The following is a 56,553-nucleotide window of genomic DNA, read 5'->3' on the forward strand; positions in this document are numbered from 1 at the left end:
ATAGGTGTTGAACCACAGGAAGCCCAGCCCGGCGCCTGCGATGGCCGCGCAGATGATGATCAGCTCACCCGCGCCCGGCACCCGCGGGATCTGCAGGTACTGGGCGAAGGTGGCGTTGCCGGACGCATAGGCGAACACGCCCAGCGCGCAGGCCACCAGTACCGTGGGCATGATGGCCAGGCCATCGAGGCCGTCGGTCAGGTTGACCGCGTTGGAGAAGCCTACGATCCAGAAGTAGGCGATGCCGACGAAGCCGACGCCGGCCAGCGGCAGCGCGATCGATTTGAAGAACGGCACGTAGAAGGTGGTGGCCGCCGGCACGTCGGCGAAGGCGAACAGGTAGATGCCGGCGGCAAGGCCCAGCACCGACTGCAGCGCGTACTTGGTGCGCGAGCGCATGCCGTTGGGGTCGCGCTTGACGATCTTGATCCAGTCGTCCGCCCAGCCGATGGCGCCGAAGCCGACCATCACCACCAGCACCACCCACACGTACTTGTTGCGCAGGTCGCCCCACAGCAGCACCGAGGCCGCCACCGTCGACAGGATCAGCGCCCCGCCCATGGTGGGCGTGCCGGCCTTGGAGAAATGCGACTGCGGGCCGTCCTTGCGGATCGGCTGGCCGCCCTTGAGCGTGGCCAGGTAGCGGATCATCCGCGGCCCCCACCACAGCGACAGCGCCAGCGCGGTCAGCGCGCCGAGGATGGCGCGGAAGGTCAGGTAGTTGAACAGGTTGAAATGGCCCTGCAGCTGTTCCAGCCAACGGGTGAGTTCAAGCAGCATCGGTGGTCTCCCCGTCGGGTCCGGCATCCCGCTGCAGCAGCGCGGTCACGATCCTGTCCATCGCGCTGCCGCGCGAGCCCTTCACCAGCACGGTGGTTCCGGCACCCAGCTGTTCCCACAGCGCCTCCGCCAGCGCGGCGTGCGAGGCATGCACGCTGCCACCCTCGCCGAACGTCCGCGCGGCGTGCGCGCTCAGCTCGCCCAGCGCGAACAAGCGGGCGATGCCGGCGACTTTGGCGCGGGTTCCGGCCGCGGCATGCAGATCGACTTCCTCGACGCCCAGCTCGCGCATGTCGCCCAGCACCAGCCAGGCCTCGCCGCCACTGTCCGCCAGGGTGTCGATGGCCGCGGCCAGCGAACCCGGATTGGCGTTGTAGCTGTCGTCCACCAGCATCGCGCCGCTACGCAGGCGATGGGTGGCCAGCCGACCGGCCACGCCCTCCACCGCTTCCAGCCCGGCGCGGATCTGGGCCAGGGTTGCGCCCACCGCCAGCGCCATCGCCGCCGCGGCCAGCGCGTTGCGGACGTTGTGGCGGCCGGGCAGCGGCAGTGCAACCTCGGTCTCGCCTTCCGGCGCCACCAGGGTGAAGCGCGAGCCCTGCAGGCTGCCGTGGATGTCGCGCGCGCCGATCTCGGCCTCGGCTTCGATGCCGAAACGGATCACCCGCACGCCACGCAACCGCTCGCTGAAATAGAGTGCGAATGCGTCATCGGCATTCACCACCGCCACGCCGTCCGCCGCCAGCGCCTGATAGATCTCGCCCTTGGTCTGTGCGACGCCGAGCAGGCTGCCCATCCGTTCCAGGTGGGCAGACGCGATGTTGTTGACCAGCGCCACGTCCGGTCGAGCGATGGCGGTCAGGTAGGCGATATCGCCGGGTTTGCCGGCACCCATCTCGTAGACCGCGAAGCGCGCATCGTCCGGCGCGTCCAGCACGGCCAGCGGCAGGCCGATCTCGTTGTTGCGGTTGCCGGGGTTGGCGTAGGCGCTGCCCAGCTGGCGCAGGATCGAATGCAGCAGCGTCTTGACCGTGGTCTTGCCGTTGCTGCCGGTGACCGCCAGCACCTTGGTGGCGCGTTCGCGCTGCACCGCCGCGGCCAGGCTGGCCAGCGCGCGCTCGGTATCGGCCACGACGACCTGCGGCAATGCGGCCTCGACCGGACTCGCCACCAGCGCGGCCACGCAGCCGCCATCGGCGGCGGTCCGGACATGCGCGTGCCCGTCAAAACGCTCGCCCTTCAGCGCGACGAACAGCGCATCGCCGGCGGGCAGCGCGCGGGTATCGGTCGCGACGGCATCGACCGTACGGTCGTCGCCGACCAGCCGGCCACCGGTGGCCTGGGCGATCCACGACAGCAGGCGCGGCGTCATGCGGCACCGCCTTCGCGACGGCGCAGGCAGTCACGCGCCACCGCCGCATCCTCGAACGGATGCTTCACCCCGCCGACGTCCTGGTAAGGCTCGTGACCCTTGCCGGCGATCAGCACCACGTCGTCGGCGCCGGCGCCGGCAATCGCCTGCGCGATGGCGGCGGCGCGGTCGCGCTGCACCGCCACCCGCGCCGGTTCGGCGAAACCGGCCAGGATATCGGCGACGATGGCGTCGCCATTCTCGTTGCGCGGGTTGTCGTCGGTGACGATGACGCGGTCGGCCAGGCGCTCGGCGATGGCGGCCATCTGCGGGCGCTTGCCGGTATCGCGCTCGCCACCGCAGCCGAACACGCAGGTGAGCGTGCCGGCGGTGTGCGCGCGCAGCGAGGCCAGCGCCTGCTCCAGCGCATCGGGGGTGTGGGCGTAGTCCACCACCACCAGCGGCGCGCCGGCTTCGCCACCCAGCCGGTTCATGCGGCCATCGACCGGCAGCAGCTGCGACAGCGTCTCGGCGATCAGCGCCGGCGCCATGCCCATCGCGAACAGGGTGGTCGCAACGCCCAGCAGGTTGTCCACGTTGAAGCGGCCCAGCAGCGGCGAACGCACCGGGTGCGCCTGGCCGCCGGCATGCAGCAGGAAGCGGATGCCGCTGCCGTCCAGCAGCAGCTCTTCCGCGCGCACGCTGGCGCCGGCGACGCCGCGCGAGGAGAAGCCCAGCGCGCGCACCTTGCCGCTGACCGCGGCGAACAGCTCGCGGCCGAACGCATCGTCCAGGTTGACCGCCGCCGCGCGCAGGCCCGGCCAATCGAACAGACGCGCCTTGGCCGCGCCGTAGCGGGCCATGTCGCCGTGATAGTCGAGGTGGTCGCGGGTGAGGTTGGTGAACACCGCCACGTCGAAGTGCACGCCATCCACGCGACCCTGGTCGAGCGCGTGCGAGGACACTTCCATCGCCACCGCCGAGGCGCCCTCATCGCGCAGCTCGGCCAGCAGCGCGTGCATGCGCAGCACCAACGGGGTGGTGAAGCCGGTCGGCACGATCTTCGGATACACGCCGCTGCCCAACGTGCCGACGGTGCCGGCGGTCTGGCCGCGCAGCGTCCACGCCTGCGCCAGCAGCTGCACGGTGGACGTCTTGCCGTTGGTGCCGGTCACGCCCACCGTGGCCATCGCCGCGCTGGGGTGGTCGTGGAAGCTGTCGGCCATCGCGCCCATGCGCGCGCGCAGGCCGACCACGGGGATCGCATCGGCGGGTGCCGGCAGCTCGTCCGGTGCCGGCGGCTCAAACAGCACCGCGGCGGCGCCGGCCTGGCGGGCGACGTCGACGAAGTTCAGTCCGTGCGCGCCGAAACCGGCGATCGCCACGAACGCATCGCCCGGCTTCACCTCGCGACTGTCCTGCACCAGCCCGGTGATGGCGAGGTCGGCGGACAGGCCTTCCAGCTCCGGCAGCAGTTCGCCCAGCAGCATGGCGCGGGTCATTGCAGCGCCCTCGCATTGGCGGCGCCGGATGGCGCAATGGCGGCAGCCGTCGCGGGGAACTCCGGCGGCGTGCGGCCTTCGGCCTTCATGCGCTTGGCCTCGGCCGCGGCCTGCACGGCCAGCCAGGCGTCGAGGTTGTCGGGTGAAACGTCCATCAGGCGCAGCGCGCCCTCCATCGTGTTGCGGAACACCGGCCCGGCGATCACGCCGCCGTAGTAGCCCTTGCGGCTGGGATCCGGATCGTTGACCGCCACCACCATCGCGAAACGCGGGTGCTCCACCGGCACCAGGCCGGCGAAATAGCCGATATAGCGGCGCGAATAGCCGCCGGCGCTGGCCTTGCGCGAAGTGCCGGTCTTGCCGGCCACGTGGTAGCCGAGGATCGCCGCCTGGGTGGCGGTGCCGCCCGGCTCGGTCACGGTCTGCATCATGTGCAGCACCTGGTTGGCGATGCGCGCATCCAGCACGCGCGTGGGCGGGTTGTGCTGGCCCTTGACGAAGCTGGGCTGGTGCAACAGCCCGCCATTGCCCAGCGCGGCGTAGGCGGTGGCGATCTGCAGGGGGGTGGCGCTCAGGCCATAGCCATAGCTCATGGTCTGCTTGCTGGTGCCGCTCCAGCCAGGACTGCCCGGCGACGGGAACAGGCCGGCCGCTTCGCCCGGAAAACCGCTGCCGGTGCGCTGGCCGTAGCCGAAGCGACGCATGAAGGCATAGAACTGCGCATCGCCCAGCCGCTTGGCCACGAGGGAAGCGCCGACGTTGGAACTCTTGCGGATGATGCCTGTGGTATCCAGCACGCCGTAGTTGTGGGTGTCGGTGGTGCGGTAGCGACCGTTGGCGATCCAGCCCGGGTTGGTGTTGAACAGCGTGGCCGGGGTGATCACGCCGGCTTCCAGCCCCGCTGCCACGGTCAGCGGCTTCATCGTCGAGCCCGGTTCCAGCAGGTCGGTGACCGCGCGATTGCGGTGCGCGTCGCGCGGGCTGGTGCCGACGGCGTTGGGGTTGAAGGTGGGCATGTTGGCCATCGCCAACACCTCGCCGGTGGCCACGTCCAGCACCACCGCCGAGCCGCTGCTGGCGCCGGTTTCGGCAATCGCATTGCGCAGCTCGCGGTGGGTCAGGTACTGGATGCGGCGGTCGATGCTCAGCGCCAGGTCGTGGCCGGGCTGCGCGGCGCGCACCAGGTCCACGTTCTCGACGATGCGGCCCTTGTTGTCGCGGATCACGCGCTTGGCGCCGGCAGTACCGCGCAGCCAGTCGTCGAAGGCCAGCTCCAGGCCTTCCTGGCCGCGATCATCGACGTTGGTGAAACCCAGCACGTGCGCCAGTGCCTCGCCCTGCGGGTAGAAGCGGCGGTACTCGCGCTGGCTGGCCACGCCGGGGATGTCCAGCGCGAGGATGCTGGCGGCTTCGTCCGGGTTGATGCGGCGCTTGAGGTAGACGAACTCCTTGTCGGCGCGGGCGCTGAGCCGGCTGGCCAGTTCGTCCTGCGGCATGCCCAGAGCACGCGCCAGCGCCGGCAGGCGCTCGGGCACCTTCAGCAGTTCGCGCGGGTTACCCCAGATCGACTCGACCGGCGAGGAAATCGCCAGCGGCTCGCCGTTGCGGTCGGTGATCATGCCGCGCGAAGTGGCGATCGGGATCTCGCGCAGGAAACGCGCGTCGCCCTGCTGCTGGTAGAAGGCGTGATCGACCACCTGCAGGTCCAGCGCGCGCGCCAGCAGCGCCACCGAGCCCAGCCCGAGGAAGCCGCAGACCAGCGCCAGCCTCCGGCGCAGGTCGAACTGCTGCACCCGCGCACGCGGATGCACGTTGGCAGCGCGCTCGCGGCGCGCTTCGCTTCCGAACCAGCGCAGGCGTTTGCCGAAGTGGGTCATCGCCGCAGCACCACCACGTCTTCGGTGCGCGGGAATTCCATTCCCAGGCGGGTGCGCGCGACCTGGTCGACGCGGTTGCTTTCCGCCCAGGTCGCCTGCTCCAGCTGCAGCCGGCCGAATTCGATGTTGAGCGCGTCGCGCGCCTTTTCCAGCCGGCTAAGCTCGACGAAGGCCTGGCGATGCTCGTGGCGGTCGCGCACGATCAGCAGCGCGGTCGCGATGTTGGCGACCACCAGCACGGCCAGCAGCAGATGCCGGTTCATGCCGCCACCGCCCGGTTCTCGGTTGCCAGCTTCTCGGCCACCCGCAGCACCGCGCTGCGTGCGCGCGGGTTGCCGGCCAGCTCGGCTTCGGAAGCCTTCTGCGCGCCACCCACCAACCGCAGGGTCGGCGTGAAGGACACTTCCACCGGCATGCGCCGGTTGGCCGCCGGCGCCTTGGCGTGTTTCGCCATGAACTGCTTGACGATGCGGTCTTCCAGCGAGTGGAAGCTGATCACCGCCAGCCGCCCCCCCACCTTGAGCTGCGCCAGCGCGGCATCGAGGCCGGCTTCGAGGTCGGCCAATTCGCGATTGATGTGGATGCGGATGGCCTGGAAGCTGCGGGTGGCCGGATGGGTCTTGCTGGCGCCGCGCGGGCAGGCCTGCGCGATCAATTCGGCCAGCTGCGCGGTGCGCAACAGCGGCGCATGCGCGCGCGCGGCCACGATCGTGCGGGCGATGCGCCGGCTCTGGCGTTCTTCGCCATACACCCACAGCACGTCGGCGATGTCCTTTTCCGAAGCGCGGGCCAGCCACTCGGCGGCGCTCTCGCCGGATTCGGGGTCCATGCGCATGTCCAGCGGGCCGTCCTTGCCGAACGAAAAGCCGCGCTCGGCCACGTCCAGCTGCGGCGAGGACACGCCGAGATCGAGCAGCACGCCATCAAGGCCCGCCGCAGTGGCCGGCCAGTCGGCCAGGCAGGCGAAGCTGCCGCGCCGCCAGGACAGGCGCGCATCGGCGTCGGCCATCTGCATGGCCACCGCGATCGCGTCCGGGTCCTTGTCCATCGCCAGCAAACGCCCCTTTCCGCCAAGCCGCTGCAGCACCCCACGGGCATGACCGCCACGCCCGAACGTCCCGTCCAGGTAGGTTCCGTCCTCTTTCACCGCCAGACCGTCCATGACCTCGGCGAACAGCACCGGGAGGTGGGCGGACGCGATGCCCGCGCCACCGCCGCTCACAGCATCAGTTCCTGGAACTCGTCGCCCAGGTCCCCGTCGCCCAGCGGCTGGCGGATCTGCGCCAGGTGGTCCGCCTCGCTCCACAGTTCAAACTTGTCGCCCATCCCCACCAGCACCGCCTTGCGTTCGATGCCGGCGGCATTGCGGTGGCTGGCAGGGATCGAGATGCGCGCGTTGCCGTCGGGCTCGACGAACTCGGCCGCGCCCACCAGCTTCAGCTGCAGGATGCGGCTGGGCTTCTTGACCCGCGGCAGCGCGTTGACCTGGTCGCGCACCTTTTCCCACACGGCGTGCGGATAGATGTACAAACCGGTGGTCTCGAAGGCGTTGTAGGTGATGACCAGGCGGTTGCCGCACGCACGCGCGACGAGTTCCCGGTAGGCGGTAGGAATCGCCAGCCGGCCCTTGTCGTCGATGGTGATGGCGGTCTCGCCCTGGAACATGCTGCCCTTGTCGCCCCCGTCTGTCGCGGAGTTTCAACCAGGAAAACCACGATTTTCCCGGTTTTCCCACGAGTCCCCACATTAGCAGGCAATTGACCTATGTCAACAATCCGACGGCGGAAATTTCCCCCGGCCCGTCAATGACTTGCGGCAAACTTCAACAAGTTGTTCAAGCTTTATCCACAAGCTCATGTTTCGTCTCATTTTTTGAGATTGTGAGACTGCCGGCACGCTTTTTCTGAACAGGCGAATGCTGGAGCGAGGCATGCTGCGTCGCAAAAAATGAATGGCCGTGCGACGGCGCAGAATGGCGTCCATGTGTCTGCTTGCCCTTGCCTGGAATGTGCATCCCCGCTGGCGGCTGGTGGTCGCCGGCAATCGCGACGAACAGCACGCCCGCCCGACCGCGCCGCTGGCCCGCTGGCCGGACATGCCGGTGCTGGCCGGCCGCGACCTGCGTTCCGGCGGCACCTGGATGGGACTGGGGCCGAACGGGCGAATGGCGGTGGTCACCAATGTGCGCAACGGGCTGGCACCGACGTTCACCGGGCCGTCCCGCGGCGCCCTGCCGCTGCGCTTCCTCGCTGGCACCGACCCGGCCCCGGCCTACGCGACCTCGCTGGCCAGCGAGGCGGGGCGCTACGCGCCGTTCAACCTGCTGGTGGCCGATGCGCAGGCCTGTGCCTACGTCGGCCACCACCCGGATGGCGAACGCGGACGCCGGCTGGCGCCAGGCACCTACGGCCTGTCCAACGGCGCCCTTGACGCGCCATGGCCGAAAACCACGCGCCTGCGCAGCGTGCTGGCGCAATGGGCCGATGCCGGCGACGCCGACCCGCAGCCGCTGTGGACGGCGCTGGCGGACGAGCGGATTGCCGATGACGACCTGCTGCCGGATACGGGGGTGGGACTGGCGCTGGAAAGACGACTGTCCGCCGCCTTCATCCGCGAACAGGACTACGGCACCCGCGCCAGCACGCTGGTGCTGGTGGGCCATGACGGCAGCGCGACGATCATCGAACGGCGCTTCGGGCCGGCGGGGGTGTTCGCGGGCGAAACCAAGCTGGACTTGCCGAGGCGGAGATAACGTCAGGCGCCCCACCGGCGCGCAACAATCCGCCTGCAGGAACAGTCCCTCTGGCAAAAGGGGCATGCCGTCACGCGCGGGGATTCGGAAGGCAAAGGCCCGGGGCCAACGTTTGCGCAGCAGATTTCGGGGGCTTCCATTGCGCCAAGCGCAACGGAAGGTGGCGGAGCCGGCCGATAAGCCGGGTTCTGTTCGACGCTTGCGCGCCGCGGCAGTCATTCCTCTAGGCGCATCGTCACCGATACGCTCAAGCAACCTACCCGGAGACTCGGCGGGCCGCCTCATCGTCTCCCTATTTGGTCTTGCTCCCGGTGGGGTTTGCCGTGCCGGTCTGTTGCCAGACTCGCGGTGCGCTCTTACCGCACCATTTCACCCTTGCCTGATCCCGCCACCCCGAAAGGTGCCGAGCCATCGGCGGTATCTTTCTGTTGCACTTTCCGTCGGCTTCCGCCGCCCAGGCGTTACCTGGCACCGTGCCCTGTGGAGCCCGGACTTTCCTCGGCACCCCGAAGGATGACGCGACTGCCTGGCCGACTCCGCCGCGTGCATTTTACGGCTTTCGCCGTCAAATGACCCCAAAGTTTGCAAGAGCACAAACTTTGGGCCCCGCTCCTTTGCTCCGATCCCCTGCCGCTGTCGCGGCGCCCCCTTACCAAGGGGGCTATGGCATGCCGGTGGCTCCGAGGGATCGGAGCTAGTCGGCGCCGTACAGCGCCTTGCGCGGCGCGCCGGACAGGTCGGCAGCCAGCTTGGCGGCGGTCGAGGGCGGCAGGTGATCCTTGAGCTTGGCGTACAGGCGGCGGCCTTCGATGACTTTGGCGTCGGCATCTTCGCCGGCGCCCTGCACCAGCACCACGAATTCGCCCTTGCGCTGGTCGCCATCGGCTTCGACCCGCGCCTGCAGTTGCGCGAGGTTGCCATCCAGTACGGTCTCGAACAGCTTGGTCAGCTCGCGCGCCAGCACCGCGGGACGCTCATCGCCGAACGCCTGCACCATATCGGCCAGGGCTTCGGCGATGCGGTGCGAGGATTCGTAGAAGATCAGCGTGCGGGGTTCCGCGGCCAGCGCCTGCAGGCGTTCACGCCGGGCCGAGGCCTTCGCGGGCAGGAAGCCTTCGAAGGCGAAGCGGTCGCTGGGCAGGCCAGCCACGCTCAGCGCCGCGACCAGCGCGGACGGGCCCGGCAGCGGGCTGACCTTGACCCCGGCCGCGCGCGCGGCGCGCACCAGCCGGAAGCCGGGATCGGACACCAGCGGGGTGCCGGCATCGCTGACCAGGGCCAGCGATTCGCCGGCCTGCAGCCGCGCGACGATCTTCTGCGCGATCGCCTCCTCGTTGTGTTCGTGCAGCGCCAGCAGCGGCGTGGCGATGCCGAAATGCGCCAGCAGCTGGCCGCTGCGGCGGGTGTCCTCGGCGCAGATCGCCACAACCTCGCGCAGGGTTTGCTGCGCCCGCGGCGACAGGTCGCCTAGGTTGCCGATGGGCGTGGCGACGATGAAAAGCGTTCCGGAGTCCTGCATGCCTGTCTTCAGCGTGTGCGCGGGTAGAATCCTAGCCGGTTCCCGAACGAGCGCCCACGCCCGTGGCCCAGATCCGATTTTTCCTCCTCGTCCTGCTGCTGGCGCTGGCCGGCTGCGCGAACGTGACGCCGAAGGCGCCGCCCCCGCCGCCCTACGCCGCCGCCACCATGCAGGCGCAGGCGCTGGCAGCCGGCCACGCCGGGCTGGCCGGACAGGCGCGGCGCGACAATGCCGACGCCATCGAGCGGCTGCTGGCCAGCCTCGACGACGCCACCCTGGCGCGCGACGCCGCGCGCCTGCCGGTGGGCGATCCGCTCTACAACTTCGCCGGCCGCACCCTGCTGCGCCGTGGCCTGCCGCCGCCGCGCGGGTTTGATCGCGGCGACGGCAGCTTCGGCGCGGCCAGCCGCCCGCCCGCCGCGGCCGACGGCTATCGACCGCCGCTGCAGGTCGGCGTGCTGCTGCCGCTGTCCGGCAGCCAGGCCGCCGCCGCCGCGGCGTTGCGCGACGGCTATCTGGCCGGCTATTACGGCGAGTCCCGGCGCCGCCCGCTGCTGCGCTTTTACGACACCGCCGGCGGCGCCAAGGCGGCGCTGGCCCGCGCAGCAGCCGAGGGCAACGACTTCGTGGTCGGCCCGCTGGGGCGCGACGAGGTCGACGCGGTGTTCACCGGCGAGCCGGCGCTGCCGCTGCTGGCGCTCAACCGCGGCGACCGCGCGCCGGCGCCGGGCAGCGCCGCGTTCTCGCTGTCGCCCGAAGACGAAGGCATCAGCCTGGCGCAGTACCTGATCGAAGACCGCGGCAGCAAGCGCGTGCTGCTGGTGGCCGGCAGCGACGACACCCAGCGGCGCACCGCCGATGCCGCACGCAAGCAGCTGGAAAGCCGCGGCGTCAAGATCGTCGCCCGCCTCGGCGTCAGCGAGCAGATGGACGGCGCGCTGCGCCAGCTGGCGCAGGCCGAGGCGCCCGACGCGGTGCTGCTGGTACTGAAGGGGCCGCAGGCGCGCATCGTGGCGCCGCAACTGGCCCTGGCCGGCATGGCCGGGCTGCCTCGGGTGGCTGCTTCGCAGATCGTCTCCGGCACCGGCAAGGCGGCCGAAGATGCGGCGCTGGACGGCATCGTCTTCCCCACCGAGCCGTGGCTGGTGCAGCGCGTGGACGGCCTGCCCTCGCAGGCCAGCGCCGCCGCCCGCGTGGATACCGCCAAAGGCCCGGCGGCGCGGCTGTTCGCGTTCGGTCTGGATGCGTGGCGGCTGACCGGTTATCTGGAACATCTGGCGCTGGCCAACGGCGGCATCGTCGGCGCTACCGGGCGCCTGCGCCTGGACGGTTTCGGCAACGTGCTGCGCCGCCCCGGCTGGACGCGCTTCGTCGGCGGCGAGCCGGTGCCGCTGGCCGATGGCGCGCGCTGAACCCGATCGGCGGGCCCGCGGCGACGCGGTGGAAACCGCGGCGCTGGCGTTCCTTGAAGCAAACGGCCTGCGCCTGCTGGCGCGCAACGCCAGCGCGCGCGGCGGCGAGTTGGATCTGGTGATGGCCGAAGGCGGCAGCGTGGTGTTCGTGGAAGTGCGCTATCGCGGCAGCGCCGCGTTTGGCGGCGGCGCGGCCTCCGTGGATGCCGGCAAGCGTCGCAGGCTGGTGCGAGCGGCGCAGGTCTGGCTGCTGCGGCACCCGCGCCACGCCGATGCGCCCTGCCGCTTCGACGTGATCGCCGCCAGCGGCGATCCGGCAGCGCCGGCATTCGACTGGCTGCGCGACGCCTTCCGCGCCGACGACTGCTGAAACACATGACCCTTCCCGCCGCCCTCGTTGCCGAACTGTCCGCACTGCTGGGCGAGGGCTGGCGCACGGACGAAATCACGCGCGCGGCCAACGGCGGCGACGACTCCCGCCGTCACGCCCTGCCCGATGCGGTGGCGCTGCCGCGCACGCGCGAAGAAGTGCTGGCGCTGGTGCGCGCCTGCCGCGCCCATCGCGTCCCCATCGTCGCCCGCGGCGCCGGCACCGCCACCACCGGCGCAGCGGTACCGACGCAGGGCGGCGTGGTGGTGTCGTTCGCACGCATGGACCGCATCCTCGAGGTCCGCGCCGCCGACCGCTGCGCGGTGGTCGAACCCGGCCTGCGCAATGGCGAGCTGCAGGCCGCCCTGCAGCCGCACGGCCTGTTCTGGCCGCCGGATCCGTCCAGCTTCGAGAGCTGCACCGTCGGCGGCAATCTCGCCACCAATGCCGGCGGCCCGCGCGCGGTGAAGTACGGCGCCACCCGCGACAACGTACTGGGACTGGTGGCCGTCACTGGTGCCGGCGAGCTGATCCGCGTCGGCGGCGCCTACACCAAGTGTTCCTCCGGCTTCGACCTCACCCGGCTGCTGGTGGGCAGCGAGGGCACGCTGGCGCTGATCGTGGAGGCGACCCTGAAGCTCGCACCGCGCCCGCAGGCGCAGGCCGGCCTGCGCGCGTTCTACCGCGACGCCGCCAGCGCGGCAGCCGCGGTATCGCGGCTGATGGCGCAGCCGGTGGTGCCGGCGATGCTGGAGTTCATGGACCGCCGCAGCTTGGACCTGCTGCGCCGCAATGGCAGCGACGTGCCGGACGCCGGTGCGATGCTGCTGGTGGAAGCCGATGGCAGCGTTGATGCCCTGCCCGACCTCCTTGCCGCACTCGGCGCAGCCGCCGACGGCGACGGCCTGATCGACATGGACGTGGCGCAGGACGGCATCGCCCGCGACAAGCTGTGGGCGGCACGGCGCGCGCTGTCACCGGCGCTGCGCACGATTGCCCCGGGCAAGATCAATGAAGACGTGGTGGTGCCGGTCTCACGCATCCCCGAGCTGGTGGCGGGCGTCGAGGCATTGGCCGACGCATGCGCGCTGCCCATCGTCTGCTTCGGCCACGCCGGCAACGGCAACCTGCACGTCAACATCCTCTACCACCCCGACGATGCCGACGAATCCGCACGCGCGCAGGCGGCGCTGCCGCGCGTGTTCGAGCTGGCGCTGGCGCTGGGCGGCGCGCTGTCAGGCGAACACGGCATCGGCCTGTCCAAGCGTGCGTTCATGGCCGATGCCTTCGATGCCGCCACGCTGGCGACGATGCGCGCAGTCAAGCGTGCACTCGACCCGGACGGCATCCTCAATCCGGGCAAGCTGTTGCCGGAGTGACTCAGGCGAAATGCTGGTAGCCGCCGGCACCGGCCGCCACCCCATCGCAGCGCACCGCCGCGCCCGCCATGATGCGGCCGATGCAGGTGAGCGGCAGCGCCAGCGTGACCGACAGCTGTTGCAACGCCTCGCGTTGTGCGGGCGCTGCGGTGAAACACAGCTCGTAATCGTCGCCGCCGGCGGCCTGCAGGTTGCGCCGTGTTTCGACATCGAACGCAGCGCCCAGCGCGGCGCTGGCCGGCAGCGCGTCGATGTCGATCTCCGCGCCGACCCCGCTGGCGCGGCAGATGTGGGCGAGGTCGGCCAGCAGGCCGTCGCTGACGTCGATGCAGCTGCTGGCGACTCCGCGCAGCGCGCGGCCCAGCGCCACCCGCGGGGTGGGACGATTCAGCCGCTCGAAAAGGGGGTCAGAGTGGCTTTTTGTTTGCAAAAAGCCACTCTGACCCCCTTTTCCTTCTTGCCACTGCCGCAGCGCGCCGGCAGCATCGCCCAGCGTGCCGCTGACCCAGACCTCGTCCCCCACCCGGGCGCCGTCACGGCGTAGCGCCTGTCCGGGCTCGACCAGGCCGTGCGCGGTGATCGCGATCGACAGCGGGCCGCGGGTGGTGTCGCCGCCGACCAAGGCGAAGCCGTGCTGCGCGGCCAGCGCGAAGAAGCCGTCGAAGAAGGCGTCGACGAAGCCGGGGTCGCCCTGCGGCAGCGACAGCGACAGCGTGCCCCAGGCCGGCTGCGCGCCCATCGCGGCAAGATCGGAGAGATTCACTGCCAGCGCCTTCCAGCCGATGTCGGCGGGCGCGGTCTCGGGCGGGAAATGCACGCCCACGTTGAGCGCGTCCATGGTCACCGCCAGCTGCATGCCGGGCGGCGGCAGGAGCAGCGCGCAGTCGTCGCCGATGCCCAGCACCACGTCGCCGCGCGCGGCGGCGCGCTGGCGGATGCGGGCGATCAGGTCGAATTCGTGGACCGGTGGCATCGGTACGGCGCTGTCATCCGCGCGGGCGCAGGACGACAGGACGATTACTTCTTCGCTTCCACGCCGCGCAGCACCGCCGCAGCCTTGTCCAGCACGCCGTTGACGTAGGTGTGGCCGTGCTCGGAACCAAAGCGCTTGGTGGAGTCGATGGCCTCGTTGATGACCACGCGGTAGGGCACGTCGGGCCGGTGGGTCAGTTCGTATGCGGCAATCCGCAGCGCGGCGCGCTCGATCTGGTCCACTTCCTCGATGCCACGGTCCAGGTGGCCGGCCAGCGCCGCATCCAATTCGGCGGTATGCCGCAGCACGCCGCGCACCAGGTCCTCGAAGTATTCGAGGTCGGCGATCTCGTGGGCCTGCTCATGGGCGAACTGCGCGATCAGCGCGCGCTCGTCGGCATGGTTGATCTGCCAGGCGTAGATCGCCTGCAGCGCGCGCCGACGCGAGCGCGAACGGGCCACCGGGTCGATGCCGTCGGGCCGACGATGATGCTTGTTCATGCTTGCTCCTGCAGCTTGCGGCGCAGGTCGGCCATCTCGATCGCCACCAGCGCCGCCTCTTCGCCCTTGTTGCCATGGCTGCCGCCGGCACGCGCCAGCGCATCCTCGAATTTTTCCACCGCCAGCACGCCGTTCATCACCGGCACGCCGGTATCCAGCGCCACCCGCATCAGGCCATCGGATGCCCCGTCGGCCACCTGTTCGTAGTGGCGGGTATCGCCGCGCACCACGCAGCCCAGCGCGACGACGGCGGCGTGGCCGCCGGCCTGCGCCAGCTGGCGCGCGATCACCGGCAGCTCCCACGCGCCGGGTACGCGCACCACGTCGATGGCGGCCTCGGCGACGCCGTTGGCGAGGAAGGTCGCGCGCGCCGATTCCACCAGCGCATCGACGATGCGTGGGTTCCAACGGCTGGCAAGGATCGCGAAACGCGCGTCGGGATGGACGCGCAGGTCGCCTTCGAGATGCGGCATGGGCTTGGGCGGATGCGTGGGCTGGGCAGTTTACCGCGCCGGCAGCACCACGTATTCCACTACCTCCAACCCGAACCCGGCCAGCCCGACCTGCCGGCGCGGGGTGCCGAGCACGCGCAGGTGGCGCACACCCAGCGTGGCCAGGATCTGCGAGCCGGCGCCGTTGCGCCGCCACTGCGCCAGCGCGCCGGCCTTGCTGGCGGGCGGCGCGGGCTGTTCACGGATGCGCGCCAGGGTGGCCTCGGCGTCGGGGGCATCGCCCAGCAACACCAGCACGCCGCGGCCGTCGGCGGCGATCATCGCCAGCACGTCGCCCACCAGCGGGCCGAAATCGGCGCGCCGCCAGTGCAGCGCGTCGGCCAGCGGGTTCTGCTGCTGCACCCGCACCAGCACCGGCTCGTCCCCGGCCACCTCGCCACGCACCAGCGCGTAATGCAGGCCACGGGTCAGGCGGTCGCGCCAGGTGTGCAGCAGGAAGCGGCCGTGGTCGGTGTCGATCTCGCGGCTGTCGATGCACTCGACCGTGTGTTCGGTGTCCAGCCGGTAGCGGATCAGGTCCTCGATCGAGCCGATCTTCAGCCCGTGCTCGCGGGCGAACGCCTCCAGCTGCGGGCGGCGCGCCATGCTGCCGTCGGGGTTGAGGATCTCCACCAGCACGCCGGCCGGCTCGAAGCCCGCCAGCAGGGCCAGGTCGGCGGCCGCCTCGGTGTGGCCGGCGCGGTTGAGCACGCCGCCGGGCTGCGCCATCAGCGGGAAGATATGGCCCGGCTGGCTGAGGTCGGACGGCTTGGCATCGGGGCGCACGGCGGTGCGCACGGTATGCGCGCGGTCGTAGGCGCTGATGCCGGTGGTGACGCCTTCGGCGGCCTCGATGCTGACGGTGAAATTGGTGTGGTGCTGCGAGGTGTTGTCGCGCACCATCGGGTTCAGGCCCAGCTGCGCGCAGCGCTCGCGGGTCAGCGACAGGCAGACCAGCCCGCGCGCGTGGGTCACCATGAAATTGATGTCCGACGGCTTGACCAGCTCGGCGGCCATGATCAGGTCGCCTTCGTTCTCGCGGTCCTCGTCGTCGACCACCACCACCATGCGCCCGGCGCGCAGTTCTTCCAGCAGTTCCGGGATGCTTGCAAAGCTCATGTCCAGTCCTTCGTTGCCTGCAGGCGCTCGGCATAGCGCGCCAGCAGGTCCACTTCGATGTTGACCGCGTCGCCGACCTGCAGCGCGCGGAAGGCGGTGTGTTCCACCGTGTGCGGAATCAGTGCGACCTCGAAACCGGTGTCGTCGGCGGCGTTCACGGTCAGGCTGACGCCGTCCACGCAGACCGAGCCCTTGTGGGCGATGTAGCGCAGCAGCGGCCGCGGCGCCGAAAACCGCCAGCGCACCGCACGCGCGTCGTCCCAGCGCCGCTCGGCGCTGGCCAGCCCGTCCACGTGGCCGCTGACCAGATGGCCGCCGAGGCGGTCGGTGGGCAGCATGGCGCGCTCCAGGTTCACCGGCGCGCCGATGGCCAGCCGGCCCAGCGTGGTCAGTGCCAGCGTCTCGTTGGAGGCGTCGACGGCGAAGCTCGTCGCGTCGAATTCGACCACGGTCAGGCAGCAGCCGTTGACCGCGATGCTTTCGCCCAGCTGCACGCCGTCGAACGGCAGGGTGCCGGTGTCGATCACCAGGCGGGCATCGCCGCCGCGGGCTTCGCGCGCCGCCAGCCGGCCGACGCCGGCAATCAGTCCGGTGAACATCAGCTTTCCTCCGGGCGCAGCAGCAGGCGCAGATCCTCGCCCACCACGGTGCTGTCGATGCGCCGCATCTTCAGCCGCTGCGCCATCACGTCGATGTGCAGGCCGTCGAACAGCGGCCGCGCGCGCGGGCCCAGCAGCACCGGCGCCACGTACAGCAGCAGTTCGTCGACGAGACCGGCGTCGAGGAAGGCGCCGGCAAGGGTGGCGCCGGCCTCCAGCTGCACTTCGTTGACGCCACGCGCGGCCAGCAGCCGCAGCACCGCATCGAGATCGAAGCGGGTGCCTTGCGCCGGCACCGCAACGTGGTCGATTTCGATGCCGCGGGGCAGCCGGGCATCCGGCGCGTGGATGTACAGGGTCGGCGCCTCGCCTTCGCGCACGCGGCCGCGCGCCACCGTGGCCAGGCCCGGGTCCAGCACCACCCTCAGCGGCGGCAGGAACTCGCTGCCGTCTTCCAGCCGCACGGTGAGCTGCGGGTCGTCCGCCAGCACGGTGCCGGCGCCGGTCAGCAGCGCGCCGCTGCGCGCGCGCCAGCGCTGCACATCGTGGCGCGAAGCTTCGCCGCTGATCCACTTGGAGTCACCGGAGGCCATCGCGGTGCGACCGTCCAGGCTCATCGCCAGCTTGACCCGCAGCCAGGGCCGGCCGCGCTCGACCCGAGCCAGGAAACCTCGGTTCAGCTCGCGCGCCTGCGCTTCCATCAAACCGTGTTCGACCGCGATCCCGGCGCCCTTCAATAGTTCGAAGCCGGCGCCGTCCACCGACGGGAACGGATCGCGCATGGCCGCGACCACCCGCGCCACCCCGGCCGCCACCAGCGCCTCCGCGCACGGCGGCGTGCTGCCGTGGTGCGCGCAGGGCTCGAGGCTGACGTAGGCGGTCGCGCCGCGCGCGCGGTCGCCGGCGGCCTGCAACGCGAACACCTCCGCGTGCGGCCCGCCCTTGCGCTGGTGCCAGCCCTCGCCCACCACCTCGCCATCGCGGGCGATCACGCAGCCCACCATCGGGTTGGGGCGCGCCGTGTACGCGCCGCGTTCGGCCAGGCGCAACGCGCGCGCCATCAGCGCGTGGTCGGTGGCGGAAAACGAGAAGGGGGTCGGAGTCACTTTTCCTTGTCCTTGCCCGGCTTGGCAGGAGGGCGGGGGGAAAGTGACTCCGACCCCCTCTTCCCTTCCTCCAGCAGCGGCAGCTGGCCCTCGCCGGGAAGATCGCGCTCCAGCCGGTCCAGCTCCTCGCGGAAGTCGGCCACGTCTTCGAAGCTGCGGTAGACCGAGGCGAAGCGCACGTAGCCGACGTGGTCGAGCTTGCGCAGCTCGGCCATCACGAACTCACCGACGCGGCGCGCCGGGATCTCGCGCTCGGCGGCCATCCGCAGCTGGTGCACCACCGCCCGCACCGCGGCCTCGATCTGCTCCTCCGCCACCGGCCGCTTCTGCAGCGCGCGGTCGAAGCCGGTGCGCAACTTGCGCGCATCGAACGCCTCGCGCCGGCCGTCGGACTTGACGATGGCCGGCAGCTTCAGCTCGATGGTCTCGAGGGTGGAAAAGCGCTCGCCGCAGGCCTCGCAGACGCGCCGGCGGCGGATCGTGGCGCCGTCCTCCGACACCCGCGAATCGATCACGCGGGTGTCGCTGTGCTGGCAGAAAGGGCAATGCATAAGTCAGCAACGGGCAGCGTTCGCCCGCGCCCTGCGCTCAGCCATACACCGGGAACTGCTTGCACTGCTTCTCGACGTTGGCGCGCACGCCGGCGATCACGTTGTCGTCGTTGGGGTTGTCCAGCACGTCGCAGATCCACTCGGCCAGCGCCACGCAGTCGGCTTCCTTGTAACCGCGGGTGGTAACCGCCGGGGTGCCGATGCGCAGGCCGGAGGTGACGAAGGGCTTGCGCGGGTCGTTCGGCACCGAATTCTTGTTGACGGTGATGTGCGCCTTGCCCAGTGCCTCTTCCGCCTGCTTGCCGGACACGTCCTTGCCGATCATGTCGACCAGCATCAGGTGGTTCCGGGTGCCGCCGGAGACGATCTTGTAACCGCGGGAAATGATCACCTTCGCCATTGCCTGCGCGTTCTTCACCACCTGCTGCTGGTATTCGGTGAACGCCGGCTCCAGCGCTTCCTTGAACGCCGCCGCCTTGGCGGCGATCACGTGCATCAGCGGGCCGCCCTGGATGCCGGGGAACACGATCGACTGCAGCTTCTTCTCGATCTCCTCGGCCTGCTCGCCCATCGCCGCGCGGCTGGCGATGATGATGCCGCCGCGCGGGCCGCGCAGGGTCTTGTGGGTGGTGGAGGTGACCACGTGCGCGTGCGCCAGCGGGCTCGGGTACACGCCGGCGGCGACCAGGCCGGCCACGTGGGCCATGTCCACGAACAGATAGGCGCCGACCTTGTCGGCGATGGCGCGGAAGCGCGCCCAGTCGACCACCTGCGAATAGGCGGAAAAGCCAGCGACGACCATCTTCGGCTTGTGCTCCAGCGCGAGGCGCTCCACTTCGTCGTAGTCGATCAGGCCTTCGTCGTTGACGCCGTATTGCACCGCGTTGAACAGCTTGCCGGAGGCATTGACCTTGGCGCCGTGGGTCAGGTGGCCGCCGTGCGCCAGCGACATGCCGAGGATGGTGTCGCCCGGCTGCAGCAGCGCGAAGTACACCGCCTGGTTGGCCTGGCTGCCGCTGTGCGGCTGCACGTTGGCGTAGTCGGCGCCGTACAGCTGCTTGAGGCGGTCGATCGCCAGCTGCTCGGCGATATCGACGTATTCGCAGCCGCCGTAATAACGCTTGCCCGGGTAGCCCTCGGCGTACTTGTTGGTCAGCTGGCTGCCCTGCGCTTCCATAACCCTGGGGCTTGCGTAGTTCTCGGAAGCGATCAGCTCGACGTGGTCTTCCTGGCGGCGGTCCTCGGCGGCGATGGCCTTGGCCAGTTCGGGGTCGAAAGCGGCAAGCGTATCGGCGCGGGAGAACATCGGGCGGCTCCGGAAATGGGGGGACGTGGGGAAGCTGAATTCTAGCCCGTTTCGCGCCCGTTCCCGGCCATTTTCCCGCCGCAACTGTCCGTTCCAGCTATAATTTCCGCATCCCGAAATCCCTTCGCGGCCCTGCCCGGTGCAGGCCGCCGCCGTACGCCCGGAGCGCGCATGTCCTCGCAATACATCTACACCATGAACCGCGTGTCCAAGGTGGTTCCGCCGAAGCGGCAGATCATCAAGGACATCTCGCTGAGCTTCTTCCCCGGCGCCAAGATCGGCCTGCTGGGCCTGAACGGCTCCGGCAAGTCCACCGTGCTGCGGATCATGGCCGGCGTGGACAAGGATTTCGAAGGCGAGGCGCGCCCGCAGGCCGGCATCAAGGTCGGCTATCTGGCGCAGGAGCCGGAGCTGAACCCGGAACACACCGTGCGCCAGGCGGTGGAAGAAGGCGTGGGCGAAGTGCTGCAGGCGCAGGCCCGGCTGGACGAGGTCTATGCCGCCTATGCCGAGGAGGGCGCGGATTTCGACGCGCTGGCCAAGGAACAGGAGCGGCTGGAGGCTATCCTCGCCGCCGGCGATGCGCACACCCTTGAAAACCAGCTGGAAGTGGCCGCCGACGCGCTGCGCCTGCCGCCGTGGGACGCCATCGTCGGCAAGCTGTCGGGTGGCGAGAAGCGCCGCGTGGCGCTGTGCCGCCTGCTGCTGCAGAAGCCCGACATGCTGCTGCTTGACGAACCCACCAACCACCTCGATGCCGAGTCGGTGGAATGGCTGGAGCAGTTCCTGGCGCGTTACACCGGCACCGTGGTGGCGGTCACCCATGACCGCTACTTCCTCGACAACGCCGCCGAGTGGATCCTCGAACTCGACCGCGGCCGCGGCATCCCGTGGAAGGGCAACTACACCGACTGGCTGACCCAGAAGGACGAGCGCCTGAAGCAGGAAGAGAACCAGGAGAAATCGCGGCAGAAGGCGATCCAGAAGGAACTGGAATGGGCGCGCAGCAACGCCAAGGGCGGCCGCAGCAAGGGCAAGGCACGTCTGGCGCGGCTGGACGAACTGCAGTCGGTGGACTACCAGCGCCGCAACGAGACCAACGAGATCTTCATTCCGCCGGGCGAACGCCTGGGCAATTCGGTGATCGAATTCAAGAACGTCAGCAAGCGGTTCGGTGACCGCCTCCTGATCGACGACCTGTCGATGATCGTGCCGCCGGGCGCCATCGTCGGCATCATCGGCCCGAACGGCGCCGGCAAGTCGACGCTGTTCAAGATGATCACCGGGCAGGAGAAGCCGGATTCGGGATCGATCAACATCGGCCCGACCGTGAACCTGGCCTACGTCGACCAGAGCCGCGGCGCGCTGGAAGGCAACCACACCGTGTTCCAGGAAGTCTCCGGCGGCCTCGACATCCTCAACATCAACGGCGTGGAGATCCAGTCGCGCGCCTACATCGGCCGCTTCAACTTCAAGGGCCAGGACCAACAGAAGCTGGTGGGTTCGCTGTCCGGCGGTGAACGCGGCCGCCTGCACATGGCCAAGACCCTCCTGCAGGGCGGCAACGTGCTGCTGCTTGACGAACCGTCCAACGACCTCGACATCGAGACCCTGCGTGCGCTGGAAGACGCGCTGCTGGAGTTTCCCGGCAACACCTTCGTCATCTCGCATGACCGCTGGTTCCTGGACCGCATCGCCACCCACATCCTCGCCTTCGAGGGCGACTCGCACGTGGAGTTCTTCCAGGGCAACTACCGCGAGTACGAGGAAGACAAGAAGCGCCGCATGGGCGACGATGCCGGACCGAAGCGGCTGCGGTTCAAGGCGCTGAAGTGACGCTTCTCTCCCTCCCCTTCCTGAAGGGGAGGGCCGGAGTGGGGTTGCGCCACCGCTAACCCCCTCCCAGCCTCCCCCTGCAAGCAGGGGGGAGGAGCCAAACGGGGGATTACCGCATGACCTTCATCGAAAAACTGCGCGCCCGCTGGCGCGAGGCGAACAGCCTGCTCTGCGTCGGCCTCGACCCGGATCCGGCGAAGTTCCCGGATCGCTTCGTCAACGATGTGGATGCGCTGTTCGCGTTCTGCCGCGACATCGCCGATGCCACCGCCGAATACGCCTGCGCCTTCAAGCCGCAGATTGCCTACTTCGCCGCCCACAACGACGGCGAGACGCAGCTGCAGCGGCTGATCGCGCACCTCAACGGCGCGCACCCGGACGTGCCGGTGATCCTGGACGCCAAGCGCGGTGACATCGGCAGCACCGCGCAGCAATACGCCTGCGAGGCGTTCGAGCGCTTCGGCGCCGACGCGGTGACGCTGAACCCCTACATGGGCCGCGATTCGGCCGATCCGTTCCTGCAGTACAACGACCGCGGCTGCGTGTTCCTCTGCCACACCTCCAACCCCGGCGCGCGCGACTTCCAGGAACTGCTGGTGGACGGCGCACCGCTGTACCAGCACGTCGCCCGCACCATTGCCGGCGAGTGGAACGGCGACGGCAACTGCGCGCTGGTGGTCGGCGCCACCTTCCCGGAGGAGTTGAAGGTGATCCGCGGCCTCGTCGGCGACATGCCGCTGCTGATCCCCGGCGTGGGCGCGCAGGGCGGCGACGTCGAGGCGGTGGTGCGCAATGGCCGCTCCGCCGATGGCACCGGCCTGATGATCAATTCCTCGCGCGGGATCCTGTACGCCTCGCGCGGGGAAGGCTATGCGGAAGCGGCGGCCGACGCGGCCAAGTCGCTGCGCGACCAGATCAACCGCTACCGCTGAACGCTGTCGCGCACGGCATCGGAGCGGGCGCGGTCAGCGGCGCAGCGCCGCGCGCAGCGCCGCCAGCGGGAAACGCCCCCAGATCATCGCGAACACCGCGGCGCGGGTGAGGCGCCCGCGCCGCGCCGCCTCGAACTTGCGGAAATACCGCCACAGGCCGCGGTGCTTGTGCCATTCGACGAACAGTGGCCGCGAGCGCGACGACACTCCGCGCACGTGCAGTACCTCGCTGTCGTTGGCGATGGCGACCACGCCGCCGGCCTGGCGCACGCGCCGGCACAGGTCCAGGTCCTCCGCATGCAGGCGGTAGCCTTCGTCGAAGCCGCCGATGCGGGCGAACAGCGCGCGCGGCAGCAGCAGCAGCGCGCCGGACACCGCATCCACCAGCTGCAGCGCCTGCGCCGGATCGCGCGGCAACGACAGTCCGCGCGCGCTTGAGGTGCGCAGCATCGCCGCGAAGTCCGGATCGCGCCGGCGCGCGGCGGCGTCCAACGTGCCGTCCTCGCCGCGCAGCACGCCGCCTACCAGCGCATCGGCCAGCGAAGCGGCGGCATCACGCAGCCGCGCCAACGTGTCCGTTTCGATGAAACAGTCGGGATTGACGAAGGCCAGCCACGGCGCGGCACTGGCCGCCGCGCCTTGGTTGCAGGCCACGGCGAAGCCGGGATTGTCCGGGTTGGCGATGAAGCGCAGGCGCGCATCGGCCAGCGCATGGCGCTGCACGAGGTCGATGCCGGCATCGCGCGAGGCGTTGTCGATCACCCGGATTTCTTCGACGCCGTCCGCCGCGCGCAGCCGCGACAGGCATTCGTCCAGCGTCTCCTCGCTGTTGCAGGAGACCACCACGACGGCGATGCCGGCGTCGCTCACGAGGCGCCCGCGAACAGGTCGGCCTGCGGCGGCAGCCGCGCCAGCTGCGCGAGCTCCTCGCCCAGGCGGGTGCGCAGCGCGCGCTGCGGGTCGTCCATCAGGCAGTGTGCGATCCGCGCGTGCCAGGCCGGCCAGCGCGCACACAGCGCGTCCATGTCGCCCTCGCGCGGCGCGCCTTCGGCGGCGCGCAGGACGAAGGCGGTTTCGCACAGCACGTTGCGTCCGCCCAGCCCGGCCATGCGCAGGCTCAAGTCGATCAGCGCAGCGTACCAGGAGCGATAGCTGGCGGCATCCAGCCCGCCCGCCTGCACGCGGGCACGGCCGCGCAGCAGCACCGCATGGCCCACCGCCGCCGGCAATTCTGGATGCACCGGCGGCAGCAGTGCGCAGGCCTGGGCCAGCAGCGGCGACGGGTATTCGAGCGTGGCGATCTCGCCGATCCGCGGCCACGCCGCAGCCTCGCCGGCATTGCTCCACGGGGTGGCGCTGGCGATTGCCGGATCGCGCGCCAGGCATTCGGCCAGCCGCTCCAGCCAGCCGGGCGCGGGCGCCGCGTCACTGGCCAATACCGCAACGTCGGCGTCGGCGCAGGCGCGCAGCGCCTCGTCCATGTGCGCGGCTTCGCCCAGCGGCGCGGCGCGACGGGTGTGCGCGGCCTGCAGGCGGGTACGTGCCAGCCAGCCTTCGATGAGGGCGACGCCGCGCGGCCCGGCCTGGGCGTTGTCCGCCAGCCACACCCGCGTGCCCGCAGGCGTGCCGGCATCGAGTGCGGCCAGGCAGGCGTCGAGTGCGTCCTCGTCGGTGCCCACCGGCACCAGCACGATCGGCAGGGCGGGATCGCTGCGGATCACTTCTTCGGCTTGTAGATCGGTTCCAGCGCGCGGAAGCGGCTGCCGTATTCGTCGGTCAGCGCGCGCGCCTCCTGCGGGTTGCGCACCACCGTGGGCGTGATCAGCACCACCAGTTCGTCGCGGTTCTTGCTCTTGCCCTGCATGCCGAACAGACCGCCCAGCACCGGGATGCGGCTGAGCCCCGGCACGCCGCTGGAGTTGCTCCCGCTGCCTTCGCTGATCAGGCCGGCCAGCACCACGGTTTCGCCGCTGGTGGCCACCGCGCTGGTGGTGACCTTGCTGGTGTCGATGCGGACGTTGCCGAACCTGTCGGCGATGCCGGTGGGCTTGCTGACTTCCTGCACGATGTCCAGGAACACCATGCCGTCGCGGCTGATGCGCGGGCGCACCTTGAGGATGATGCCGGTGTCGAGGTACTGCACCTGGCTGTAGGTGCCGGTGTCGCCGCCGGTCTGCGGGTTGAAGCTGACCGAGGCCACCGGGATCTTCTGGCCGACGTTGAGCACGGCCTCGCGGTTGTTCTGCGCCATCACCGACGGCGAGGACAGGGTGCGCACGTCGGTGACGTTGTCCAGCGCCTGCACGATGGCTGCGGCGCTGCTGCCGAGGAAGGTCCAATTGAGCAGGTTGCCGGCGCCGTTGGGCAGCGCCGACACGCTGCCCGCATGGGTGCCCCAGCTGTTGCGGCCGGTGGGAAGCGGCAGCCCCTTGTCGGCCACCGCCTGGTCGAAGAACCAGCTCACGCCGTACTGCAGTTCGCCCTTCAGGGCCACGCTCAGCACCTGCGCCTCGATGTGGACCTGCATCGGCATCACGTCGAGGCGCTCGATCACCTGGCGGATCGATTTCCACTGCGCCGGGCTGGCGCGCACCAGCAGCGAGTTGGTGTCCTCCACCGCCGAGACGCCCACTTCGCTGCCGTCGATTTTCAGGGTCACCCGGCCATTGCCGCTGCCGGCCTGCGGCAGGCTGGCGCCTTCGCCGAGGCCACCGGCATCACCGCCGGATCGGCTGCCGGCATCGTCACGGCCACGCAGTTCGCCGGCCTGCAGGCCGGGCATCAGCGACGGCTCGCCGCGACCGCCGGCAGTGGTGCCGCCGAACACCTCGCCCAGCCGGTCGGCCAGGTCGCGCGCCTTGATGTATTTCAGCTCGTAGGCGAACAGCCTGCCGTCACCGCTGCCGCCTTCGATGCGGTCGATCCACTGGCGGATCTCGTCGAGGTGGGCGGGCTGGGCGGTGATCACCATCACCGCGTTGGTGGATTCCAGCGGCATGAAGCGGAACATGCCGGCGACGGGGGTGTTGGCCTGCGCGCCGAACACCCGCTCCAGGTCCTGCACCACGTCGCTGGCGCGGCCGGATTGCAGCGGGAACACGCCCACCGACATGCTGGCCATCCAGTCGACGTCGAACACCTGGATGGTGCGCAGGTAGTTTTCCAGCTCGGCGCGGGTGCCGGCGACCGTGATCAGGTTGCGCGCGCCGTCGATGCTGACGATCGAACCCTGCCGCGCATACGGCTTGAGGATCTTCTCCATCTCCAGCGCGGAGACGTGGCGCAGCGGAACCACCCGCGACTCGAAGCCGCGCGCCAGCGCCGCCGAACCGGTGCGCGGCACCACCCCGCTCTGCAGCGCCTGGTCGGCCGGGACGATGTTGTAGCGGCCGTCGCTGTAGACCATGCGCGCGCCGTTCTGCGCCAGCACCTGGTCCAGCAGGCCCAGCGCGCCGGCCGCGCCGACCGGCTTCTGGGTAGCAACGGTGACGGTGCCCTGCACGCCGGGCGCGATGCTGTAGCTCTGGCCGAGCATGTCGCCGAGGATCGCCTTGACCACCGCGTGCAGCGACTCGCCTTCGAAGTTGAAGCTGGCCTCGCCCCTGCTGGCCAGCGAGGGCGGCGGCGCGCTGGCCACGGCCTGGTTGATCGGCGCGCTGCTGGCACGGCGGATCACCGGCTGTGGCGCCTCGTTCCCGAGTTCCTGCAGCACCTCGCGACGGATGTCGGCGCCGGCGGCGGGATCGGCCTGATGGCCAGCCGCTTGCGTCGCCCGGTGCATCTGCGGCTGCGGCGCACTGGCGCAGGCCGCCAGCATCCCCGCCAGCACGGCGACCAGCACGGGGCGCAGGTGCGCGCGAAGAAACGTTCGGTTCATGGGCTGCTTTGCCTTCGTCATCGGGCCGGTCCTGACAGTGGGCGCAGACGCCCGCCGCCGTCGCCGGCGTCCTGGTTCTGTTGTCGCAACTGCGCACGCCGCGCTTCGATGCGCCGGCGGATGTCGTCGATCCTGCGCGCGTCGTCGGGCGTAGCCTCGCGCGCGGCCTGCACCTGCGGGGCGTCTGGCTGCGGCGGTGGCAGCACCATCGGCCTCGGCGTTCCGGCATCGGCGCGTGGCTCAGCGGAGCCTGCAACGCCGAAGGCGCGCAGCTCCAGCGCCAGCTGCCCGCCGGGGCCCTCGAACAGCGCCCGCCGCGGCTGCACTTCCAGCAACCGCCAGTCGGCCGCACCCTCCGGCGCAGCGCCTTCGCGCACGCGCTGCGAATCGCCGCCGCCGCTGGGCTGCAGGATCGCCAGCCGCACCTGCGGGCTGATCAGCACGCCGGTGAGGACGAAATCCAGCGCCGCGCCGCTGCCCTCGCCTTCGCCCTGGGCGACAGCGAGGAAGGCGCGCGGCCGGCGATCCTGGGTGAACAGTGGGCGCGACGCCGCTTCCGCGTACTGGCCGAGCGGACCGATGCGCTCGCCAACGACCGCGGGCGGCGCCGGCAGCGCGCCCGGCGCCTGCGCCGCCACCGCCGCGATGCGCGTGCCCATGCCCAGCGCCGCCGCCAGCCACAGCAGCAGCGCCCAAGCGCAGGCGGCGGCCAGCAGCCAGGTCGATGCCCTGGCGCGGCCCAACGAATGGGCGAAACCCTGCCCGCCGCTCATGGCTGTGCCCCCGCGGTGGGGCGCAGGTAGCCGTACAGGTTGAAGCCGACATCCAGCCCGCCCTCCTGCGGCTGGGCGGCGCCGGGGACGGCGAAATACCGCTGCGCGGTGATTCCCAGCGCGTCCACGAACAGCCACGGCCGCCCCGACTCCAGCGCATGCAGCACCGCCAGCATTTCGGCATTGCCGCAGCGCAGCCGCACCTGCACGGTGACCCGGCGGTAACGACCGCCGCCGGCGTCGTCACCCAGGGGGGTGCGGTTGACGATGGCGCAGCCGCGACCGCCGGGACTGGCGTCCGCCACCACCCGCTCCAGCCGCTGGATCAGCGCGGCGGCGGCCAGCTCTGCTGTCGCTTCGGCGAGGAAGCCGGACCCGCCGTCCTGCGCTTCCGGGGTCGCCAACGCGCGCTCGATCTGCGGTCGCTGCGCCAGCAGGCCGCGCAGGCGTGCGTCGCGTTCCTGCAGTTCAGCGATGCGGGCATCGGCGGCGCGCATCGGCAGCGTGAACAGCGGATGCACCAGCGCCAGATAGACCAGCCCCAGCACCGCAAGCAGCAGCGCCAGCGCCAACCAGCGGTCGCGGTCGGCGCGGATCACCGCACGCCCCCGGCCGGTGCGTTAGCTGCGGCGGGCGCGGCAGCGGTCGCCAGCTTCGCCACCAGGGTGAAGCGATCCACCCGCAGCCGCGGGTCCTGCTGCAGGGCACCGCTCAGGGCCGGCGCGCTCCACTGCGGCGCGCCCTCCAGTTTCCCGACCAGCGCCGCGGCCTGGTTGGACAGGCCGATCAGGGTCAGCTGGTCGCCTTCCACCGACACTTTCTCCAGCCAGGTGCCCTCGGGCAGCCGCTGCGCCAGTGCGTCCAGCAATTCCACCGACGACGGCCGCGCCGCGCGCTGCGCGCGCAGGTAGGCGGCGCCTTCCATCCCGTCCTGCAGCCGCTGGCGCTGCGCCGACAGCGCGCGCGCGCCGGCTTCACGGCTGGCCATCTCGGCGTGCAGCGCATCCGCGGCGACACGGCGGTTGTCCAGCAGCTGACCCATGCCCAGCGCCAGCGCCAGCAGCGCGGCCAGCGCCAGCAGCCAGTTCCAGCGCCGCCACGGATCGCGCAGCGCATACCGTTGCGCCGGGGGCAACAGGTTGACGCCCAGCGGATGCCCGGCCTCGTCGGCCAGATCCACCCCGGCCAGCCGCTCGCCCTGCCCGCCCAGGCCAGCGGTTGCCACGGCCAGCTGTTGGCGCGGTACCACCACCAATTCGACCTGCAGTTGGCCATCGCCGCGCAGCGCGAGGACGCGGCCATCGAACAGCACGTCGGTAGCGGCAAACGGGGTCTGCCGCTCGATCTCGAACGCCAGCACATCGCGCAGGCGCCCCCGCGCCGCCGCCGGCAGCAGCAGGCCGCGGCGCAGGCCGCAGGCGCCCGGCAGCAGCAGCCAGCGCGGCATGCCGATGGCGCGCTCGCGCAGCAGATCGGCCAGCGGATCCACCGCCGCGGCCAGCGGCAGCGGCAGCGAGGCAAGCCGGCGCAATTCACCCGCCTGCTGCAGTTCCAAACCCAGCTCGCCCGCGTCGGGACACAGCAGCAGGCGGTCGTCGCCCGCAGCCAGCGCCCGGCGCAAGCGCGCCGGCAGCCAGCCCAGCAGACCGGCCCGCCACCACGACAGGAAGCCGCGCAGACCCGAACCGGGCCACGGCCAGCGCAATGCGGCAGTGCTCACTTCACGGTTCCCCCGCGGCCCAATGCAGTGTCGTGTACGTCGAACCCGGCAAACCGCTGCTCCCCATCCGCAAGACCACCGACCATCGCGCACTGCGCCCATCGGCAAGCCGGGCGCGGCTCTCAATACTATACGTGCCGCTGCCCGGCGCCGGGGGCGCTGCCGGATCCACCGGCACGGCCTGCGCGGACAATCCCAGCGCCTTGCGCACCACCGCATCGGCAACCCCGGCATCCGGCAACGCGCGGCCGCCGTACACGGTCAGGTGCGGCGCCGCGGCGGCCTGCAGTGCCGGGCGCATGCCCAGCACCTGCGCCAGCTCGGACACGGTGTCGAAATGCGCGTCCTTGGCGCCGCCGTCCAGACCGGCCGCCGCGTAATCGGCATCTTCGGCACTGCCGGCAGGCTGGCCAAGGCTGTCGGCATCGCGCCAGTCGACCACCGCCGCAGCGAGTCTGGTCGCCGCGGCGCGCGGCTCGCCCAGCGCTTCGAAGAAGGCCTGCAGCAGCTCGAACGAAGCTGCGTTGAGGTCGATCTTGCCGGCCTCGTCGCGCACCGCGACATCAATCGCGATGCCGTCCAGCGCGAAGCGGTAGCTGCGCCCATCCGCCACCCAGCGGCGCGCCGGGTCGGGATCGAGCAGCCGCGACGCCGCGTATTCGATCCCGGCGCGCGCGGCCTCGCCCGCGACCGTCGCGCGCGCCACCCCGTTGCCCTGCATTGATTCGACCCGCGCCGACAGTGCATAGCCGGCCACCAGCCCGCTCAGCAGCAGCACCAGCCACAGCACCAGCAGCAGCGCCGCACCGCGCGCCATCCTCATCGCTGTGCCTCCATGCCGGCGCCCGCCAGCGGCAGCGCCACCACCATCTCGGGCCAAGGGCCGCGGGCATCGCGGATGCGTACCCGCACCTGCATCGGCAGCGCCTGCGGCGCGGTCCAGACGCGCTCCCACGGTCCGGGCCGGCCGTCGGCAGCCAGCGCGCGGTAGGCGAATTCGACTTCGGCCAGCTCATCGGCCAGCGGTTCCGGGGGCCGCGAAGCCGGCAGCGCCTCGCCTGCGCGCAGCAGCTGGAAGCCGACCTCCAGCCGCCGCGCCTGGCCGGCACCACCCACCTGCAGCGCATGCAGCTGCGGCCCGCCGCGCCCCAGGTAGGCCGGCAGTTCGGCAACGAAACGCATCGAACGCGCGTCGCCGGCGAAGCGCAGCGACTGGCCGCTGTCCGCATCGAGACCGAAGGCAATGGCCCCGGCGCCGCCGATGCGCTGCCGCAGGAACTGCGACACCGCGCGGATGCGCTCGTTGCGCTCCGCCATTGCTTCGCCGCGCGCCACCGTGGCACCGGCCGCGCGCAGGATGCCGAATCCCAGCGCCAGTGCCGCCGCCAGCAGCGAGGTGGCCAGCAGCACTTCCATCAGGGTGAAGCCCGCCGCTGCCCGCCTCATGGCCGGACGCCGTCCGCCGCTGTTGGCAGTACCAGCCGCAGCGAGTTCACCTGCAGCTGCTGCTGCGGCCCGCCGTCGCCCCAGCGCACGTCCAGCCGCAGGTGCAGCAGGCGCGCGGCGAACGGGTCGGCCGCTGCGGCGCGCGCCTGCGGCTCCTGCCACGGGGTCACCGCCAAGTGCCAGCGATAGCGGCCCTGCTCGAAGCTGCCGTCAAGTTGCCCCGGCTGCAGCAACGCGTCGCTGCGCTCGGCCAGCAGCGACTGCGCATGCAGCGCTGCCTGCCCGGCATCGCCGGCCTGGCGCAGCTGGCGACTGGCGCCGGACAGCGTGCCCAGCAGCAGGGTCAGGCCCAGCGCGAGCAGCGCGAACGCGACCACGATCTCGATCAGGGTGAAACCGCGTTGCCGCCGCATGGTCGGCACGCGCGCACCGCTGCGCCGCCGCGCGCTCATTGGGTGGCTCCGATCCGGCGCAGCCGCACCTCGCCGGTCAGCCAGGCCACGTCGACATCCCAGCCGCCGCCATTGGCCGCCATCCGCACCCGCCCGCCGGTGGCGGCGCCGTCGGGGAAAAAGCGCACCGCGCCTTCAGCTGACGCGGGCCGCAGGTCGCGCGCGCCGGTGAAGACCAGTTCGCCGGTGTCCGGCAGGCGGCCGTGGCGGCCTTTCGGCGCGCGCCAGACGCGGGCGGCCGGGTCGATCACGAACTCCTGCGGCACCCCGCTGGCGATCGCCAGCGCGCGGGTGAAGCGCAGCTGCGCGGCCACCTCTTTCGCCGCCGAATGCAGGCGCGCGCCGCGGAGGCCATCGCCGAACGCGGCCATGGCCAGGAGGCTGGCGGCGGCGATGATCACCAGCACCACCAGCATCTCCAGCAGGGTGAAACCGGCCGACCGACCGCGCACGCGCCCGTCCGCTTATTCGAAGCGCAGGTCGGCGTCCACGCTGTCGCCGCCGGGCTGGCCGTCCGCGCCCAGGCTGACCAGGTCGAACGCCCGCCCTTCGCCCGGCAGCTTGTACTGCACCGGATGCATCCACGGATCCTTCAGGTCGGCCGGCTTGGCGTAGGGGCCCAGCCAGCCGGCGGCCCCGGGCGAGGTGACCAGCGCGTCGAGGGTGGGCGGCAGCGCGCCGGTATCCATCTGGAACTGCTGCACCTTCTCGGCCAGCGTCTGCAGCTGCGCCTGCGCCAGCTTGACCTTGGCGCGGTCGCCGCCGCCCAGGATGCGCGAGGCGGCGAAGGCGACGATGCCGCCGATCAGCACCACCACCACGATGATCTCGATCAGCGAGAAGCCGCCCTGCGCGGCCCTGGGGATCGGACGGAAATTGCGACGTTCACGCATTGCACTGCCCCGGCTTGGGTTGTAGTTCGGATTTCGGATTTCGGATTTCGGATTTCGGATTTCGGATTTCGGATTTCGGATTTCGGATTTCGGATTTCGGATTTCGGAAGGATGGCTGGCGCACTCATCCCACCACGTTGGTCAGGTCGTAGATCGGCGCCAGCACCGACAGGATCACCACGCCCACCACCGCCGCCAGTACCAGCGTCACCACCGGCACCAGCGCCGCCAGCAGCCGGTCCATCGCCGCCTGCGTTTCCTGGTCGAAGGTATCCGCGGTCTTCAGCAGCATGGCATCCAGCGCGCCGGACTCCTCGCCCACCTGGATCATCTGCAGCGCCAGCCGCGGCAGCCGCTTGCCCCTGGCCAGCGCGGCGGACAGGCCGATGCCGTTCTTCACTTCCTCGGCGGCCGCGGCCACGTCGTCGGCCAGCACTCGGTTGTCCAGCACGTTGCGGGCGATGCCCAGCGCCGACAGCAGCGGCACGCCGTTGCGCAGCAGCGTGCCCAGCGTGCGCGCCAGCCGCGCGGTTTCGAGTTTGGCCACCAGCGGCCCGGCCAGCCTGCTCTGCAGCAGCCAGCCGTCGAAGCGGCGCATCACCGCGGGATCGCGGCGCAGGCGCTCCAGCCACAGCACCAGCAGCAGCGGCACCGCCAGGATCGCGATCCACCAGCCGCGGACGAACACGCCCACGCCCAGCACCAGCCGCGAGAACCACGGCAGCTGCGCGTCCAGGCTCTCGTACATGCCGGCGAACTGCGGCACCACGTAGCCCAGCAGGAACAGCAGCGAGAGCCCCACCATGGCCAGCAGGATCACCGGATACACCATCGCGTTGACCACGCGGGTACGCAGCGCACGCGAACGCTCCAGGTAGTCGGCCAGCCGCTGCAGCGTTTCGTGCAGGCTGCCGCCCGCTTCGCCGGCGCGCACCATGTTCACGTACAGCCGGCCGAACGCGCCGTGCTGGCGCTCCAGCGCCGTCGACAGCGAAGCGCCACCGCGCACCGCGTCGCGGATGTCCTCGACGATCCGCCGGGCCGCCTCGTCTTCCGGGAGCTCCAGCAGGATGCCCAGCGCGCGGTCCAGCGGCTGCCCTGCGCCCAGCAGGGTGGCCAGCTGCTGGGTGAACTGCACCAGCCGCGCGCCGGCGAACGGCTTGGGCTTGAGCAACGTCCGCCACGGCACCTCGCCGCCCGCTTCCGACACGGGCCTGGCTTCCACCGGAAGATGGCCCTGCTCCTGCAGCCGCGCTGCCACCTCGGCCTCGCCGGCCGCTACCATCTGCCCATCCAGCAGCTCGCCGCGCGCGTTCAGCGCCTTGTAGCGGTAGAGCGCCATCGGCTCAGGCGTCCTCGGTCACGCGCAGGACTTCCTCGATGGTGGTCTCGCCGCGCAACGCCTTGGCGATGCCGACCTCGTACATCGTCGCCATGCCGGCCTCGCGCGCGAGGCTCTCGATTTCGTCCATGCCGGCGTGGCGCATCACCGCACGGCGCACCGCGTCGTCCATCACCAGCAACTCCATGATGGTGGTGCGACCGAGATAGCCGGTGGCCGACAGCGCCGACGGCACCGCGCGGTACAGGAAGATCTCGCCCTGCGGCTGGAAGCGGCGCAGGCCGAATTTCTCGATTTCCTCCGGCGAGGCCGGGTACTTCTGCGCATGCACCGGCTCCAGCCGGCGCACCAGCCGCTGGGCCACGATGCCGTTGACGGTGGAGGTGAGCAGGTAATCCTCCACCCCCATGTCCAGCAGGCGGGTGATCCCGCCGGCGGCGTTGTTGGTGTGCAGCGTGCTCAGCACCAGGTGGCCGGTGAGCGCGGACTGGATGGCGATGCGCGCGGTTTCCAGGTCGCGCATCTCGCCGATCATGATGATGTCCGGATCCTGGCGCACGATGCTGCGCAGCGCGCTGGCGAAATCCAGCCCGATCGCCGGCTTGGCCTGGATCTGGTTGATGCCCTCGATCTGGTATTCCACCGGGTCTTCGACGGTGATGATCTTGACCTTGGGCGTGTTGAGCCTGCTCAGCGCGGTGTACAGGGTGGTGGTCTTGCCGGAGCCGGTCGGGCCGGTCACCAGCAGGATGCCGTGCGGCTGCTCCAGCACCTTCTGGAAGCGCGGCATGAACGCGCTGCCGAAACCCAGCCGCTCGAAATCCAGCACCACCGTCTCGCGGTCGAGCAGGCGCATCACCACCGATTCGCCGTGCGCGGTGGGCACCGTGCTCACGCGCAGGTCGAGTTCCTTGCCCTGCACGCGCATCACGATGCGGCCGTCCTGCGGCAGGCGCCGCTCGGCGATGTTGAGCTTCGCCATGATCTTGATGCGGCTGATGATCGCGGCGGTCAGGTTGGTCGGCGGGCTTTCGCCCTCCTCCAGCACGCCGTCGATGCGGTAGCGCACTTTCAGCCGGTTCTCGAACGGTTCGACGTGGATGTCGGAGGCGCGCAGTTCGACCGCGCGCTGGATCAGCAGGTTGACCAGCCGGATCACCGGTGCTTCCGAGGCAAGGTCGCGCAGGTGCTCGATATCGTCGGGCCCGGCTTCGCCTTCCGCGCCTTCGACGATGCCTTCCATCGCGCTGCGGCCCTGGCCGTGCCAGCGTTCGATCAGCTCGTCGATCTCGGAGCGCACCGCCACTGCAGGGCGCACCGCACGGCCAGCCGCCAGCCGCACCGCCTCCAGCACATAGCCGTCCTGCGGATCGGCCAGCAGCACGTCGATGCCGTTGGCGTCCGCCGTCACCGGCACCACGTGGAACTGCTGCATGAACTTGACGCCCAGCGCCACCTCTTCGGGCGGCAGTTCCGGCACGTCCCGGGCGCTGCGCAGCGGCAGCTCCAGCGCGGCCGCGCAGGCCTCGGCATGGTCGCGCTCGGACACCAGGCCCAGCCGTGCCAGCAGGTGCAGCAGGCTGCCGCCATCCTCTCCATGCAGCCGCCGCGCGCGCGCCAGGTCCGGTTCTTTCAGTTTGCCGCGCTGGAGCAGCAGGGCGACGATGCGTTCGTCCGCATCCGCCTGCAGCGGCTCAAGCTGAGTTGCAACTGCGTTCACGCACGGCACTCCAACGGTCCGTCGCGGACTTTAGCAGGCCGCGGGCCGGCGCCGAAACGACAGCGCCCGGTGGCTTGCGGACCACCGGGCGCGTGGAATCACGTCGGTCGAACGAAATTGCGCGAAATCAGCCGACCCACACCCGGGCGTTGCGGAACATGCGCTGCCACGGCGAATCCTCCGGCCAGTCGGCAGGCGCCCAGCTGAAGTTGGCGCTGCGCAGGGTGCGCTCGGGGTGTGGCATCAGCAGGGTGGCGCGGCCGTCGCGGCTGGCCACGCCGGCGATGCCGTCGGGCGAGCCGTTGGGGTTGGCCGGGTAGCAGTCGGCGATGCGGCCGCCCTCGACGTAGCGCGCGGCCACGTCCACCGCGCCCTGGTCGATCACGTTGGCGAACACCGCGCGACCCTCGCCGTGCGCCACCGCCACCGGAATGCGCGAGCCGGCCATGCCGCGCAGGAACAGCGACGGCGACTCGCCCACCTCCAGCAGCGCCAGCCGCGCTTCGTACTGCTCGCTGGCATTGCGCTGGAAGGTTGGCCAGTGCTCCGCGCCGGGGATGATGTCGCGCAGCTGCGCCATCATCTGGCAGCCGTTGCAGATGCCCAGCGAGAAGCTGTCTTCACGGGCGAAGAAGCCTGCGAACATCTCGCGCAGCGCGGCGCGCTCGAGGATCGAGGTGGCCCAGCCGCGGCCCGCGCCCAGCACGTCGCCGTAGCTGAAGCCGCCGCAGGCGGCGAGGCCGTGGAAGTCCTTGAGGTCGAAGCGGCCGGCGATCAGGTCGCTCATGTGCACGTCGAAGGTATCGAAGCCTGCACGGTCGAAGCCCCAGGCCATCTCGATCTGGCTGTTGACGCCCTGCTCGCGCAGGATCGCCACCTTCGGCCGCGCGCCGGTCGAAACGAACGGCGCGGCGACATCTTCGGCGGCATCGAAGCCCAGCACCGGCTGCAGGCCCGGCGCGTCGAAGCGGCGCGCGGACTCGCGCTCGCTGTCGGCGCCGTCGGGGTTGTCGCGCAGCTTCTGCATCGCGTGGGTGACCGACCACCAGGCGTCGAACAGCTCGTCCCAGCGCCACTTCGCCAGCTCGTCGTCGCCGTCGGCGATGCGCACCACCGGCGCGGTGGTGGGCACCGCGATGCGCTGCGCGCACTCGATCAGGCCGTGGCGGGCCACCAGGTCGGCGAACGCTGCGCGCTCCTCCACCGGCACCTGCACCACCGCGCCCAGTTCCTCGTTGAACAGCACCCGCAGCGGGTCGCCGGTGCGGCCGTCGCCCCAGCCGTCAAGGCGGATGTCGAGGCCCAGGTGCGAGGTGAACGCCATCTCGCACAGCGCGGCGAACACGCCGCCATCGGAACGGTCGTGGTAGGCCAGCAGCAGGCCGTCTTCGCGCGCATCGCGGATCAACTCGAACAGAGCGCGCAAGCGCTGCGGATCATCGAGATCGGGCGCTTCGCCGCCGAACGCCGGCAGCGCGGCGCCGCCGTTGGCTTCCGGGTGGCACTGCGCCAGCACCGAACCGCCCATGCGCTGGCGCCCGCCGCCAAGGCCGATCAGCCACAGCTCGGAGTCGACGTCGCGGCGCAGCAGCGGGGTCAGCTGGGCGCGCACGTCCAGCACCGGGGCGAACGCGGACACCACCAGCGACACCGGCGACACCGACTTGTGCGCCTGGCCGTCGGCCTGGTACTGCGCCTGCATCGACAGCGAATCCTTGCCGACCGGGATGCCGAGCTCCAGCTCCGGGCACAGCTCCATGCCCACGGCTTTCACCGCATCGAACAGGCGCGCGTCCTCGCCGGCATGGCCGGCCGCGGCCATCCAGTTGGCGGACAGCTTGATCCGGTTGAGCGATTCCAGCGGCGCCGCCATCAGGTTGGTGACCGCCTCGCCCACCGCCATCCGCGCCGAGGCGGCGGCGTCCAGCAGCGCCAGCGGGGTGCGTTCGCCCACGCTCATCGCTTCGCCGGTGAAACCGTCGAAGCCGGAGAACGTGATCGCGCAGTCGGCCACCGGCATCTGCCACGGGCCCACCATCTGGTCGCGCGCGGTCAGGCCACCGACCGTGCGATCGCCAATGGTGATGAGGAAGGATTTCGCCGCCACCGCCGGGTGCGCCAACACGCGCAGGCCGGCGTCGTGCAGGTCCAGCGCATCGGTGTCCGCCTGCGGCCAGCGCGGCGGCGCCGGGTGCGCGGTGTCGCGGTGCATCTTCGGCGCCTTGCCGAACAGCACGTCCATCGGCAGATCGATGGCAGGCGGCTGGCCTTCATAGCCCACCCGCAGGTGTTCCTCGGCGGTGGCGATGCCGACCACCGCGAACGGGCAGCGCTCGCGCGCGCACAACGCGGCGAACTCGGCCACCCGCGACTGCGCCACGCCCAGCACGTAGCGTTCCTGCGATTCGTTGCACCACAGCTGCATCGGCGACAGCGAGGGGTCGTCCTTCGGCACCTTGCCGAGGTCGATCACGCCGCCCACGCCGAAGTCGTGCAGGATCTCCGGGATCGCGTTGGACAGGCCGCCCGCGCCGACATCGTGGATGCACAGGATCGGGTTGTCGGCACCGCGCGCCACGCAGCGGTCGATGACCTCTTGCGCGCGCCGCTCCATCTCCGGGTTGTCGCGCTGCACCGAGGCGAAATCCAGGTCTTCGGCGGATTCACCGGAGGCCACCGAGCTGGCGGCGCCGCCGCCAAGCCCGATCAGCATCGCCGGGCCACCGAGCACGATCACCGCATCGCCGGGCGACAGCGGCAGCTTGTCGACCTGGCCGCGATCGATGGCGCCCAGGCCGCCGGCCAGCATGATCGGCTTGTCGTAGGCGCGGGTGAGGCCCTCGCCCTCCGGCAGCTCGAAGCTGCGGAAATAGCCGGTCAGGTTGGGCCGGCCGAATTCGTTGTTGAACGCCGCCGCGCCCAGCGGGCCGTCGAGCATGATCTCGAAGGCCGAGGCCATGCGCGGGTTTAGCGCGCGCTGGCCTTCCCACGGCTGCGGCAGCGTGGGGATGCGCAGGTGCGAGACCGAGAAACCGCACAGGCCGGCCTTCGGGCGACCACCGCGGCCGGTGGCACCCTCGTCGCGGATTTCGCCGCCGGCGCCGGTGGAGGCGCCGGGGAAGGGCGCGATCGCGGTCGGGTGGTTGTGGGTTTCCACCTTGATGCAGAACGCCGAGTTGGTGACCGGCTCGCTGCGGTAACGCTGGGTGTCCGGATCCGGCCGCCAGCGCGACGCGGCATAGCCTTCCACCACCGCGGCGTTGTCGCTGTAGGCCGACAGCACGTGCTCCGGCGTGCGCGCCTGGGTGTTCTTGATCATCTTGAACAGCGAGACCGGCTGTGGCTGCCCGTCGATGGTCCAGCTGGCGTTGAAGATCTTGTGCCGGCAGTGCTCGGAGTTCGCCTGCGCGAACATCATCAGCTCGATGTCGTGCGGGTCTCGGCCCAGCTCGGCGTAGCGGCCACGCAGGTAGTCGATCTCGTCGTCGGCCAGCGCCAGCCCGAGGCGCGCATTCGCCGCCTCCAGCTGCGCCAGCGGGATCACTTCGACATCGCCCGCGGGCTGCGCGGCGAACAGCGCCGCGCCGGCGTCGCGCGCGGCCAGCAGCGACTGGGTCATCGGGTCGTGCAGCAACTTGGCCAGCGCCGCCTGGGTGGCGGCATCGTCCGGCCAGCCGGTCAGGTCGAGGCGCAGGCCGCGCTCGACGCGCCGCACCGGCAGGCCGGCGCCGCGCAGCAGCTCGGTGGCCTTGCTGGCCCATGGCGACAGCGTGCCCAGCCGTGGCACCACGAAGCGGCTGACCGCGTCGGCGGCGGCGGCGGCGGCGAAGCCATCCTCCGCCTGCAGGATGCGGCGCAGCGCGGCGGCATCCGGCGTGGCGCCGGGTTCCGGGTCGATCCAGTAACCGTGCCAGGCCCCGGCGATGCGCAGGCCGGGGACTAGGCTTTGAAGACGGGCTTGCAGGCGGTCGCGGCGGAATGGCGACAGGGCGGGCGCGCCCTCGAGGACGATCATGTCCGGCAGCTGTTGGGGACGGCCCGACATTGTAGCCGAGCCGAACAGGCCCGGCCCGCGGCGGGGCTCAGCCGGCCTTGTTGTCCTTGGCCATCGCGTCCAGCCGCTCCAGCAGCGCATCCGGCGGCAGATAGCCGCCGAGCTGGTGGCCAGCGGCATCGAGGATCATCGGCGTGCCCTCCAGTCCCATCCGCAGGCCGGCGTTGTACTGCATGTCCACCGGCGAGCGGGTGCACGGTTTTTCCGGCACGGCGCGGTCGTTCTTGGCGTCGGTCAGCGCCTTGCGCCGATCCGGCGCGCACCACACCGCCACCATCTTGCGGTAGTCGGGGCTGCCGATCCCGGCGCGCGGGAACGCCAGGTATTCCACCCGGATGCCACGCTTGGTGTACTCGGCGATGTCGGTGTGGAACTTGCGGCAGTAGCCGCATTCCACGTCGGTCAGCACCACCACGGTGTGCTTGGTGGCGCCGGCCGGGGCATACACGATGCGGTCGGCCTCGGGCAGGGTGGCCAGCACCTGCCGGCGCACCTTGGCCATCGCCTCGTCGCCCAGGTCCTTGCGGGCGGCGATGTCCAGCAGGTCGCCCTGGAACAGGTACTTGCCGTCGTCGCTGACCCAGATCACCTGGCCACCGGCGATGACTTCGCGGAAGCCCGGAATCGCCGCCTTGCCGATGGATTCGACCTGGATGCGCGGGTTCAGCACGCGCAGCGCATCGCGCACGCGTGCTTCCGGGGTACCGGCGACGAAGCTGGGTTCCTTCACCGTCGCTACCGGCTTGGCGGCGGCAGGCGCGGCGGGAGCGGTGGACTGCGCGCAGGCAGACAGGCTGAGGCAGAACAGGGCGGCAAAGACGAGGCGCTTCATCGGAACTCCGGATAGGGGCGCTGCATCCGACCGGACCGGGCGCCTTTGGTTCCGCATTCTCGCATGCCGTCCCGGCCGCGACCGGCCGCCCTCACGCCATCAAGCGCGCGGGTGGTGCTGCGCGTGCAGGTTGCGCAGGCGGTCGCGGGCCACCAGGGTGTAGATCTGGGTGGTGGTCAGGGAACTGTGGCCCAGCAACATCTGCAGCGCGCGCAGGTCGGCGCCGTGGTTGAGCAGGTGGGTGGCGAAGCTGTGGCGCAGACCGTGCGGGCTGATCTTCGCGGGGTCGATGCCGGCCGCCACCGCGCAGCGCTTCACCAGCGCCCAGAACGCCTGCCGGCTGGGCGCGTCGCCGTCTGCCTCGACGAACAGCGCCTGCACCGTCGACGACTGGCGAACGCGCGCCAGCAGCGGCGAGCGCGCCTCGCGCAGATAGCGCTCCAGCCAGTGCCGCGATTCCTCCCCCAGCGGCACCAGCCGCTCGCGGCCGCCCTTGCCGGTCACCCGCAGCACGCCCTGGCGCAGGTTGAGCGCGGTGGCCGGCAGCCCGACCAGCTCGCTTACCCGCAGCCCGGCGGCGTACATCAGCTCCAGCATCGCGCGGTCGCGCAGACCCGTCGGCGATGTCACGTCTGGGGCGTCCAGCAGTGCCACCACCTGCATTTCCGACAGGGCCTTGGGCAGCAGGCGCGGCAGCGTCGGCGGCTGCAGCAGGGCGCAAGGATCGTCCTTGCGCGCGCCGCTGCGCAGCGCATGGGCGAAATAGGCGCGCAGGCTGGACAGCAGCCGCGCGGTGCTGCGCGGCGAGTAGCCGGCCTCGGCGCGCATCGCCAGGCAGGCGAACAGGTCTTCGCGCCGCGCCTGCTCCAGCGGCGGCCGGGCCATCGCGCGCAGCCAGCGCGCCAGCCCCCGCAGGTCGGCGCGATACGCCGACAGGGTCGCGCGCGACAGCCCGTGCTCGGCCCAAGCCGCATCAAGGAATCGCTCGATGCCGGCCGCGTCCTCCTCCGCCAGCGGCGGCAGGCTGCGGGACAACTGGCGGCGGTCGGCGGCGCTGGGCATATGCGCAAGGGTAGAGCCCCGGCGCGTTTCCGGCACCTTGCCAGCGCGCAGGCGCGCGCCGCCCCGCCTGTATCCTGTGCCGATGCCCGGACAAGCCCCGCCCGCCCGACGTTTCCCCGCCCTCATCGGCTGGCGCCTGCTTGCGCTGCTGTACGACCTTTTCCCGATGCTGGCGCTGTGGATGCTGCTGTCCACCGCCTTCACCCTCGGCTACACCTATCTCGGCGACCACCCGGCGCAGCAAAACATCGCGCCCTTCAGCACGCTGCAGTGGCTGCTGTGGCTGTGCTGCTGGCTGGCCACCGGCGTGTACGCAACAAACAGCTGGCGGCGCGGCGGGCAGACGCTGGGGATGCGGCCCTGGCGACTGGAAGTGGTCGCCGCCAACGGCGGCGAACCGACAACGCGCGTGCTGTGGCAGCGCTACGCGATGGCCACGCTGTCCCTGCTGGCGGCGGGCCTGGGCTTCTGGTGGGCCTGGGTCGACCGCGAAGGGCTGACCTGGCACGACCACGCCAGCGGGACGCGCCTGCAGCGGCTTCCGAAACCGGCTGCCTGACGGCGGAGCAGGACTCGCCGGCGGGCTAGCTGCTGCGCCGGCGGAACAGCAGCCAGGACACCGTCAGCATCACCACCGGCGGCAGCGCGTAGGCGATGCGGTAGTCGAAGCGGAAGATGCCGGCCAGCTCACCGAAAATCCGCTGCAGCACCCAGAAGCCGAGCGCGAACACGATGCCGATGAACACCCGCTTGCCGTAGCCGCCACTGCGCAGCGAGCCGAACGCGAACGGGATCGCCGCCAGGCACAGCGCCAGCACGTTGATGGGATAGAACCAGCGGCCCCAGTAGATGTCCTCGAGCTCGCCGGCTTCCAGCCCGTTGCGACGGCGATAGTCGATGCTCTGCGCCAGCTCGCGGCTGCCCATGTTGCGCGGCTTGGTCACGCTGGAGGCCAGCGCGGTCTCGTCCAGCTGCGATTTCCAGTGCTCCTGCGCGCTGCGGCTGCGGCTGACCGACTTGGCGTGGAAGGTGGTGCGTTCGACACCGCGCAGCTGCCAGCCGCCGGGGCGATGCTCGGCCACATCGACGTTGGCGATCGACTGCAGGCGGCCGTCGCCATCGAACTGGAACAGGCGCACGCCGCGCAGCTCCAGCCAGCTGTCGCCGCCGCGCTGCTTCTGCTCGCCGCTGCGCGCATTGAGGAACATGTCGCCTTCGCGCGCCCACAGACCGCTGTACTTGGACACCACCAGATCGGTGTTGCGCACCGATTTCAGCGCCTGCGCGCGCTCCTCGCCCCACGGCGCCAGGGTCTCGCCGTTCACCACCATCAGCAGGGTCAGCAGCGCCAGCGAGGCCGCCACCGACACGCTCAGGCGCCGCCGCGACAGGCCCAGCGCGCGCAGCGCCGTCAACTCGGACGAGGCCGCCAGCTGGCCCAGGCCGAGCAGCGCACCGATCACCGCCGCGGTCGGGAACAGATTGTAGGCGCGCCACGGGATGCTCAGCCCGGTGACCGCGATCGCGTGGTTGGCGGTGAAGGCGCCCTTGCCGATGTCGCCGACGCCGTCGGCGAACGCCAGCACCACGTCCAGCCCGAGCAGTACGCCCCAGGCCAGCAAGACGCTGCCGATCACCGCCCGCGCGATATAGCTGTCGTGCAGCCGCGGCCAGTGTTTCATCGCCGCCTCCAGGGCCGCGCCACGCGGCCGTCGCGCGCATACAGCCACGCGCCCAGCGCCAGCATCGGCAGCAGCAGCCACCACAGCCCGGCGGCCACCGGCAGCCGGCCCGTGGCCAGCCATTCGGTGCCCAGGATCATCAGGAACACCCCCACCAGATAGGCCAGGAAGGCCAGCAGCAGCGCACCGTGGCGCGACTGCCGCGGCGAGCTGCGCGCCAGCGGCAGCGCCATCAGCGCGAACGCCAGCGCCAGCAGCGTCGGCGCGATCCGCCAGTGCAACTCCGCCCGCGCCGGTGCGGCGGGATCCGCCAGCAGTTCACCGATGGTCTTGAAGGCGGGATCGTCCATCTGCCGCTGGTCGTCCGGCGCCGGCAACTGCATCTCGTTGCGGGCGTAGTGCATCAGCCGGTAGTCGAGCTCGCCGCCTGCCTGCGGCCCTTCCACCCGGAAACCGTCCAGCAGCGCCAGCACCCGCGCGCCCTGGTCGCGATACAGCTCGCCGCTGCGGGCGGTGGCCACGTCCATGCGGTCGCCGCGCTCGCGGAAGATGAACACCCGCGCCAGCTTGGTGCCATCGCTGGACATCTCGCCGGCATAGGCCACGCCGCCGTTGGCCATCGGGGTGAAGCGGCCTGGCTCCAGCCCGGCCACCAGCAGGTTCTTGTTGGCTTCGATCACCATCCCGCGCGCCAGCCGGTTCGCCCACGGCCCCAGCCACAGCGAACAGGCGGCAATCGCGATCAGCACTGGCGCCACCACCAGCAGCAGCGGCCGCAGCATCCGCAGCGGACCCACGCCGGCGGCGCTCAGCACGTGCATTTCCGAATCGCGATAGAGCCGGCCCACCGCCAGCAGCAGCCCCAGCAGCAGCGCCAGCGGCAGGATGAGCGGCAGGTAGCCAAGCAGGCGCAGGCCCAGCTGCGACAGCAGCAGCGCCGGCGGCACCTTGCCGGCGGCCATCTCGCCGATCAGGTCGGCGAACACGCCGCCCAGGCTGACCATGCCCAGCACCACCAGCGCGGCAAGCACGGCACGGGCGAACTCGGCGCTGAGGTAGCGGTCCAGCTTCGGCATCAGGCCGGCGTGCTCCAGAACATGCTTTAGAATCGGGGTTCGCCACGCGGCGCTGAGCGCCCGGCGCGGCCGCGCATTGTAAGCGACCCAGCCCGCCTGCCCGCCGGTCGCAACCGGCAGGCCGCCTTCTTTTTCGTCATCCAGCCCGGATACCTTGTTCGATGAGCCTCGAATTCAGCCTGAACCAAACCACCCCCGCCTCTGCCACCGTCGACTGCATCGTGGTTGGCGCCTTCGCCGACGGCAGCCTGACGCCCGCCGCGCAGGCGCTGGACGCCGCCAGCAGCGGCCGCATCCGCGCCCTGCTGGAGCGCGGCGACGTGTCCGGCAAGACCGGCAAGACCGCCCTGTTGCATGACCTGGCCGGAATCGCCGCGCCGCGCGTGCTGGTGGTCGGGCTGGGCGATGCCGGCAAGTTCGGCGTGCCGCAGTACCTCAAGGCCGTGGGCGATGCCGCCCGCGCGCTGAAGACCGGCGCGGTGGCCAGCGCGCTGTTCACCCTGGCCGAAGTGGCGGTCAAGGACCGCGACGCGGCCTGGAACATCCGCCAGGCGGTGATTGCCAGCGACCACGCCTGCTATCGCTACCTCGCCACCCTGGGCGAGAAGAACAAGAAGCGCGAGGACAAGGGCCTGCAGCACCTGCACGTGGCCGGCAGCGACGCCGCCGCGCTGGCGCAGGGCGTGGCGATCGCCGCCGGCGTGCGCTTCAGCCGCGAGCTGGGCAACCTGCCGCCGAACATCTGCAACCCGGCCTACATCGCGCAGCAGGCGCAGGAGTTGGCGGCGCGCAGCGAAGGCGTCGAGTGCGAGGTGCTGGACGAGGCAGCGATGGAAGCGCTGGGCATGGGCTCGCTGCTGGCGGTGGCGCGCGGCAGCGCGCAGCGCCCGCGGCTGGTGGTGCTGAAGTATTCCAACGGCGGCGACGCCAAGCCCTTCGTGCTGGTCGGCAAGGGCATCACCTTCGACACCGGCGGCGTCAACCTGAAGACGCAGGGCGGCATCGAGGAAATGAAGTACGACATGTGCGGCGCCGCCACCGTGCTGGGCACGTTCGTGGCCGCGGTGGGCATGCGCCTGCCGGTCAACCTGGTGTGCATCGCGGCGGCGGTGGAAAACGCCATCGACGGCAACAGTTACCGCCCGTCCGACGTCATCACCAGCATGAGCGGCAAGACCATCGAGGTCGGCAACACCGATGCCGAAGGTCGCCTGATCCTGTGCGATGCGCTGACCTATGCGCAGCGTTTCCAGCCGGCCGCGCTGGTCAACGTCGCCACCCTCACCGGCGCCTGCATGGTTGCGCTGGGCAAGTACGCCACCGGCGTGATGACCAAGAGCAGCCACGACCTCGCGCGCGAACTGCTGGATGCCGGCGAAACCGTGTTCGACCGCGGCTGGCAGCTGCCGCTGTGGGACGAATACCAGCCGATGCTGGATTCGGCCTTCGCCGACATCTACAACATCGGCGGCCGCTGGGCCGGCGCGATTGCCGCCGGCTGCTTCCTGTCGCGCTTCACCGACGGCCAGCGCTGGGTGCACCTGGACATCGCCGGCTCCGCCTCCGACGACGGCAAGATGGGCATGGCCACCGGCCGCCCGGTCGGCATGCTCAGCCAGTGGCTGCTGGATCGCGCCGGGTAAGCCATGCCCCGCGCCGACTTCTACCTGATCGACAAGCCGCGCTTCCGCGAACAGCCGCTGCTGCTGGTCTGCGAGCTGGCCAAGCGTGCATTCGCCGCCGACCTGCCAACGCTGGTGCTGGCCCGCGACATGGCGCAGGCGGAAGCGCTGGACGACCTGCTGTGGTCATTCGATCCCGACGAGTACCTGCCGCACCAGATCGCAGGCCAGGACGAGGACGAGGATGAGGCGCCGGTGCTGATTGCGGCGCCGGAGGCTGACCCCACACCGCGCCCGCTGCTGATCAACCTGCGCGACGACGCGCCGGCCGGTGGCTTCGAGCGCGTGCTGGAAGTGGTGCCGGCCGACCCGGCCGCGCGCGGCCCGCTGCGCGAGCGCTGGAAGCATTACCAGTCGCTGGGCTTCGATCTCAAGAAATACGACATGTAACGGCCTGCAGGCGGGGCAACAGCTCCGATCCAAACGCCACGGGTACGGTTCCGGCCGCGCCTGCATGAAGCACACCAACCGCTTTCGATGACCACCCACCGATGACCACCCTCGCCTCCGGCTTCGACCCGCAATCCTTCGAAACCCGCCTGTACCAGCAGTGGGAAGGCAGCGGCGCGTTCGCGCCAGCCGGCAACGGCCCGGCCTACACCATCCTGCTGCCGCCGCCGAACGTCACCGGCACCCTGCACATGGGCCATGCGTTCCAGCACACGCTGATGGACGCGCTGGTGCGCTACCACCGCATGCGCGGCTTCCGCACCCTGTGGCAGATGGGCACCGACCACGCCGGCATCGCCACCGAGATGGTGGTCAGCCGCAACCTGGCCATCGAAGGCAAGGGCGAGACCCGCGATTCATTGGGCCGCGAGAAGTTCATCGAAAAAGTGTGGGAGTGGAAGCAGCACTCCGGCGACACCATCGAGCGGCAGATGCGCCGGCTGGGCGCCAGCGGGGACTGGTCGCGCAGCGTGTTCACCATGGACCCCATGCCGTCGCAGGCGGTCACCGAAGCCTTCGTGCGCCTGCACGAGCAGGGCCTGATCTACCGCGGCCAGCGGCTGGTCAACTGGGACCCGGTGCTGAAAACCGCGATCTCCGACCTGGAGGTGGTGAGCGAGGAGGAGAACGGCCACCTGTGGTCGATCCGCTACCCGCTGGCCGATGGCGCGAGCTATGAACACGTGGAGGTCGATGCCGACGGCGTCGAGTTCCTGCGCGAGACCCGCGACTACGTGGTGGTGGCCACCACCCGCCCGGAAACCATGCTCGGCGACACCGCGGCGATGGTGCACCCGGAAGACCCGCGCTACCTCGCGCTGCACGGCAAGTTCGTGGCGCTGCCGCTGACCGGCCGCCGCATCCCGGTCATCACCGACGACTACGTCGACCGCGCGTTCGGCACCGGCGTGGTCAAGGTGACGCCGGCGCACGACTTCAACGACTACGCGGTGGGCCAGCGGCATTCGCTGCCGCTAATCAACATCTTCACGCCCGAAGCCAAGGTGCTCTCGGATCGCGACGACATCGCCGACAAGTACCGCGGGCTGGACCGCTTCGAGGCGCGCAAGCTGATCGTCGCCGACCTCGACGCCGCCGGCCTGCTGGTCGAGGTCAAGCCGCACAAGCTGCAGGTGCCGCGCGGCGACCGCAGCGGCCAGGTGATCGAGCCCTACCTGACCGACCAGTGGTTCGTGCAGATGGACACGCTGGGCAATCGCGGCCTGGAGCTCGCCGAGTCGGGCGCGGTGAAGTTCGTGCCGCCGAACTGGATCAACACCTACCGCCACTGGATGGAGAACCTGCAGGACTGGTGCATCAGCCGCCAGCTGTGGTGGGGCCACCGCATCCCGGCATGGTTCGACGATGCCGGCAAGGTGTACGTGGGCCGCAGCGAAGCCGAGGTGCGCGCGGCACACGGGCTGGGCGATGCGCCGCTGCGGCAGGACCCGGACGTGCTGGAGACCTGGTTCTCCTCGGCGATGTTCCCGTTCAGCACGCAGGGCTGGCCTGACGCGGCGGCGATGGCGGAACGCGGCTTCGCGCAACACGTGCCTTCGAACGTGCTGGTCACCGGCTTCGACATCATCTTTTTCTGGGTCGCCAGGATGGTGATGATGACCGACCACTTCACCGGCCAGGTGCCGTTCCACGACGTCTACATCACCGGCCTGGTGCGCGACAAGAACGGCCAGAAGATGTCGAAGTCGAAGGGCAACGTGCTGGACCCGATCGACATCATCGACGGCATCAGCGCCGACGACCTGGTCGCCAAGCGCACCTTCGGGCTGATGCAGCCGAAGATGGCCGAGAAGATCGAGAAGGACACCCGCAAGGAGTTCCCGAACGGCATCAACCCGCACGGCGCCGACGCGCTGCGCTTCACCATGGCCGCGCTGGCCGGCCCCGGCCGCGACATCAAGTTCGACCTCGCCCGCGCCGAGGGCTACAGGAACTTCTGCAACAAGCTGTGGAACGCAACGCGCTTCGCGCTGATGAACGTCGGCGACGCGACCTTCAACGGCAAGCCGCAGCCGCAGACCGATGCCGAACGCTGGATCCTGTCGCAGCTCGACCGGGTCAGCGCGGAAGCCGCGGAACACTTCGCCAGCTACCGCTTCGACCTGCTGGCGCAGTGCCTGTACGAATTCGCCTGGAACCAGTTCTGCGACTGGTTCGTGGAGCTGGCCAAGCCGGCACTGAACGGCGCTGCACAGGGAAGTGCGAGTGTCGCTGAAGGCAGGATGCCGGAAGCGGCCGATGACGCCGCCACCGCGGCCAGCACCCGCCACACCCTGCTGTATGTGCTGGACGCACTGCTGCGCATGCTGCACCCGCTGATCCCGTTCGTCACCGAGGAACTGTGGCAGGCCGTTGCGCCGAAGCTCGGCAAGTCCGGCAGCCTCATGCTGCAGGCGTATCCGCAGCCCGGCGATGTCGACGCCACCGCATTCGCGCAGGCCGACGCCGACATCGAATGGCTGAAGGGGATGGCCAGCGCGGTGCGCCGCATCCGCAGCGAACTGGGCGTGTCGCCGGCCAAGCAGCTCACCCTGCTGGCGCGCGGCGGCACCACCGAGGATGCGTCCCGCCTGCAGCGCTTCGACGCCTCGCTGCGCTTCCTGTGCAGGCTGGAACGGATCGAGACGATCGCCGGCGAGCCGCCGGCTGCCGCGCCGGCCGTGGTTGGCGAGCTGCAGCTGTTCGTGCCGCTGGAGGGGCTGGTGGACCTCGACGCCGAGCGCGCACGGCTGGACAAGGAAATCGCCAAGATCGCCGCGGAAAAGGACAAGAGCGAAGCCAAGCTGGCCAAGTTCGGCGCCGGCGTGCCGGCCGCGGTGGTGGAGCAGGAGCAGGCGCGCCTGGCCGACTGGGCCGGCAAGCTTGACGCGCTCTCCGCGCAACGGAGTAGGCTGGGCTAGCATCAGCGCCCCGGGGCCACCGCGCCGGGGCGACGCACACGCCAGCGAGGGCATCCACAGATGGCCAGCCAGACCCCGGGCAGCGGCGCGCCCATCACCACCGATCCCTACCGCCAGCTGCTGGACGAAGTAGGCGCCTTCGTCTACACCACCGATCTGGAAGGCCGCTACACCTACGCCAACCAGCTGGTGCTGGACCTGCTGGGCGGTCACCCGCTTGATGCCGTCCTGGGCAAGTCGTTCACCGATTTCGTCGACATCGGCGAAGCCGGCGACACCTTGCGCAAGACCGACCGGCGCGTGCTGGAGCTGGGCGAAACCATCGCCCGCGAGGAAACCAACCACATCCACGCCACCGGCGAATCGCGCAGCTACTGGTCGATCAAGAAGCCGCTGCGAGATGCCAGCGGCGCCATCGTCGGGCTGCTCGGGATTTCCCACGACATCACCGAGAAGAAGCGGCTGGAGGACCGGGTGCGCCAGCAGAAGGAACTGCTGGATACGGTGCTCGACAACATCGACGGCCTGGTCTACGTCAAAGGGGCCGATCGCCGCTTCCGCTATGCCAACCGGCACCTGGCTGATGTGTTCGGGCGGCCGGTGGACCAGATCGTCGGCAGGCTGGACAGCGAGCTGATGCCGCGCGAGGCCGCCGATGCGTTCTGGGAAAAGGATCTCCGCATGCTGGCCACCGGCGAACGCTACGCCGGAGAGGAATCCCTGGTCGATTCCGAAGGCCGCCTGCGCCACTACTGGAGCGTGGTGGTGCCGTGGCCGGACTTCAACGGCAGCCCGGCCCTGATCGGCCTGGTCACCGACATCACCGAGCTGCACGAGCTGAAGGAGGAACTGCAGCGCCAGGTCCGCACCGACAGCCTGACCGGCCTGGCCAACCGCCGCAGTTTCCAGGAGCGTGCGGAGACGGAGTTCGCCCGCAGCCACCGCCACGGCATGCCGTTGAGCCTGGTCGCCATCGACATCGACCACTTCAAGCGGGTCAACGATGACTTCGGCCACGCCGTCGGCGACCAGGTGCTGCAGGATTTCGCCCACTGCTGCCAGCACGTCCTGCGCGAAGAGGACCTGTGCGCGCGCACCGGCGGCGAGGAGTTCTGCATCCTGCTCCCGGACACCGACGCGGCTGCCGCCCGCGTGATTGCCGAACGCATCCGGCTGATGACCGCCAGCTGCCGTCCCTGCCCCGAGCATCCCGCGCTCACGATCACCGCCAGCTTCGGCGTTGCCTGCGTCGAACCGTCGGATCCCAGCTTCGACACCCTGTTCTCGCGCGCGGATCGGGCGCTGTACACCGCCAAGCAGCAGGGTCGGGACCGCACCTGCGTGCTACGTGCCGATCCGGCGATGCCGTCCACGCCGCACATCGCTCCACCGCGCCACGCCACCCAGGACTGAGCGGCACGTGCGGCTGCAGCCGGGTGCCGACGGCAAGCCGGCAAGACCAGCCTGCTTCCGGGCAAAAGCGTGCGCCGCTGTTCACCCCCGCCGATCCCCGGGTGCTACAGTCCCCGCATGCTGCGCAGGCTGTCCCGCTGGCTGTTGATCGTCTCGCTGATGCTGAACGGCATCGGCAGCGCCGCCGCCGGGGTTTCGATGCACCTGGACGCGCTCCAGAGCGTGCATCACGCAGCGCCCACCCGGATGGTCGCGGACCATCACGGGAAGCGCGACGGCCAGCCGGGCTTGGCGAGCGCTTCCGCGCCCGCGGATCACCACGACGATTGCGGCGATGACTGCTGCGGCGGTGCCGACAGCTGCCAGTGCCTGTGCCTGCATCACGCCCAGGCCCTGGACCCACCGCTGCCCCACCTGCCGTCGCTTGCCGGAACGGGCCTGGTCGCCTCGCTGGCGACGCTGGGCATCCCCGCGCCGCCATTGGGCGAGGACATCCGGCCTCCCATCCGCTGACGGGGAGCCCGGCGCCGACGGTGCCGGTTGTCGTGCCCACGCCGCAAGGGTGGGCGTCAGTGCCGGTCCATCGGCCATTCGACCCTGGAGCGTTCCATGTCCCTGTTTCCTTCCGGCAGCGGAGGCGGCCTGCCCTCGCCATCGCGCCGTCGTTTCATCCAAGGCCTCGCTGCGGCGGGCGCCGTCTCCACCCTCGGGCTCTGGCCCAAGCCCGGCTGGGCCCTGCGATCCCCCGGGCAGCCGGAGGTGCTGGCCGGCACCGAGTTCGACCTGCGCGTCGGCGAGACGCTGGTCAACTACACCGGCAGGACGCGCCCGGCCGTCACCATCAACGGCAGCCTGCCGGGGCCGATCCTGCGCTGGAAGGAAGGCACGACCGTGGCCCTGCACGTGCGCAACGAGCTGCCGCGCGGCTCGATCCACGGCCCGGACACCTCCGTCCATTGGCACGGCATCCTGCTGCCCGCGAACATGGACGGTGTGCCGGGGATGAGCTTCGACGGCATCCGTCCGGGCGAGAGCTACCTGTACCGCTTCCAGGTCCGGCAGTCCGGCACCTACTGGTACCACAGCCATTCCGGCTTCCAGGAACAGGGCGGCATGTACGGGCCGCTGATCATCGACCCGATCGAGCCGGAGCCGTTCGCGTTCGACCGCGACTACGTGGTGTTCCTGTCCGACTGGACCGACATGGATCCGGCCCGGCTGTTCGCACGGCTGAAGAAGATGTCCAGCCACGACAACTACCACCAGCGGACCGTCGGCGATTTCCTCCGCGACGTCGAGCGCGAGGGCGCACGGGCCACGCTGGCCGACCGTGGCGCCTGGGGCCGGATGCGGATGACGCCGACGGACCTGTCCGACGTGAACGCCCACACCTATACCTACCTGCTCAACGGCACCACCGCGCTGGGCAACTGGACCGGGTTGTTCAAGCCGGGCGAGAAGGTGCGGCTGCGCTTCATCAATGGTTCGGCGATGACCTATTTCGACGTCCGCATCCCCGGCCTGGAGATGACCGTGGTGGCGGTGGACGGCCAATACGTGCATCCGCTCACGGTCGACGAGCTGCGGCTGGCGGCGGCGGAGACGTTCGACGTGATCGTCGAACCGCGCGGCCAGGAGGCCTACACCATCTTCGCCCAGGACAGCGCGCGCACCGGCTGGGTGTCGGCCACCCTCGCCGTGCGCGAGGGCCTGCGCGCACCGGTGCCGGCGCTGGACCCGCGGCCGCTGCTCGGCATGGCGGACATGGGCCATGGCGGGATGGATGGCATGGCACACGCGCATGGCGCACCTGCTGGCGGATCCGGCCATGGCGGCCACGACATGCAAGGGATGGATCACGGCGGCGCGGGCATGCAGGCGCACCCGGCCAGTGAAACCGACAACCCGCTGGTGGACATGCAGACCATGATGCCGGCCCCGAAGTTGTCGGACCCCGGCATCGGCCTGCGCGACAACGGCCGCAGGGTGGCGACCTATGCCGACCTTCGCAGCAGCTTCCCGGACCCGGACGGACGCGAGCCCGGGCGCACCATCGAGCTGCACCTGACCGGCCACATGGAGAAGTTCGCGTGGTCGTTCGACGGACTGAAGTTCGCCCAGGCCGAGCCGCTCAGGCTGGCCTACGGCGAGCGGGTACGGATCGTGCTGGTCAACGACACCATGATGAGCCACCCGATCCACCTGCATGGCTTGTGGAGCGACCTGGAAGACGAGCAAGGCAACTTCCACCTGCGCAAGCACACCATCGACATGCCGCCCGGCACGAAACGCAGCTACCGCGTGCGGGCCGACGCGCTGGGCCGTTGGGCGTACCACTGCCACCTGTTCTTCCACATGGAATCGGGCATGTTCCGCGAAGTGCGGGTGGAGGAAGGCGCATGAACAGGCTCACGCATCTGGTCATCGGCGTGGCCACCGCGCTCGCGGCTATGCCGGTACTGGCCCAGCACGCCGGCCACGACGCGGCGCCGGCCAAGGCACCGGAACCGCAGTCGCCGCCCCCCACGCACGCCGCGCCGACTTCGCACCAACGACAGGGACAGGGCGAAGACCGCTCGACGATGGACCGCTCGACGATGGATCACTCGACGATGGATCACTCGACGATGGATCACTCGACGATGGATCACTCGACGATGGATCACTCGACGATGGATCACTCGAAGATGGACCACTCGAAGATGGACCACTCGAAGATGGAGCACTCGAAGATGGAGCACTCGGCCATGGGGCACGCGGCAGGCGATCTGCCGGTCGCTGCACCACCGCGCGAGCCGATCCCGGTGGTCACCGACGCCGATCGGGCCGCCGCCTTCCCTGCGGTCCATGCACACCACCAGCACGGCACCAGCACCCACGCCTACAGCCTGGTCGACCGCCTCGAAGTCTCCGATGCGGACGACGGCACCGCGCTGGGCTGGGAAGGCAGCGGCTGGATCGGTGGCGACCTCCACAGGTTCTGGTGGCGGACCGAAGGCCATGCGCTGCAGGGCACGGTCGAGCGCGCCAGCGTGGAGGGCCTGTACGGTCGCGGCATCCGCGCCTGGTGGGACGTGGTGGCGGGCGTCCGCCACGACTTCGGCGAAGGCCCCGGCCGCAGCTGGGTCGGCGTCGGCATCCAGGGCCTGGCGCCCTACAAGTTCGAGGTGTCCGCCACCGCCTATGCGGGCCAGCAGGGACGGACGCTGCTGCAGGCGGAAGCCGAGTACGACACCCTGCTGAGCAATCGCTGGATCCTGCAGTGGCGCGCCGAGGTGCGCGCTTACGGCAAGGACGATCCCGCGCTGGTGATCGGTGCCGGGCTGTCCACGCTCGAAGCGGGCATGCGGCTGCGCTACGAGGTGACCCGGCAGTTCGCACCGTACATCGGCATCGAACACGGCCGGGCTTTCGGCAGGACGGCCGACCTTCGGCGCGCGGCAGGTCACCGCGCAAACGACACCACCGTCGTGGCCGGCATCCGGATCTGGTTCTGATGCGCGGCCCGATGATTTCCAGGAGAACCCGGATGGAACGATTCAACACGATGGCGCTCGGCATTGCACTTGTGCTGTTCGGCGCGACGGCCGGATGCAGCGCACCGGACCAGGGCAGCCCCCTCGCCACCACTGCGGCGGCGGCGCCTGCAGCGGCACCAGTGCTGGATGCCGCCCGCGCCGGAGAGGCCGGCGACGCCAACACCGCCACCCCAGCGGCACTGCCGGTCGTGCTGGTGCACAAGACGCCGACCTGCGGCTGTTGCGGCGCGTGGGTGGAACACATGCGCGCGGCCGGTTTCCAGGTGCAGGTCGAGGAACGCGCGGACCTCGAGCCCGTGCGCCAGCGGCTTGGCGTCCCTGACGGCAAGGTGTCCTGCCATACCGCGCAGGTCGGCGGTTATTTCGTGGAAGGCCATGTCCCCGCCGACGACGTCAAGCGCCTGCTGGCCGAACGGCCGCGGGCGCGCGGGCTGGCCGTGCCGGGCATGCCGCTGGGTTCACCCGGCATGGAAACCCCCGACGGCCGCGTCCAGCCCTACACCGTGGAACGCGTCGAACCCGACGGCACCACCACGACCTACGCCCGGCACGGGCAAGGGGCAGCGCCATGACCCACGCCCACCCCCACGCCGACCATCCCGCGCCGGCGGGCACCATCTACACCTGCCCGATGCACCCGCAGATCCGGCAGCCGGGACCGGGCGTTTGCCCGATCTGCGGCATGGCGCTGGAACCGGAGATGCCGAATCTGGAGGACGACGAGAACCCGGAGCTGGCGGATTTCAGTCGGCGCTTCCTTTGGACGCTGCCGTTGACGGTGATCGTGCTGGTGCTGGCGATGTTCGGCCAACACTTCCCCGGCCTGTCCACCTCCGCACGCACCTGGCTGGAGCTGGTGCTGTCCACCCCGGTGGTGCTGTGGGCCGGCTGGCCGTTCTTCCAGCGCTGCGTGCAATCGATCCGCAACCGCAGCCCCAACATGTGGACGCTGATCGGCATAGGCGTGGCCGCGGCCTACGGCTACAGCGTGGTGGCAACGCTGGCGCCGGGGCTGTTTCCCGACAGCTTCCACGAACATGGCCGGGTGGGCGTCTATTTCGAGGCGGCCGCGGTCATCATCTCGCTGACCCTGCTGGGCCAGGTGCTGGAACTGCGGGCCCGCTCGAAGACCTCGGCAGCGATCAAGGCCCTGCTGGGCCTGAGCCCCAAGACCGCCCGCCGGATCGCGCCGGACGGCAGCGAAGCGGACATCCCGCTGGAACACGTCCACGTCGGCGACAGGCTGCGGGTGAGGCCGGGCGAGAAAGTGCCGGTGGACGGCACCGTGCTGGAGGGCCGCTCCAGCGTGGACGAGTCAATGCTCACCGGCGAGCCGATCCCGATCTCCAAGCACGAAGGCGAGCGCCTGATCGGCGCCACAATGAACGGTACCGGCAGCCTGGTCATGCGCGCCGACCAGGTGGGTGCGGACACCACCCTGTCGCGCATCGTGCAGCTGGTGGCGCAGGCGCAGCGGTCGCGGGCGCCCATGCAGCGCATGGCCGACAAGGTGGCCTACTGGTTCGTGCTGGCGGTGGTCTCCGTCGCCATCGCCACGTTCCTGCTCTGGGGCCTGTTCGGCCCCGAGCCGTCGTGGACATGGGCAATCCTCAACGCGGTGTCGGTGCTGATCATCGCCTGCCCCTGCGCGCTGGGACTGGCCACCCCGATGTCGATCATGGTCGCCACCGGTCGCGCGGCGCAGGCGGGCGTGCTGTTCCGCGACGCCGAGGCCATCGAACAGTTCCGCACCCTGGACACGTTGGTGGTCGACAAGACCGGCACGCTGACGGAAGGCCGGCCGGCGTTCAGTACCGTTGTCGGCATCGGCGCGACGCCGGACCAAGAGGTGCTGCGCTTGGCCGCCAGCCTCGACCAGGGCAGCGAGCACCCGCTGGCCGAGGCCATCGTGGCGGAGGCGCGCGCGCGCGGACTGCAGCTATCCGCCGCGCCGGACTTCGACTCCGTCACCGGCATGGGCGTCCGCGGTACGGTTGACGGGCAGCGCCTGCTGCTGGGCAACCACGCGCTGATGGCGGCCAATCAGGTGCCGGTGGAAGCGCTGGCCAGCGAGGCCGAACGCCTGCGCAGCAACGGAGCCAGCGTGATGCTGCTGGCCGCCGACGGCCGCGCGCTCGGCCTGCTGGCGGTCGCCGATCCGATCAAGCCGTCGGCCAGGCCGGCGGTGGAAGCCCTGCAGGCCCGCGGCATGCGGGTGGTCATGGCCACCGGCGACGGCGGAACCACGGCGCGGGCGGTAGCCAGGCAGCTGGGGATCAGCGAGTTCCACGGCGAAGTCAGTCCGGAGGACAAGGCCGTGCTGGTCCAGAAGCTGCGCGGCGAAGGTCACCGCGTCGCCATGGCGGGCGACGGCATCAACGATGCTCCGGCGCTGGCCAACGCCGATGTCGGCATCGCGATGGGCACCGGCACCGACGTGGCGATGTCCAGCGCGCAGGTCACCCTGGTGAAGGGCGATCTGCGCGGCATCCTGCGCGCACGCGCGCTGTCCGAAGCAACGGTCGCTAACATGCGTCAGAACCTGGCTTTCGCCTTCCTGTACAACGCCATCGGCGTGCCGATCGCCGCTGGCGTGCTCTATCCGGTGTTCGGCCTGCTGCTCAGCCCCATGATCGCGGCGTTGGCGATGAGCCTCAGCTCCGCATCCGTGGTGGCGAACGCCCTGCGGCTCTCGCGGACGCGCCTGCCGGATGACGCAGGCACGACCGAGCCGTGAATGCCTGCTGCCGACGGGCGCCGACAGGGCGCGTCCGTTTGCCGTGCAACTCACTTCCCGCGCTTGCCCGCCGGGATCGTCAACAGGATCGAGGCGATCGCCGCCACCACCATCAGCAGGTTGAAGCCCAGCGCGACCATCGCCGCTTCGCGGATGGCCAGGTTGTCGCTGCGCCCCTGGAAAGTGATCACGCCTTCCAGCCACTGCGCGCCACTGCCCGACGGGCCGAGCGCGGTGAAGATCGCGCCCGAGATCGCCACACCCAGCGCCGCGCCCAGCGAGGACGCCATCTTGTAGATGCCCGCGCCGGAGCCGGACTGGGCCATCGGCAGGCTGGACAGCGCCGCGTCGGTGGAGGGCGTGGCATAGAACGCCAGCCCCAGGCCGAACAGGGTGTAGCCGACGATGGCCAGCAGGCGGTAGGTGTCCAGCATCACCTGGGTGGGCATCAGCAGCGCGATGGCCAGCGCGGTGATCATGCGGCCCCACACCATCGGCCGGCGCGGCCCGAAGCGCTGCAGCAGCTT

Annotated in this window: 51 protein-coding genes, 1 other RNA gene and 1 pseudogene (1 of these 53 only partly in view); 16 read left to right on the forward strand and 37 right to left on the reverse strand. The window is 70.5% G+C overall.

The genetic code is table 11. The features are described 5' to 3' along the window. The 8 genes and pseudogenes from mraY to G582_RS17885 form a co-directional block, all read right to left on the reverse strand. On the reverse strand, positions 1–780 hold the 5' portion of the coding sequence (gene mraY, locus G582_RS0107050; protein WP_028839235.1) for a phospho-N-acetylmuramoyl-pentapeptide-transferase. 306 nt of this gene lie to the left of the window's left edge; only the first 780 of its 1,086 coding nucleotides appear in the window; its start codon is at positions 778–780; its stop codon lies off the left edge, out of view. Then, positions 770–2,152, reverse strand: coding sequence for a UDP-N-acetylmuramoyl-tripeptide--D-alanyl-D-alanine ligase (locus G582_RS0107055; RefSeq protein ID WP_028839236.1), 1,383 nt, complete (start codon positions 2,150–2,152; stop codon positions 770–772). The genes mraY and G582_RS0107055 overlap by 11 nt, the downstream gene beginning before the upstream one ends. Next, a complete protein-coding gene (locus G582_RS0107060; RefSeq protein WP_028839237.1) occupies positions 2,149–3,633 on the reverse strand; it encodes a UDP-N-acetylmuramoyl-L-alanyl-D-glutamate--2,6-diaminopimelate ligase in 1,485 nt (494 codons plus the stop codon). The genes G582_RS0107055 and G582_RS0107060 overlap by 4 nt, the downstream gene beginning before the upstream one ends. Next, positions 3,630–5,510 carry a penicillin-binding transpeptidase domain-containing protein gene (locus tag G582_RS0107065; protein WP_051246939.1) on the reverse strand — a complete coding sequence of 627 codons (1,881 nt, stop codon included), beginning with the start codon at positions 5,508–5,510 and terminating at the stop codon, positions 3,630–3,632. Before G582_RS0107065 ends, G582_RS0107060 begins: the two co-directional genes overlap by 4 nt. Beyond that, on the reverse strand, positions 5,507–5,773 hold the full coding sequence (gene ftsL / locus G582_RS0107070; protein WP_028839239.1) for a cell division protein FtsL: 267 nt from the start codon (positions 5,771–5,773) through the stop codon (positions 5,507–5,509). Before ftsL ends, G582_RS0107065 begins: the two co-directional genes overlap by 4 nt. 14 nt (positions 5,774–5,787) lie before the next feature. Continuing rightward, positions 5,788–6,732 (reverse strand): annotated as a pseudogene (gene rsmH, locus G582_RS15850) (16S rRNA (cytosine(1402)-N(4))-methyltransferase RsmH); the annotation flags it as partial. After that, complete coding sequence (gene mraZ, locus G582_RS0107080; RefSeq protein WP_028839240.1) at positions 6,729–7,175, reverse strand: division/cell wall cluster transcriptional repressor MraZ; 447 nt, start codon at positions 7,173–7,175, stop codon at positions 6,729–6,731. The gene mraZ and the pseudogene rsmH, both read right to left, overlap by 4 nt. Before the next feature lie 102 nt (positions 7,176–7,277). Next, on the reverse strand, positions 7,278–7,493 hold the full coding sequence (locus G582_RS17885; RefSeq protein ID WP_156880341.1) for a hypothetical protein: 216 nt from the start codon (positions 7,491–7,493) through the stop codon (positions 7,278–7,280). Here G582_RS17885 and G582_RS0107085 point away from each other — a divergent pair. Then, entirely contained in the window at positions 7,492–8,262 is a 771-nt protein-coding gene (locus G582_RS0107085) for an NRDE family protein (RefSeq protein ID WP_028839241.1), read from the forward strand. The genes G582_RS17885 and G582_RS0107085 overlap by 2 nt on opposite strands. A gap of 161 nt (positions 8,263–8,423) precedes the next feature. Here the strand turns inward: G582_RS0107085 and rnpB are convergent. Then, positions 8,424–8,800, reverse strand: an RNA gene (rnpB, locus tag G582_RS17200) — RNase P RNA component class A. Between the two features lie 156 nt (positions 8,801–8,956). After that, positions 8,957–9,781 (reverse strand): 16S rRNA (cytidine(1402)-2'-O)-methyltransferase, encoded by an 825-nt coding sequence (gene rsmI, locus G582_RS0107090; RefSeq protein ID WP_028839242.1) that lies wholly within the window; start codon positions 9,779–9,781, stop codon positions 8,957–8,959. Positions 9,782–9,843: 62 nt separating this feature from the next. On the opposite strand from rsmI, the gene G582_RS15855 reads away from it, so the two are divergent. The 3 genes from G582_RS15855 to G582_RS0107105 are packed head-to-tail and all read left to right on the forward strand — an operon-like array spanning position 9,844 to position 12,942. After that, entirely contained in the window at positions 9,844–11,193 is a 1,350-nt protein-coding gene (locus G582_RS15855) for a penicillin-binding protein activator (RefSeq protein ID WP_038053251.1), read from the forward strand. Further along, the gene (locus G582_RS0107100) at positions 11,180–11,563 is read left to right on the forward strand and encodes a YraN family protein (RefSeq protein ID WP_028839243.1); all 384 of its coding nucleotides are present in this window, start codon (positions 11,180–11,182) and stop codon (positions 11,561–11,563) included. The genes G582_RS15855 and G582_RS0107100 overlap by 14 nt, the downstream gene beginning before the upstream one ends. A gap of 5 nt (positions 11,564–11,568) precedes the next feature. Next, positions 11,569–12,942 (forward strand): FAD-binding oxidoreductase, encoded by a 1,374-nt coding sequence (locus G582_RS0107105; protein WP_028839244.1) that lies wholly within the window; start codon positions 11,569–11,571, stop codon positions 12,940–12,942. A gap of 1 nt (position 12,943) precedes the next feature. Here G582_RS0107105 and thiL read toward each other — a convergent pair whose 3' ends face one another. Genes thiL through glyA form a run of 8 tightly spaced genes read right to left on the reverse strand, consistent with a single transcriptional unit; the run spans position 12,944 to position 19,587 of the window. Next, on the reverse strand, positions 12,944–13,915 hold the full coding sequence (thiL, locus tag G582_RS0107110; protein WP_028839245.1) for a thiamine-phosphate kinase: 972 nt from the start codon (positions 13,913–13,915) through the stop codon (positions 12,944–12,946). A gap of 44 nt (positions 13,916–13,959) precedes the next feature. Continuing rightward, positions 13,960–14,415 carry a transcription antitermination factor NusB gene (nusB, locus tag G582_RS0107115; protein ID WP_028839246.1) on the reverse strand — a complete coding sequence of 152 codons (456 nt, stop codon included), beginning with the start codon at positions 14,413–14,415 and terminating at the stop codon, positions 13,960–13,962. Further along, positions 14,412–14,888: a 6,7-dimethyl-8-ribityllumazine synthase gene (ribH, locus tag G582_RS0107120; RefSeq protein WP_028839247.1), complete on the reverse strand. Its 477-nt coding sequence runs from the start codon at positions 14,886–14,888 to the stop codon at positions 14,412–14,414. Before ribH ends, nusB begins: the two co-directional genes overlap by 4 nt. A gap of 30 nt (positions 14,889–14,918) precedes the next feature. Beyond that, positions 14,919–16,025: a 3,4-dihydroxy-2-butanone-4-phosphate synthase gene (ribB, locus tag G582_RS0107125; RefSeq protein ID WP_028839248.1), complete on the reverse strand. Its 1,107-nt coding sequence runs from the start codon at positions 16,023–16,025 to the stop codon at positions 14,919–14,921. Further along, complete coding sequence (locus G582_RS0107130; protein WP_028839249.1) at positions 16,022–16,624, reverse strand: riboflavin synthase; 603 nt, start codon at positions 16,622–16,624, stop codon at positions 16,022–16,024. Before G582_RS0107130 ends, ribB begins: the two co-directional genes overlap by 4 nt. Next, positions 16,624–17,685 (reverse strand): bifunctional diaminohydroxyphosphoribosylaminopyrimidine deaminase/5-amino-6-(5-phosphoribosylamino)uracil reductase RibD, encoded by a 1,062-nt coding sequence (gene ribD, locus G582_RS0107135; RefSeq protein WP_051246942.1) that lies wholly within the window; start codon positions 17,683–17,685, stop codon positions 16,624–16,626. Before ribD ends, G582_RS0107130 begins: the two co-directional genes overlap by 1 nt. A gap of 41 nt (positions 17,686–17,726) precedes the next feature. Continuing rightward, positions 17,727–18,281 carry a transcriptional regulator NrdR gene (gene nrdR, locus G582_RS15860; RefSeq protein ID WP_051246946.1) on the reverse strand — a complete coding sequence of 185 codons (555 nt, stop codon included), beginning with the start codon at positions 18,279–18,281 and terminating at the stop codon, positions 17,727–17,729. A gap of 37 nt (positions 18,282–18,318) precedes the next feature. Further along, positions 18,319–19,587, reverse strand: a complete 1,269-nt coding sequence (gene glyA / locus G582_RS0107145; protein WP_028839251.1) for a serine hydroxymethyltransferase — start codon at positions 19,585–19,587, stop codon at positions 18,319–18,321. Positions 19,588–19,758: 171 nt separating this feature from the next. On the opposite strand from glyA, the gene ettA reads away from it, so the two are divergent. Together ettA and pyrF are read left to right on the forward strand one after the other, a co-directional pair. After that, positions 19,759–21,423, forward strand: coding sequence for an energy-dependent translational throttle protein EttA (gene ettA, locus G582_RS0107150; RefSeq protein WP_028839252.1), 1,665 nt, complete (start codon positions 19,759–19,761; stop codon positions 21,421–21,423). 116 nt (positions 21,424–21,539) lie between these two features. Then, positions 21,540–22,355 carry an orotidine-5'-phosphate decarboxylase gene (pyrF, locus tag G582_RS0107155; RefSeq protein ID WP_028839253.1) on the forward strand — a complete coding sequence of 272 codons (816 nt, stop codon included), beginning with the start codon at positions 21,540–21,542 and terminating at the stop codon, positions 22,353–22,355. Between the two features lie 33 nt (positions 22,356–22,388). On the opposite strand, the gene G582_RS15865 is transcribed toward pyrF, so the two are convergent. From G582_RS15865 to xerD, 16 genes are all read right to left on the reverse strand, one after another. Beyond that, positions 22,389–23,225 (reverse strand): glycosyltransferase family 2 protein, encoded by an 837-nt coding sequence (locus G582_RS15865; protein WP_051246949.1) that lies wholly within the window; start codon positions 23,223–23,225, stop codon positions 22,389–22,391. After that, a complete protein-coding gene (locus G582_RS0107165) occupies positions 23,222–24,076 on the reverse strand; it encodes a glycosyltransferase family 2 protein (protein WP_425476539.1) in 855 nt (284 codons plus the stop codon). The genes G582_RS15865 and G582_RS0107165 overlap by 4 nt, the downstream gene beginning before the upstream one ends. Further along, positions 24,073–26,232 carry a type II secretion system secretin GspD gene (gene gspD / locus G582_RS0107170; RefSeq protein WP_038053252.1) on the reverse strand — a complete coding sequence of 720 codons (2,160 nt, stop codon included), beginning with the start codon at positions 26,230–26,232 and terminating at the stop codon, positions 24,073–24,075. The genes G582_RS0107165 and gspD overlap by 4 nt, the downstream gene beginning before the upstream one ends. Before the next feature lie 17 nt (positions 26,233–26,249). Continuing rightward, a complete protein-coding gene (locus G582_RS0107175) occupies positions 26,250–27,005 on the reverse strand; it encodes a hypothetical protein (protein WP_028839256.1) in 756 nt (251 codons plus the stop codon). Next, the gene (gene gspM, locus G582_RS15870; protein WP_038053253.1) at positions 27,002–27,604 is read right to left on the reverse strand and encodes a type II secretion system protein GspM; all 603 of its coding nucleotides are present in this window, start codon (positions 27,602–27,604) and stop codon (positions 27,002–27,004) included. Before gspM ends, G582_RS0107175 begins: the two co-directional genes overlap by 4 nt. Further along, positions 27,601–28,725, reverse strand: a complete 1,125-nt coding sequence (locus G582_RS0107185; RefSeq protein ID WP_038053255.1) for a PilN domain-containing protein — start codon at positions 28,723–28,725, stop codon at positions 27,601–27,603. The genes gspM and G582_RS0107185 overlap by 4 nt, the downstream gene beginning before the upstream one ends. Position 28,726: 1 nt before the next feature. Beyond that, positions 28,727–29,548, reverse strand: coding sequence for a type II secretion system minor pseudopilin (locus G582_RS0107190; RefSeq protein ID WP_028839258.1), 822 nt, complete (start codon positions 29,546–29,548; stop codon positions 28,727–28,729). Next, positions 29,545–30,171, reverse strand: coding sequence for a hypothetical protein (locus G582_RS0107195; protein ID WP_028839259.1), 627 nt, complete (start codon positions 30,169–30,171; stop codon positions 29,545–29,547). Before G582_RS0107195 ends, G582_RS0107190 begins: the two co-directional genes overlap by 4 nt. Beyond that, positions 30,168–30,584, reverse strand: coding sequence for a type II secretion system protein XpsI (gene xpsI / locus G582_RS0107200; protein ID WP_028839260.1), 417 nt, complete (start codon positions 30,582–30,584; stop codon positions 30,168–30,170). The genes G582_RS0107195 and xpsI overlap by 4 nt, the downstream gene beginning before the upstream one ends. A gap of 35 nt (positions 30,585–30,619) precedes the next feature. After that, entirely contained in the window at positions 30,620–31,075 is a 456-nt protein-coding gene (gene xpsH / locus G582_RS0107205) for a type II secretion system protein XpsH (RefSeq protein ID WP_051246952.1), read from the reverse strand. Between the two features lie 12 nt (positions 31,076–31,087). Then, positions 31,088–31,516 (reverse strand): type II secretion system major pseudopilin GspG, encoded by a 429-nt coding sequence (gene gspG / locus G582_RS0107210; RefSeq protein ID WP_028839262.1) that lies wholly within the window; start codon positions 31,514–31,516, stop codon positions 31,088–31,090. 124 nt (positions 31,517–31,640) lie between these two features. Beyond that, the gene (xpsF, locus tag G582_RS0107215) at positions 31,641–32,858 is read right to left on the reverse strand and encodes a type II secretion system protein XpsF (RefSeq protein WP_028839263.1); all 1,218 of its coding nucleotides are present in this window, start codon (positions 32,856–32,858) and stop codon (positions 31,641–31,643) included. 4 nt (positions 32,859–32,862) lie between these two features. Beyond that, positions 32,863–34,578 carry a type II secretion system ATPase GspE gene (gspE, locus tag G582_RS0107220; protein WP_028839264.1) on the reverse strand — a complete coding sequence of 572 codons (1,716 nt, stop codon included), beginning with the start codon at positions 34,576–34,578 and terminating at the stop codon, positions 32,863–32,865. Between the two features lie 127 nt (positions 34,579–34,705). Beyond that, a complete protein-coding gene (gene purL, locus G582_RS0107225) occupies positions 34,706–38,593 on the reverse strand; it encodes a phosphoribosylformylglycinamidine synthase (RefSeq protein ID WP_028839265.1) in 3,888 nt (1,295 codons plus the stop codon). 67 nt (positions 38,594–38,660) lie between these two features. Continuing rightward, on the reverse strand, positions 38,661–39,464 hold the full coding sequence (locus G582_RS0107230; protein WP_028839266.1) for a DsbC family protein: 804 nt from the start codon (positions 39,462–39,464) through the stop codon (positions 38,661–38,663). 99 nt (positions 39,465–39,563) lie between these two features. Further along, positions 39,564–40,526 carry a site-specific tyrosine recombinase XerD gene (xerD, locus tag G582_RS0107235; RefSeq protein WP_028839267.1) on the reverse strand — a complete coding sequence of 321 codons (963 nt, stop codon included), beginning with the start codon at positions 40,524–40,526 and terminating at the stop codon, positions 39,564–39,566. An 82-nt stretch (positions 40,527–40,608) separates the two neighbouring features. On the opposite strand from xerD, the gene G582_RS0107240 reads away from it, so the two are divergent. Then, the gene (locus G582_RS0107240) at positions 40,609–41,085 is read left to right on the forward strand and encodes an RDD family protein (RefSeq protein WP_028839268.1); all 477 of its coding nucleotides are present in this window, start codon (positions 40,609–40,611) and stop codon (positions 41,083–41,085) included. Between the two features lie 25 nt (positions 41,086–41,110). On the opposite strand, the gene lptG is transcribed toward G582_RS0107240, so the two are convergent. Both lptG and lptF read right to left on the reverse strand, forming a co-directional pair. Beyond that, the gene (gene lptG, locus G582_RS0107245; RefSeq protein WP_038053309.1) at positions 41,111–42,208 is read right to left on the reverse strand and encodes an LPS export ABC transporter permease LptG; all 1,098 of its coding nucleotides are present in this window, start codon (positions 42,206–42,208) and stop codon (positions 41,111–41,113) included. Then, a complete protein-coding gene (gene lptF, locus G582_RS0107250) occupies positions 42,205–43,284 on the reverse strand; it encodes an LPS export ABC transporter permease LptF (protein ID WP_028839270.1) in 1,080 nt (359 codons plus the stop codon). Before lptF ends, lptG begins: the two co-directional genes overlap by 4 nt. A 161-nt stretch (positions 43,285–43,445) precedes the next feature. Here lptF and G582_RS0107255 point away from each other — a divergent pair, with 161 nt between their 5' ends. From G582_RS0107255 to G582_RS0107295, 9 genes are all read left to right on the forward strand, one after another. After that, the gene (locus tag G582_RS0107255) at positions 43,446–44,927 is read left to right on the forward strand and encodes a leucyl aminopeptidase (RefSeq protein ID WP_028839271.1); all 1,482 of its coding nucleotides are present in this window, start codon (positions 43,446–43,448) and stop codon (positions 44,925–44,927) included. A 3-nt stretch (positions 44,928–44,930) separates the two neighbouring features. Then, the gene (locus G582_RS0107260) at positions 44,931–45,356 is read left to right on the forward strand and encodes a DNA polymerase III subunit chi (RefSeq protein ID WP_028839272.1); all 426 of its coding nucleotides are present in this window, start codon (positions 44,931–44,933) and stop codon (positions 45,354–45,356) included. Between the two features lie 101 nt (positions 45,357–45,457). Continuing rightward, complete coding sequence (locus tag G582_RS0107265; RefSeq protein WP_028839273.1) at positions 45,458–48,337, forward strand: valine--tRNA ligase; 2,880 nt, start codon at positions 45,458–45,460, stop codon at positions 48,335–48,337. A 60-nt stretch (positions 48,338–48,397) separates the two neighbouring features. After that, positions 48,398–49,750 (forward strand): sensor domain-containing diguanylate cyclase, encoded by a 1,353-nt coding sequence (locus G582_RS15875; protein WP_051246955.1) that lies wholly within the window; start codon positions 48,398–48,400, stop codon positions 49,748–49,750. Positions 49,751–49,867: 117 nt separating this feature from the next. Further along, entirely contained in the window at positions 49,868–50,263 is a 396-nt protein-coding gene (locus G582_RS0107275) for a CopL family metal-binding regulatory protein (RefSeq protein ID WP_028839274.1), read from the forward strand. Between the two features lie 96 nt (positions 50,264–50,359). Then, a complete protein-coding gene (locus tag G582_RS0107280) occupies positions 50,360–52,153 on the forward strand; it encodes a copper resistance system multicopper oxidase (RefSeq protein ID WP_028839275.1) in 1,794 nt (597 codons plus the stop codon). Next, positions 52,150–53,247 (forward strand): copper resistance protein B, encoded by a 1,098-nt coding sequence (locus tag G582_RS0107285; protein ID WP_028839276.1) that lies wholly within the window; start codon positions 52,150–52,152, stop codon positions 53,245–53,247. The genes G582_RS0107280 and G582_RS0107285 overlap by 4 nt, the downstream gene beginning before the upstream one ends. Positions 53,248–53,279: 32 nt before the next feature. Beyond that, complete coding sequence (locus G582_RS15880; RefSeq protein WP_028839277.1) at positions 53,280–53,861, forward strand: DUF411 domain-containing protein; 582 nt, start codon at positions 53,280–53,282, stop codon at positions 53,859–53,861. A 59-nt stretch (positions 53,862–53,920) separates the two neighbouring features. After that, positions 53,921–56,026 carry a heavy metal translocating P-type ATPase gene (locus tag G582_RS0107295; RefSeq protein WP_028839278.1) on the forward strand — a complete coding sequence of 702 codons (2,106 nt, stop codon included), beginning with the start codon at positions 53,921–53,923 and terminating at the stop codon, positions 56,024–56,026. Positions 56,027–56,076: 50 nt separating this feature from the next. Here the strand turns inward: G582_RS0107295 and G582_RS0107300 are convergent. Continuing rightward, a partial coding sequence (locus tag G582_RS0107300; RefSeq protein ID WP_028839279.1) for a hypothetical protein occupies positions 56,077–56,553 on the reverse strand: 477 nt, incomplete at its 5' end.

The organism is Thermomonas fusca DSM 15424, from assembly GCF_000423885.1.
GTDB classification, from domain to species: Bacteria; Pseudomonadota; Gammaproteobacteria; order Xanthomonadales; family Xanthomonadaceae; genus Thermomonas; species Thermomonas fusca.

Coding starts and splice junctions, on each gene's coding strand:
- G582_RS0107130 (WP_028839249.1), bottom strand. CDS start 16,624: ATGTTCACCGGACTGATTGCCGGCGTCGGCCGGCTGGCGGCGCGCGAA.
- G582_RS0107105 (WP_028839244.1), top strand. CDS start 11,569: ATGACCCTTCCCGCCGCCCTCGTTGCCGAACTGTCCGCACTGCTGGGC.
- pyrF (WP_028839253.1), top strand. CDS start 21,540: ATGACCTTCATCGAAAAACTGCGCGCCCGCTGGCGCGAGGCGAACAGC.
- G582_RS0107060 (WP_028839237.1), bottom strand. CDS start 3,633: ATGACCCGCGCCATGCTGCTGGGCGAACTGCTGCCGGAGCTGGAAGGC.
- G582_RS0107285 (WP_028839276.1), top strand. CDS start 52,150: ATGAACAGGCTCACGCATCTGGTCATCGGCGTGGCCACCGCGCTCGCG.
- gspD (WP_038053252.1), bottom strand. CDS start 26,232: ATGAACCGAACGTTTCTTCGCGCGCACCTGCGCCCCGTGCTGGTCGCC.
- nrdR (WP_051246946.1), bottom strand. CDS start 18,281: ATGCATTGCCCTTTCTGCCAGCACAGCGACACCCGCGTGATCGATTCG.
- G582_RS0107195 (WP_028839259.1), bottom strand. CDS start 30,171: ATGAGGCGGGCAGCGGCGGGCTTCACCCTGATGGAAGTGCTGCTGGCC.
- G582_RS0107190 (WP_028839258.1), bottom strand. CDS start 29,548: ATGAGGATGGCGCGCGGTGCGGCGCTGCTGCTGGTGCTGTGGCTGGTG.
- G582_RS0107265 (WP_028839273.1), top strand. CDS start 45,458: ATGACCACCCTCGCCTCCGGCTTCGACCCGCAATCCTTCGAAACCCGC.
- nusB (WP_028839246.1), bottom strand. CDS start 14,415: ATGAACAAGCATCATCGTCGGCCCGACGGCATCGACCCGGTGGCCCGT.
- G582_RS0107175 (WP_028839256.1), bottom strand. CDS start 27,005: ATGAGCGGCGGGCAGGGTTTCGCCCATTCGTTGGGCCGCGCCAGGGCA.
- G582_RS17885 (WP_156880341.1), bottom strand. CDS start 7,493: ATGGACGCCATTCTGCGCCGTCGCACGGCCATTCATTTTTTGCGACGC.
- G582_RS15875 (WP_051246955.1), top strand. CDS start 48,398: ATGGCCAGCCAGACCCCGGGCAGCGGCGCGCCCATCACCACCGATCCC.
- ribB (WP_028839248.1), bottom strand. CDS start 16,025: ATGAGCTTTGCAAGCATCCCGGAACTGCTGGAAGAACTGCGCGCCGGG.
- xpsF (WP_028839263.1), bottom strand. CDS start 32,858: ATGGCGCTCTACCGCTACAAGGCGCTGAACGCGCGCGGCGAGCTGCTG.
- lptF (WP_028839270.1), bottom strand. CDS start 43,284: ATGCCGAAGCTGGACCGCTACCTCAGCGCCGAGTTCGCCCGTGCCGTG.
- lptG (WP_038053309.1), bottom strand. CDS start 42,208: ATGAAACACTGGCCGCGGCTGCACGACAGCTATATCGCGCGGGCGGTG.
- G582_RS0107260 (WP_028839272.1), top strand. CDS start 44,931: ATGCCCCGCGCCGACTTCTACCTGATCGACAAGCCGCGCTTCCGCGAA.
- G582_RS15880 (WP_028839277.1), top strand. CDS start 53,280: ATGGAACGATTCAACACGATGGCGCTCGGCATTGCACTTGTGCTGTTC.
- G582_RS0107275 (WP_028839274.1), top strand. CDS start 49,868: ATGCTGCGCAGGCTGTCCCGCTGGCTGTTGATCGTCTCGCTGATGCTG.
- G582_RS0107280 (WP_028839275.1), top strand. CDS start 50,360: ATGTCCCTGTTTCCTTCCGGCAGCGGAGGCGGCCTGCCCTCGCCATCG.
- xpsI (WP_028839260.1), bottom strand. CDS start 30,584: ATGCGGCGGCAACGCGGTTTCACCCTGATCGAGATCGTGGTCGCGTTC.
- xerD (WP_028839267.1), bottom strand. CDS start 40,526: ATGCCCAGCGCCGCCGACCGCCGCCAGTTGTCCCGCAGCCTGCCGCCG.
- G582_RS0107085 (WP_028839241.1), top strand. CDS start 7,492: ATGTGTCTGCTTGCCCTTGCCTGGAATGTGCATCCCCGCTGGCGGCTG.
- ribH (WP_028839247.1), bottom strand. CDS start 14,888: ATGCCGCATCTCGAAGGCGACCTGCGCGTCCATCCCGACGCGCGTTTC.
- mraZ (WP_028839240.1), bottom strand. CDS start 7,175: ATGTTCCAGGGCGAGACCGCCATCACCATCGACGACAAGGGCCGGCTG.
- gspG (WP_028839262.1), bottom strand. CDS start 31,516: ATGCGTGAACGTCGCAATTTCCGTCCGATCCCCAGGGCCGCGCAGGGC.
- G582_RS0107065 (WP_051246939.1), bottom strand. CDS start 5,510: ATGACCCACTTCGGCAAACGCCTGCGCTGGTTCGGAAGCGAAGCGCGC.
- thiL (WP_028839245.1), bottom strand. CDS start 13,915: ATGCCACCGGTCCACGAATTCGACCTGATCGCCCGCATCCGCCAGCGC.
- glyA (WP_028839251.1), bottom strand. CDS start 19,587: ATGTTCTCCCGCGCCGATACGCTTGCCGCTTTCGACCCCGAACTGGCC.
- G582_RS0107100 (WP_028839243.1), top strand. CDS start 11,180: ATGGCGCGCGCTGAACCCGATCGGCGGGCCCGCGGCGACGCGGTGGAA.
- rsmI (WP_028839242.1), bottom strand. CDS start 9,781: ATGCAGGACTCCGGAACGCTTTTCATCGTCGCCACGCCCATCGGCAAC.
- G582_RS0107255 (WP_028839271.1), top strand. CDS start 43,446: ATGAGCCTCGAATTCAGCCTGAACCAAACCACCCCCGCCTCTGCCACC.
- ftsL (WP_028839239.1), bottom strand. CDS start 5,773: ATGAACCGGCATCTGCTGCTGGCCGTGCTGGTGGTCGCCAACATCGCG.
- G582_RS0107230 (WP_028839266.1), bottom strand. CDS start 39,464: ATGAAGCGCCTCGTCTTTGCCGCCCTGTTCTGCCTCAGCCTGTCTGCC.
- G582_RS0107295 (WP_028839278.1), top strand. CDS start 53,921: ATGCACCCGCAGATCCGGCAGCCGGGACCGGGCGTTTGCCCGATCTGC.
- G582_RS0107240 (WP_028839268.1), top strand. CDS start 40,609: ATGCCCGGACAAGCCCCGCCCGCCCGACGTTTCCCCGCCCTCATCGGC.
- purL (WP_028839265.1), bottom strand. CDS start 38,593: ATGATCGTCCTCGAGGGCGCGCCCGCCCTGTCGCCATTCCGCCGCGAC.
- G582_RS0107055 (WP_028839236.1), bottom strand. CDS start 2,152: ATGACGCCGCGCCTGCTGTCGTGGATCGCCCAGGCCACCGGTGGCCGG.
- ettA (WP_028839252.1), top strand. CDS start 19,759: ATGTCCTCGCAATACATCTACACCATGAACCGCGTGTCCAAGGTGGTT.
- ribD (WP_051246942.1), bottom strand. CDS start 17,685: ATGGCGCGCGCGTTGCGCCTGGCCGAACGCGGCGCGTACACGGCGCGC.